The 57,671-nt window shown below is 55.0% G+C and carries 51 protein-coding genes and 2 pseudogenes (1 of these 53 running past the window's edge); 5 read left to right on the forward strand and 48 right to left on the reverse strand.

Annotation, left to right across the window (positions count from 1 at the left end):
- Window positions 1-119: 119 nt before the first annotated feature.
- Together WMO24_RS10525 and WMO24_RS10530 are read left to right on the forward strand one after the other, a co-directional pair.
- Entirely contained in the window at window positions 120-446 is a 327-nt protein-coding gene (locus WMO24_RS10525) for a PadR family transcriptional regulator (protein ID WP_349216401.1), read from the forward strand.
- A complete protein-coding gene (locus WMO24_RS10530) occupies window positions 443-1,132 on the forward strand; it encodes a DUF1129 domain-containing protein (protein WP_349216402.1) in 690 nt (229 codons plus the stop codon). Before WMO24_RS10525 ends, WMO24_RS10530 begins: the two co-directional genes overlap by 4 nt.
- Before the next feature lie 71 nt (window positions 1,133-1,203).
- Here the strand turns inward: WMO24_RS10530 and WMO24_RS10535 are convergent, their stop codons facing one another.
- From WMO24_RS10535 to WMO24_RS10595, 13 genes and pseudogenes are all read right to left on the reverse strand, one after another.
- Complete coding sequence (locus tag WMO24_RS10535) at window positions 1,204-1,521, reverse strand: YbjQ family protein (protein ID WP_349216450.1); 318 nt, start codon at window positions 1,519-1,521, stop codon at window positions 1,204-1,206.
- A 132-nt stretch (window positions 1,522-1,653) separates the two neighbouring features.
- On the reverse strand, window positions 1,654-2,466 hold the full coding sequence (gene rhaD / locus WMO24_RS10540; protein ID WP_349216403.1) for a rhamnulose-1-phosphate aldolase: 813 nt from the start codon (window positions 2,464-2,466) through the stop codon (window positions 1,654-1,656).
- Window positions 2,467-2,471: 5 nt separating this feature from the next.
- On the reverse strand, window positions 2,472-3,722 hold the full coding sequence (locus WMO24_RS10545; protein ID WP_349216404.1) for an L-rhamnose isomerase: 1,251 nt from the start codon (window positions 3,720-3,722) through the stop codon (window positions 2,472-2,474).
- On the reverse strand, window positions 3,719-4,993 hold the full coding sequence (locus WMO24_RS10550; protein WP_349216405.1) for a rhamnulokinase: 1,275 nt from the start codon (window positions 4,991-4,993) through the stop codon (window positions 3,719-3,721). Before WMO24_RS10550 ends, WMO24_RS10545 begins: the two co-directional genes overlap by 4 nt.
- A 2-nt stretch (window positions 4,994-4,995) precedes the next feature.
- Window positions 4,996-7,329, reverse strand: coding sequence for a glycoside hydrolase family 3 C-terminal domain-containing protein (locus tag WMO24_RS10555; protein WP_349216406.1), 2,334 nt, complete (start codon window positions 7,327-7,329; stop codon window positions 4,996-4,998).
- On the reverse strand, window positions 7,316-8,272 hold the full coding sequence (locus tag WMO24_RS10560; protein ID WP_349216407.1) for an alpha/beta hydrolase: 957 nt from the start codon (window positions 8,270-8,272) through the stop codon (window positions 7,316-7,318). Before WMO24_RS10560 ends, WMO24_RS10555 begins: the two co-directional genes overlap by 14 nt.
- A 12-nt stretch (window positions 8,273-8,284) precedes the next feature.
- A pseudogene (locus WMO24_RS10565) lies at window positions 8,285-8,407 on the reverse strand (hypothetical protein); the annotation flags it as partial.
- Between the two features lie 10 nt (window positions 8,408-8,417).
- A complete protein-coding gene (locus tag WMO24_RS10570; protein ID WP_349216408.1) occupies window positions 8,418-9,605 on the reverse strand; it encodes an alpha-L-rhamnosidase-related protein in 1,188 nt (395 codons plus the stop codon).
- A 95-nt stretch (window positions 9,606-9,700) separates the two neighbouring features.
- Window positions 9,701-10,825 (reverse strand): annotated as a pseudogene (locus WMO24_RS10575) (family 78 glycoside hydrolase catalytic domain); the annotation flags it as partial.
- On the reverse strand, window positions 10,822-12,252 hold the full coding sequence (locus tag WMO24_RS10580; RefSeq protein WP_349216409.1) for a type I restriction endonuclease: 1,431 nt from the start codon (window positions 12,250-12,252) through the stop codon (window positions 10,822-10,824). The pseudogene WMO24_RS10575 and the gene WMO24_RS10580, both read right to left, overlap by 4 nt.
- Window positions 12,252-12,632: a hypothetical protein gene (locus WMO24_RS10585; RefSeq protein WP_349216410.1), complete on the reverse strand. Its 381-nt coding sequence runs from the start codon at window positions 12,630-12,632 to the stop codon at window positions 12,252-12,254. The genes WMO24_RS10580 and WMO24_RS10585 overlap by 1 nt, the downstream gene beginning before the upstream one ends.
- Window positions 12,629-13,882, reverse strand: coding sequence for a restriction endonuclease subunit S (locus WMO24_RS10590; protein ID WP_116722342.1), 1,254 nt, complete (start codon window positions 13,880-13,882; stop codon window positions 12,629-12,631). Before WMO24_RS10590 ends, WMO24_RS10585 begins: the two co-directional genes overlap by 4 nt.
- Complete coding sequence (locus WMO24_RS10595) at window positions 13,879-14,106, reverse strand: hypothetical protein (RefSeq protein WP_349216411.1); 228 nt, start codon at window positions 14,104-14,106, stop codon at window positions 13,879-13,881. The genes WMO24_RS10590 and WMO24_RS10595 overlap by 4 nt, the downstream gene beginning before the upstream one ends.
- A 290-nt stretch (window positions 14,107-14,396) precedes the next feature.
- Between WMO24_RS10595 and WMO24_RS10600 the strand changes: the two genes are divergently transcribed.
- Complete coding sequence (locus WMO24_RS10600) at window positions 14,397-14,708, forward strand: helix-turn-helix domain-containing protein (RefSeq protein ID WP_349216451.1); 312 nt, start codon at window positions 14,397-14,399, stop codon at window positions 14,706-14,708.
- A gap of 57 nt (window positions 14,709-14,765) precedes the next feature.
- On the opposite strand, the gene WMO24_RS10605 is transcribed toward WMO24_RS10600, so the two are convergent.
- The 6 genes from WMO24_RS10605 to WMO24_RS10630 all read right to left on the reverse strand — a co-directional run bounded on the left by WMO24_RS10605 (window position 14,766) and on the right by WMO24_RS10630 (window position 18,557).
- A complete protein-coding gene (locus WMO24_RS10605; RefSeq protein WP_349216412.1) occupies window positions 14,766-15,011 on the reverse strand; it encodes a DUF6061 family protein in 246 nt (81 codons plus the stop codon).
- 410 nt (window positions 15,012-15,421) lie between these two features.
- Window positions 15,422-15,655, reverse strand: a complete 234-nt coding sequence (locus tag WMO24_RS10610) for a complexin-2 (protein ID WP_349216413.1) — start codon at window positions 15,653-15,655, stop codon at window positions 15,422-15,424.
- A 92-nt stretch (window positions 15,656-15,747) separates the two neighbouring features.
- Complete coding sequence (locus tag WMO24_RS10615) at window positions 15,748-16,938, reverse strand: AAA family ATPase (RefSeq protein WP_349216414.1); 1,191 nt, start codon at window positions 16,936-16,938, stop codon at window positions 15,748-15,750.
- Entirely contained in the window at window positions 16,928-17,263 is a 336-nt protein-coding gene (locus tag WMO24_RS10620; protein WP_349216415.1) for a plasmid mobilization protein, read from the reverse strand. Before WMO24_RS10620 ends, WMO24_RS10615 begins: the two co-directional genes overlap by 11 nt.
- Before the next feature lie 4 nt (window positions 17,264-17,267).
- Window positions 17,268-18,350, reverse strand: coding sequence for a site-specific integrase (locus WMO24_RS10625; RefSeq protein ID WP_349216416.1), 1,083 nt, complete (start codon window positions 18,348-18,350; stop codon window positions 17,268-17,270).
- A 3-nt stretch (window positions 18,351-18,353) separates the two neighbouring features.
- Window positions 18,354-18,557 carry a DNA-binding protein gene (locus WMO24_RS10630; RefSeq protein ID WP_349216417.1) on the reverse strand — a complete coding sequence of 68 codons (204 nt, stop codon included), beginning with the start codon at window positions 18,555-18,557 and terminating at the stop codon, window positions 18,354-18,356.
- A 303-nt stretch (window positions 18,558-18,860) separates the two neighbouring features.
- Here WMO24_RS10630 and WMO24_RS10635 point away from each other — a divergent pair, with 303 nt between their 5' ends.
- A complete protein-coding gene (locus tag WMO24_RS10635) occupies window positions 18,861-19,349 on the forward strand; it encodes a helix-turn-helix domain-containing protein (protein ID WP_349216418.1) in 489 nt (162 codons plus the stop codon).
- 293 nt (window positions 19,350-19,642) lie between these two features.
- On the opposite strand, the gene guaA is transcribed toward WMO24_RS10635, so the two are convergent.
- The 18 genes from guaA to WMO24_RS10725 all read right to left on the reverse strand — a co-directional run bounded on the left by guaA (window position 19,643) and on the right by WMO24_RS10725 (window position 44,538).
- A complete protein-coding gene (gene guaA / locus WMO24_RS10640; RefSeq protein ID WP_349216419.1) occupies window positions 19,643-21,184 on the reverse strand; it encodes a glutamine-hydrolyzing GMP synthase in 1,542 nt (513 codons plus the stop codon).
- A gap of 88 nt (window positions 21,185-21,272) precedes the next feature.
- Window positions 21,273-22,388, reverse strand: coding sequence for an SLC13 family permease (locus WMO24_RS10645; RefSeq protein WP_349216420.1), 1,116 nt, complete (start codon window positions 22,386-22,388; stop codon window positions 21,273-21,275).
- A gap of 114 nt (window positions 22,389-22,502) precedes the next feature.
- Window positions 22,503-23,705: an elongation factor Tu gene (gene tuf, locus WMO24_RS10650; protein WP_349216421.1), complete on the reverse strand. Its 1,203-nt coding sequence runs from the start codon at window positions 23,703-23,705 to the stop codon at window positions 22,503-22,505.
- 131 nt (window positions 23,706-23,836) lie between these two features.
- Window positions 23,837-25,963 (reverse strand): elongation factor G, encoded by a 2,127-nt coding sequence (gene fusA, locus WMO24_RS10655; RefSeq protein ID WP_349216422.1) that lies wholly within the window; start codon window positions 25,961-25,963, stop codon window positions 23,837-23,839.
- A gap of 27 nt (window positions 25,964-25,990) precedes the next feature.
- Window positions 25,991-26,461: a 30S ribosomal protein S7 gene (gene rpsG / locus WMO24_RS10660; RefSeq protein ID WP_349216423.1), complete on the reverse strand. Its 471-nt coding sequence runs from the start codon at window positions 26,459-26,461 to the stop codon at window positions 25,991-25,993.
- A 130-nt stretch (window positions 26,462-26,591) separates the two neighbouring features.
- On the reverse strand, window positions 26,592-27,017 hold the full coding sequence (rpsL, locus tag WMO24_RS10665) for a 30S ribosomal protein S12 (RefSeq protein WP_349216424.1): 426 nt from the start codon (window positions 27,015-27,017) through the stop codon (window positions 26,592-26,594).
- 202 nt (window positions 27,018-27,219) lie between these two features.
- Window positions 27,220-27,996 carry an HAD-IIB family hydrolase gene (locus WMO24_RS10670; RefSeq protein WP_349216425.1) on the reverse strand — a complete coding sequence of 259 codons (777 nt, stop codon included), beginning with the start codon at window positions 27,994-27,996 and terminating at the stop codon, window positions 27,220-27,222.
- A 55-nt stretch (window positions 27,997-28,051) separates the two neighbouring features.
- Window positions 28,052-31,615, reverse strand: coding sequence for a DNA-directed RNA polymerase subunit beta' (rpoC, locus tag WMO24_RS10675; protein ID WP_349216426.1), 3,564 nt, complete (start codon window positions 31,613-31,615; stop codon window positions 28,052-28,054).
- Window positions 31,616-31,698: 83 nt separating this feature from the next.
- The gene (gene rpoB / locus WMO24_RS10680) at window positions 31,699-35,415 is read right to left on the reverse strand and encodes a DNA-directed RNA polymerase subunit beta (RefSeq protein WP_349216427.1); all 3,717 of its coding nucleotides are present in this window, start codon (window positions 35,413-35,415) and stop codon (window positions 31,699-31,701) included.
- Between the two features lie 253 nt (window positions 35,416-35,668).
- Complete coding sequence (locus tag WMO24_RS10685) at window positions 35,669-36,079, reverse strand: RrF2 family transcriptional regulator (RefSeq protein WP_349216428.1); 411 nt, start codon at window positions 36,077-36,079, stop codon at window positions 35,669-35,671.
- Window positions 36,080-36,179: 100 nt separating this feature from the next.
- Window positions 36,180-37,505: an MATE family efflux transporter gene (locus WMO24_RS10690; protein WP_349216429.1), complete on the reverse strand. Its 1,326-nt coding sequence runs from the start codon at window positions 37,503-37,505 to the stop codon at window positions 36,180-36,182.
- A 55-nt stretch (window positions 37,506-37,560) separates the two neighbouring features.
- Complete coding sequence (gene rpoD / locus WMO24_RS10695) at window positions 37,561-38,649, reverse strand: RNA polymerase sigma factor RpoD (RefSeq protein ID WP_349216452.1); 1,089 nt, start codon at window positions 38,647-38,649, stop codon at window positions 37,561-37,563.
- Window positions 38,650-38,699: 50 nt separating this feature from the next.
- Entirely contained in the window at window positions 38,700-40,457 is a 1,758-nt protein-coding gene (dnaG, locus tag WMO24_RS10700) for a DNA primase (protein WP_349216430.1), read from the reverse strand.
- A gap of 33 nt (window positions 40,458-40,490) precedes the next feature.
- Entirely contained in the window at window positions 40,491-40,667 is a 177-nt protein-coding gene (locus WMO24_RS10705) for a DUF6440 family protein (RefSeq protein WP_349216431.1), read from the reverse strand.
- Between the two features lie 9 nt (window positions 40,668-40,676).
- Entirely contained in the window at window positions 40,677-41,675 is a 999-nt protein-coding gene (locus tag WMO24_RS10710; RefSeq protein WP_349216432.1) for a deoxyguanosinetriphosphate triphosphohydrolase, read from the reverse strand.
- Window positions 41,676-41,782: 107 nt separating this feature from the next.
- Window positions 41,783-42,403, reverse strand: a complete 621-nt coding sequence (locus tag WMO24_RS10715) for an IMPACT family protein (RefSeq protein WP_349216433.1) — start codon at window positions 42,401-42,403, stop codon at window positions 41,783-41,785.
- Between the two features lie 80 nt (window positions 42,404-42,483).
- Complete coding sequence (gene rpmE, locus WMO24_RS10720; protein WP_349216434.1) at window positions 42,484-42,684, reverse strand: 50S ribosomal protein L31; 201 nt, start codon at window positions 42,682-42,684, stop codon at window positions 42,484-42,486.
- 168 nt (window positions 42,685-42,852) lie between these two features.
- The gene (locus WMO24_RS10725; protein ID WP_349216435.1) at window positions 42,853-44,538 is read right to left on the reverse strand and encodes a phospho-sugar mutase; all 1,686 of its coding nucleotides are present in this window, start codon (window positions 44,536-44,538) and stop codon (window positions 42,853-42,855) included.
- 158 nt (window positions 44,539-44,696) lie between these two features.
- Here WMO24_RS10725 and WMO24_RS10730 point away from each other — a divergent pair, with 158 nt between their 5' ends.
- A complete protein-coding gene (locus WMO24_RS10730) occupies window positions 44,697-46,226 on the forward strand; it encodes a YifB family Mg chelatase-like AAA ATPase (protein WP_349216436.1) in 1,530 nt (509 codons plus the stop codon).
- A gap of 50 nt (window positions 46,227-46,276) precedes the next feature.
- Here WMO24_RS10730 and WMO24_RS10735 read toward each other — a convergent pair whose 3' ends face one another.
- The 11 genes from WMO24_RS10735 to WMO24_RS10785 all read right to left on the reverse strand — a co-directional run.
- Window positions 46,277-47,611 (reverse strand): MATE family efflux transporter, encoded by a 1,335-nt coding sequence (locus tag WMO24_RS10735; protein WP_349216437.1) that lies wholly within the window; start codon window positions 47,609-47,611, stop codon window positions 46,277-46,279.
- A gap of 18 nt (window positions 47,612-47,629) precedes the next feature.
- Entirely contained in the window at window positions 47,630-49,003 is a 1,374-nt protein-coding gene (locus tag WMO24_RS10740) for an MATE family efflux transporter (protein WP_349216438.1), read from the reverse strand.
- Window positions 49,003-49,449: a MarR family winged helix-turn-helix transcriptional regulator gene (locus WMO24_RS10745; protein WP_349216439.1), complete on the reverse strand. Its 447-nt coding sequence runs from the start codon at window positions 49,447-49,449 to the stop codon at window positions 49,003-49,005. The genes WMO24_RS10740 and WMO24_RS10745 overlap by 1 nt, the downstream gene beginning before the upstream one ends.
- A gap of 159 nt (window positions 49,450-49,608) precedes the next feature.
- A complete protein-coding gene (locus WMO24_RS10750; RefSeq protein ID WP_349216440.1) occupies window positions 49,609-49,842 on the reverse strand; it encodes a hypothetical protein in 234 nt (77 codons plus the stop codon).
- A gap of 61 nt (window positions 49,843-49,903) precedes the next feature.
- Window positions 49,904-50,359: a GNAT family N-acetyltransferase gene (locus tag WMO24_RS10755; RefSeq protein WP_349216441.1), complete on the reverse strand. Its 456-nt coding sequence runs from the start codon at window positions 50,357-50,359 to the stop codon at window positions 49,904-49,906.
- Window positions 50,360-50,374: 15 nt separating this feature from the next.
- Window positions 50,375-50,641: a pro-sigmaK processing inhibitor BofA family protein gene (locus WMO24_RS10760; protein ID WP_349216442.1), complete on the reverse strand. Its 267-nt coding sequence runs from the start codon at window positions 50,639-50,641 to the stop codon at window positions 50,375-50,377.
- A 41-nt stretch (window positions 50,642-50,682) separates the two neighbouring features.
- Window positions 50,683-52,779, reverse strand: coding sequence for a ribonuclease R (gene rnr / locus WMO24_RS10765; protein WP_349216443.1), 2,097 nt, complete (start codon window positions 52,777-52,779; stop codon window positions 50,683-50,685).
- 62 nt (window positions 52,780-52,841) lie between these two features.
- Complete coding sequence (gene secG, locus WMO24_RS10770) at window positions 52,842-53,090, reverse strand: preprotein translocase subunit SecG (protein ID WP_349216444.1); 249 nt, start codon at window positions 53,088-53,090, stop codon at window positions 52,842-52,844.
- 75 nt (window positions 53,091-53,165) lie between these two features.
- Window positions 53,166-55,412 carry a DNA gyrase subunit A gene (locus WMO24_RS10775; RefSeq protein WP_349216445.1) on the reverse strand — a complete coding sequence of 749 codons (2,247 nt, stop codon included), beginning with the start codon at window positions 55,410-55,412 and terminating at the stop codon, window positions 53,166-53,168.
- Between the two features lie 21 nt (window positions 55,413-55,433).
- Window positions 55,434-57,413: a DNA gyrase/topoisomerase IV subunit B gene (locus WMO24_RS10780; protein ID WP_349216446.1), complete on the reverse strand. Its 1,980-nt coding sequence runs from the start codon at window positions 57,411-57,413 to the stop codon at window positions 55,434-55,436.
- Between the two features lie 80 nt (window positions 57,414-57,493).
- On the reverse strand, window positions 57,494-57,671 hold the 3' end of the coding sequence (locus WMO24_RS10785) for a hypothetical protein (protein WP_349216447.1). It continues 524 nt past the right edge of the window; only the last 178 of its 702 coding nucleotides appear in the window; its start codon lies off the right edge, out of view; it ends in the stop codon at window positions 57,494-57,496.

The following is a 57,671-nucleotide window of genomic DNA, read 5'->3' on the forward strand; positions in this document are numbered from 1 at the left end:
CCCGGGCAGCTTCTAGAAGCTGCCCGGGTTTTCTCTTGACAAAAGCAGTATTATGCAATACAATATAGCCACAGTATTTTGTATTGCAAGGTAGGTGATCTCGCTTGATCCCTTCTCAAATGCTCAAAGGAACACTGGAAGGCTGCATTCTGGCGATCATATCCGATCAGGAAACTTACGGTTACGAAATTTCTCAGCAGTTACAGGCCTATGGGTTCGGAAAGATCACCGAGGGCACCATTTATCCCCTGCTGCTGCGTTTGGAAAAAAACGGATGGGTGCAATCGGTTTATCGTCCTTCCGAACTGGGACCAAAACGGAAGTATTACTCCCTTTCACCACAAGGTCAACAGGAGTACCGTCAGTTTGTAGAGCATTACCGCGAGCTGACACAGGCGGTCGACCGTCTGCTGTCCGATCGAAAAAAGGAGGCTGCATCTTTATGAATCGAATTGTGCGTAAAATGATGAAAGAGAACAATCAGCTTTCCGAACTTCTCTCACCGGAAAATCAGGCACTGGAAACCGATATTGTGGTGTACCTGCGAGGTTCCCGCGTCAGTGAATACCAGCAGGAGCGTGTCCGGCGCGATATTCTTCAAATCATGCTGGAAGGGCAGACCCGCGGTGATTCCATGGCAGATGTTCTGGGCGATGGAAAAGATTTTTGCGACGCCTTGCTAGCAGAACTACCTTCCCGCACATGGTTGGAATTCGCCGTCAACGGTCTGGGAAGCGGCGGCCTTTATCTGGGAATTTTAGCCATTATCTGGGCAATTTCCGCTTTGGTGCAGGCACTTGTACAAAACAGCTGGCCATACCTGCCCGTCAGTCTCGGTTCGCTGATCAACTTTCTTTTTATTCCCGGTGCAGCAGGAGCCTTGGTCCTATATATCTGTCGAACTTCTTTTTCAAAAAGTGTTCAGAAAAAAGGACTTTCTTCAGATAAAAAGGCTTTCTTGTTTTTCCTTGCTGCCCTGTTGGTATGCTTGCTCTGCAGCACCTTGCTGCGGGGTGTTGTCTTATTTTCTGTTCCTGCCGTGTGCGCGCCTGTGTTGATTTCCTTGCTCCTCGGGACCTACAAACTCTGCGATATCTGGTTGGATCGGTTCTATACCCAACAGCAGCAATAACCTTTCCGTCCCTCACAGAAACACAAGTGCCGTCGGCTTTCGAAAAGCCGACGGCACTCTGCTGTTATTGTTTATTGCGAAACAAATTTGACTGCTGACCCGTAAGCAATAATCTCGGCAGCCCCCTGCATAATGGACGAGGAAGAGTATCTCACACAAACAACTGCATCTGCATTCAATGCGCGAGCATTCTCCAACATTCTTTCCGTGGCCAATTTGCGCGCATTGTTCATCATTTCATTGTAGGATGTAAGTTCCCCGCCAACCAGTGTTTTCAAAGAATTCATGATATCTTTGCCAATGTGAACCGACTGAACGGTACTCCCCTCAACAATTCCAAGGACCTCATACTTCTTTCCAGGAATTTCATCTGTTGTAGCAATCAGCATCATCATCCTCCTGTTCATTCGGACTTCTCTGCAACGGCTTATTTGACCCCAATTATAAGCGATTCCTTTTCAAAAAGCAAGGCAGAAGCAACGGTTTCTTCTATTACTGCAATCGCTCAATATTGATGATCCTTATGAGAGGAAATCTTTGCGATAGTTGACTCCAAAAAACTCTGCCAACTCCCGAAGCTGATCGTCCTGAATTGTATTACGCCGTGGAAGATGGGCGGTAAGCATGTAGATCTGAGCGGCCTTTTCCACGGTCTCGATCAAGTCAAAGGTCTCATCCATCGTTTTGCCTGCCCCGTAAATACCGTGCATGGCCCAGACCACCAGGCGGAAATCCTTCATCTTAGCCGCAGTGGCCTCGCCGATGGAGGTTGTGCCGCAGAGCATCCAGGGCAACACGCCCACTCCCTCCGGGAAAACTACAATGCACTCCGTACACATCTCCCAAAGGGTGTGGGTGAACTTCTTTTCGTCCAGCTCATGGATATAGTTCATCGCCAGCGTATGGGTGGGATGGGTGTGCATCACCACGCGGTTTTCGGGGTCCACCGCAAGACGCGCAATGTGGCTCATGAGATGGGCCGGGAATTCCGAAGTGAACCGGCCTCCGTCCCGGTAACCCCACAGCAGATCGGCGGCTTGACCGTCCGATGTGATGCGCACCACGCCCAGATTGTTCTCCGAGTCGGCATCCATATTTTTGAAATACTTTCCCGTGCCGGTGACCAGAAACAACCGTCCCGCCAGGGGGGCCGCGTTAAACCCCAGGGGAATGGTGCGCAGAACGACGTTCAGGTCGAGGTATTCCCGCACCTCCCCTTCGTCCAGCAGACAACTGATATTTCCTCCGTTTCGCTCGTCCCATCCAAGGCGGTACATATTCGCCGTAGTCTTTCTCATTTCTTCCATAAATGGAGCATTTAAAATATTATTCATGCCCGTCAGCCTCTTCTTTTCAAAATTTCGTTCTCATATGCCTTCACCCCGGCGAACCACTCGCCGTCGACAGGGACGCCGCATACGCGGCAATACTGCGCCCAGATTTCTCCGAAGGGCAGAGTCTTCTGTTCTTCCTGCAGAATCATCAGCTCCGTCCAGCGATTTTTGTTCTGCAATGCAGTCAGATCCGGGGTGCACAGAGCCATCAGCAGCGCCTTCTGCACATTGCGAAAACCTACGGTCCAGGCGGCGATCCGATTGATGGATGCGTCAAAGTAATCCAGCGCAATCTTCACCCGGCCCTCCAGGCCGCCGCAGCGGACGATTTCCCTGCAGAGTTCCTGGGTTTCGTCATCCAGCCGTACCACATGGTCGCTGTCCCAACGAATGGGGCGGGTGATGTGAAGCGCGATTTCCCGAAAAAAAGTCAGCAGAGCCGGTATCTTGTCGGACACCACTTCGGTAGGATGGTAGTGACCGTTGTCCATCAGCGGGATGCACTTTTCCCGGTTCATGGCGGCGTAGCTGAGGGCGAACTCGGCGCTGCCCACAGTACAGGCCTCCACGCCGATGCCGAACACCTTGCTCTCCACGCAAGGTTTGACCCTGGCGAAATCGTAAGGCTCGGAAAGGATCTCGTCAAGGGCCTCCCGATACCGCATCCGCGGACCCATCCGGTCTGCGGGAATGTCCTTGAAGCCGTCGCCCGTCCAAATGTTCATGATGCAAGGCTGGCCCAGCTCTTCGGCCAGATAGCTGGAGATGCGAATGCATGCCTTTCCGTGGTCGATCCAGAACCGGCGCACCTCTGCTTCCGGAGAAGAAAGGGTCAGGCTCTCGGCCTTGGGATGGGAGAAAAAGGTGGGGTTGAAATCGCATCCGAGCCCCCGCGCCTTGCAAAAATCCACCCACTTTTTAAAGTGCCTTGGTTCCAGCTTCTCCCGGTCCGCCCACTCTCCCTTTTCAAAAATAGCATAACTGGCGTGAAGATTCAGTTTTTTGGTGCCGGGGCAGAGCTTCAGCACCTGATCGATGTCCGCCATCAGTTCCTCCGGGGTCCGTGCACGCCCCGGGTAGTTGCCCGTAGTTTGAATGCCCCCGGTCAGGGGTTTTGCAGGGTCTGTGTCGAAGCCTCTGACATCGTCCCCCTGCCAGCAGTGCAGAGAAACCGGGACACTTTTCAGCCGGGCGATGGCCGCGTCGGTATCGATCCCCAGCGCTGCGTATCTGGCTTTTGCCTGTTCGTAACTCATTGTACCGCCTCCATTTGAATTTTGAGATTGCCCAGGGCCGTGGCCTCGATGGGCAGAGCGATGACGGTTTTGCCGGTAGCCTCTTGTGTCAGACGGTTGAGCCAGACATTTTTAGCTCCTCCGCCCACCACATACAACTTTTCAAAACTGCGCCCGGTGTTGATCTCCAACTCCTGCAGAGCCTGACCATAGCACTGCGCCAGCGAACGGAAAGCACAGCGGAAATAGCCGCCCACGTCCTTCAGCGCACCGCCGGTAGCTGCGTCAAAGGCATCCTTCATGCTTTCCGGCGCCAAAAATCCGGGGGCGTTGGCGTCAACCGACACGTCGCAGTCGCTCTGTTGCGCAGCCTGGACGATTTCTGCAAAACCCAGCCCGTTGCACAATTCTTTTCGCAGCTGGTTGACCAGCCACATGCCCATAATGTTTTTCTGATAACGGTTGTAGCCCACCCCGCCCTCGTTGGACCAGTTGCCTTTTTGGCTGCTTTCGCCGGTCAGCGGACGTGATGTCTTGACTCCCAGCAGAGACCACGTGCCCGACGAAAGATAAGGTTGATTCCCCTCCATGGGGATTCCCTCTACCGCCGAGGCAGTATCGTGGGTGGCACAGAGAACGCATTTTATTCCCTCATATTCCCCCAGAACCTTTCCGGGCCGGGAGAGTTTTGGAAACAGCTGTCGGGGAAAGTCCATTGCTTCCAGAATGCCGTTGTCGTATTCCCCGGTGCAGGTGCTGACCAGTCCGGTGGTGGTGGCATTGGTATACTCCCTCACCTGCGCACCGCACAGTTTCCAGAGCAGATACTCCGGCAGCATCAAAAGGCCGGTGATTCCATCCAGCCGTCCGGATATCTTGTCAGCATAAAGCTGATAGAGGGAATTGAAGCTCTGAAACTGACACCCGGTGCGGCGGTACAACTCCGAAAAAGGCATCCGCCGATGCACCAGCGACACGACTGCTTCGGTGCGTCCATCCCGATAGGCATAGACGGGCAGTACTTCTCTGTCACCTTTCAGAAGAACGTAATCCACGCCCCAGGTATCGATGGAAAGGCTGGCGATGGTCGCAAAGCGAGCCTTAGCCGCCGCGATGCCCTCTTTCACCTCCCGAAACAGGGTCTCCACATCCCACACCAAATGACCCTTCTCTCTGCGCACGCCGTTGGCGAAACGATAGACTTCTTCCGTCTGCATTCTGCCGTTTTCCATCCAGCCCACAATGTGGCGTCCGGAGGAGGCACCGATGTCAATGGCAAGGCAGTATCTCATCTTTATTCCCCCTTGATCATGCGCAAGATGCCACGCAGATAATGGCCGTTGGCCATTTCCAGCAAGCCCTGCATCAGGCCATCTTTCATGCCGCCGGAGATCTGCATGCTGCGAAGAGGAGAGCCTACCGAGGAGGCCATCAGCATGCGAAACTCCGGATTTTCACGGTCTTTCTTGCCGCCAAAGGAGCGAGCGATGGTATGTTCCACCGCCCCATGGAACAGCCGCATCACCAGCGAGGTGTCCTTCATCTCCTCCACGGTGTTGTCCATGGTAAAGCTGCCCTTCCGGGGCGTTTGTGGCACATATCGCCTGCCCAGCATGGTCTCCCATTCTTTTTGGCAGGGCTTGCCCGCGCAGGTCTCGTACCAGCTTCCTGCCTGCCATGCCGGTGGCACCAGTTCTGCGCCCGCCTTTTCGATGACAGCACTCAGGCCGCCAATGTGCACCGTGTAATGCCCGCCGGGCACCCGCCAGCCGTCCTGCCAGAGGGCAAAGTCGCGCTCGTCCAGTGCAAAGGTCACCGTCTCACTTTCGCCGGGCTGCAAAAATACCTTTCGGAAGTTTTTCAGTTCCCGCACCGGGCGGTGCAGCCCGCCGGAAGGCGGCGCAATGTACATCTGCACCACCTCGGACCCGGCCCGCGCGCCGGTGTTTTTCACCGTCACACAAACGGTATCTCCCCCAATGGTCAGGTCGGAATAGGCAAAGCTTGTGTAACTCAGGCCGAAGCCGAAGGGCCACCGCACCGGGACACCCGCCTTGTCATAGAAGCGGTAGCCCACATAGATGCCCTCCTCATAAAGGGCGTCCTTCGTTTTGTCGTAAATCTCCGAAGAGGGCACGTCGCCGTAGACAAAAGGCCAGCTTTCCGCCAGCCTGCCGCCGGGGTCGGCCCTGCCATAGAGCAGGTCGGCCACCGCTTCGCCTCCTGCCTGGCCGGGAAGGCCCATGTAGAGGATGGCCTTAACCCTGTCAGCCCAGGGGCACTCCACCGCGCAGCCGCACAGCAGAACCACAACGGTATTGGGGTTTGCCTGTGCCACAGCCTCGATCATGCGAATGTGCCCTTGCGGCATCCTCATATCTGCCCGATCAAAGCCCTCCGACTCCAAATGGCCGGGCAGTCCCGCGAACACCACTGCCGTGTCTGCACCGCGGGCGGCGTTCGCCGCTTCAAGGAGCAGCGTCTCGGTCGTTTCGCCCCGGTCATCGCAGCCTGGCGCATAAATTGCGCCAGGAAGTGCCTCCAGCGGCTGGCTCAGCCGCAGAGGGTTGATGTGGCTGGAACCTGCTCCCTGGTAACGCATTTGCCGGGCCATCGCACCTACGACGGCAACTTTTGCAGTTGCGTCCAAAGGGAGCACGCCGTCCTCATTTTTCAGCAGAACGGCTCCGGCCTCTGCCGCCTCCCGGGCAAGAGTATGATGAGCACCGTAGTCACAGGCACAGAGTTTCTTCTGCCTTTCTGCCGCCTGCAGTACCAGTTTCAGAACCCGCCGGGCAGAAGTGTCCACCGCACTTTCCGGCAGCACACCGGATTTCACCGCTTTCAGCACATCTTTTTCCATATAGCCGCTTCCTCCGGGCATGTTCAGGTCGCACCCCGCCCGAAAGCCCTCGATACGGTCGTTCATAGCGCCCCAGTCGGTGATCACCATACCATCAAACCCCCACTCCTTGCGCAGGATGCCGGTGAGCAGTTGTCCGTGATCGCTGCAATGGGTGCCGTTGAGCTTGGGATAGGCGCACATCACCGTGGAAGGTTTTCCCTCCCGAACGGCAATCTCGAAGGCAGTGAGGTAAAGTTCCCGCAGGGTGCGCTCGTCCAGAATGCTGTCAGAGTTGAAGCGGCAGAACTCCTGGGAGTTTACCGCGAAGTGCTTAAGGCTGGTAGCGACGCCCCTGCCTTCGGCTCCTCGAATGAAGCCCGCCGCCAACTTGCCCGCCAGAAACGGATCCTCGCTGAAATATTCAAAATTCCGTCCACACAGGGGATTGCGTTTTAAATTTGCCCCGGGGCCAAGCACCAAGCCCACCTGCTGTTCCTTTGCCTCTTCGGCCACGGCGACGCCGATTCGTTCCAGCAGGTCAGGGTCCCAACTGGCGGCGGTGGTCACCTCAGCCGGGAAGCAGGTGGCCGGCCGGGAGGCGTTCACTCCCATCATGTCCGCAGCATTTTCCTGTTTTCGCAGGCCGTGGGGGCCGTCGCACATGAACAGCGAGGGAATGCCATACTTTTCGTATGTCTTCGTTTCCCAAAAACTTCTACCGGAACAAAGCGCAATCTTTTCCTCCAGGGACATCTGCGTCAAAATCATTTCAATCCTGTCCATTCCAGTCCTCCAATCGGATCGGGGCGGCGCAGCCTCGCAGTGTCCCCTCCATCGCCCGGTCCAGGCAGTCCTTTACCGTTTTCAAGTCTTTCCTCGCCTCGGGGATGGTGGGAATGATGAGCCATGTGTGAATCATCCCTTTGCGCAGATACAGTCTGCAGGGATGTCCTTCCGTCTTGAGTTTTTCAAACAGCATCAGGCTGTCATCCCGCAGGACCTCCGACTCCGACGCCCACAGACAAATGGGCGGACAGCCTGCAAAGCTGCCGTAGTAAGGTGCGGCAAAGGAGTTGCGGACAACGGCGCTGTCTTTTATTCCAAGGTAAGCTTCCTGCGTTTCTGTCCAAAGGTCATCCACCATCGCTTCTGTGGCCCGATTTCGGGTATAACTTGGAAATGTCTGATCGAACTGAACACAAGGAGAAAAGCAAAGAGCCGCTGCGGGCATAGGCAGTCCTGCTTCTTTAATCTGAAGAAGGAGCGACAGCACCAGATTCCCGCCGGCGCTTTCTCCCAGAAGGACAATGCGCTCCGGGGCGTATTCTTCCAACAGCGCCCGATAAGCTGCAAAGCAGTCCCGCGGAGCCGCGGGGAAAGGATGCTCCGGGGCCAGGCGGTATTCCGGGGCCGCCACATTAAACCCCAGCTTGGTCACCAGATACCCTGTGAACATACGCCGGGTCTTCACGCTGCCCACCACGAATCCGCCGCCGTGGATGTACAGAACGATCCTGTCCGTAGGATTTCTCGGATGGCTCAGCAACTCTACCGTCACGTCACCCGCCTGCACCTGACAGATGTGAACGGACCGGGGCGCGTTGGCAAAGCGATTCTGTTTTTCCTCCTCAGCCCGCCGAGCGGGATAGTTCTGGTCCTGGCCGGAAACATACCGCCGTTTACCCTTTTTGCAAAAAGAAAAGACCATGCTGTGTGTGATGCTCATGCTGTCCTCCTCTCACATCGGATAGGTAGCGGTACCGGGCCCCTGCTCCCGGACGGAGCCGTCCGGCAGAAGGACCTCTGCCGTACAGTTGACGGGCACAGTCACCGCGAACATCCAGCCCCCGTCTGTCTTTTCCCAGCCGCTCTCACCCGGCTATAGACGCTGTTGTAGGCAGCCTTTGCCCGGGTAAAATGCCCGCCGGGCCGGGGTGTAATGGCAAAGTGATTCTCACCGTCCACCCGGATGCCGCACATAGTGTCAAACAACCACTGGACCACCGCCCCTTGGAATAGTGGTTCAGAGAGGCCACGCCGCCCTGAGCGGTCTTTCCCTCCCAGCTCTCCCAGATGGTGGTTGCCCCGTTTTTCGGCATGGACAGCCAACCGGGTATCTCCTCATTCTCTAAAAGGCGGTAGGCATATTCAATGTCCATGTCTGCCAGAACATAGAGGATGAGCGGGGTGGAAAGAAAGCCGGTGCCCAGCCGCCAGCGATAGTTGTCCAGCGCCCGGAGCAGGCGCTTCTTTGCATAAACGGTCTGTTCTTCGTCCAGCAGCTTCATGTACAAAGGGCGCACCAGCTTTGCCTGACGGTCGGTGTCCAAGTTGTGTTTTTTGCCCCGCACCAGCGCCTGGTAACCCTCTCGCACCTTTTGAGCTGTCACAAGGTATTCTGCAGCGTCTGTCTCACGGCCCAGCACGCCGGCAATCTCGGCCATCCGCTCCATGAGCAGCACGATATAGGCAGTGGTCTCCTCCGGGTGCGGAGAGACAAAATCGGAGATGGCAAAGGGCTTCACGTCCACCGGTTCCGCCCATTCGCCATAGGACTGCCCGTAGTTGGAGATGTATTTGCGATATTTCCGCTGGATGCCGGTGGGGGCACTGGTAAGGTAATGACGGCCCAGCGTGCCGATTTTGTAAAGGGCAAAGCGGCGCATGGCGCCGTAATTTTCCTCCAGAATTTTTCGGTCATCGTAGCGTTTGAATATCTCCCATGGGATGAACACCCCCGCATCGGACCAGCCCGGCGAACCGTCAATGGTGTTCATGTAATGGTCCACGCCGCCCACCGGAGCGATCTGGGTAAAGCACCCGTTTTTGTGCTGTGCGTCCACAAGATCCCACTGAAATTTGCGGGCCATGGAAGCATAGTCGAACAGGTAGCTGGCGGTGGAGCAAAAGATCTGAGCGTCGCCGCTCCAGCCGTGGCGCTCCCGAGTAGGGCAGTCAGTGGGAAGGTCAGCATGGTTGTTCTTGGCGCTCCAGACGGTGTTCTCCACAAATTTGTCCAGCAATGGGTTGGAACTCTCAAAAAATCCCGTGCGCTCCATGTCGGAATACACCGCAATGGCTGTGAAGTCCTCCGCACGGAAGGGCACGTCGGTCTCCACCAGGATGTACTGAAAACCGAAGATGGAAAAGGTGGTCTTATAGTCGTTTTCCCCTTCCCGGCAAGTGTAGTCCACCTGCTGCAGGGGGTGGTGATTTTCTTGTTGGAACACTGGATGTTCTTCTGGGTGAATTCGCCGGTTTCGTCCAACAGCTCGCCGAAACGAAGAAAAATTCTCTGCCCCGCCCGGGCTTTCACCGTGAATCGGGCGTAACCCGCGATGTTCTGACCGAAGTCCAGCACAGTTTTGCCGGCGGGTGTAGTGATGAGGGTAGGCTTGAGCTGCTCGTGCTCGGTCACTGCCACATTGTTAGCAGCAGTGGGAACCACGTTGTGGGTGGTGACTTTCGCCTTTCCCCCGTAGCCGGGGACGCGTGAAGCATCCACCACCTCACCATCCTTGTTGTCAGCAAAGCGGATGGGGCCGTCGCTGCTCCAATCCCAGCTGTCGTCGGTCACGATGGTCCGAGTGCTGCCGTCGGCATGCACAAGTTCCAGCTGAGCCAGCAGCTTTGTCTGCGTTCCATACTGGTTTTTTAGTCCCCACGCACCGCAGGAGCCGCGGTACCAGCCATCGGCAAGCTGCACGGTCAACTCGTTTTCGCCCTGCCGCAGCAGCCCGGTTACATCCCAGGTCTGATACTGCACCCGCTTGCGGTAATCCGTAATGCCAGGCGCAAGTATCATATTGCCCACGCGGATTCCGTTCAGCTTCGCTTCATAGAGACCGCAGGCAGTGATGTACAATCGGGCCTTTTTCACCCCGGAAACAGAGAAGATTTTGCGCAAACAGTCTACGGGATAACGCCGTTTTTTGTTCACCTTGTAGTCACCCGTGATCCAGTCCGCCTGCCAGTGACCAATGCCGGTCTCAAAAGTGGCCGCCGCCCAGGGACCGGGAACACCGCTTTCATCCCAAAGACGCACCTTCCACAGCACCTTCGTTTTTGCGGGGACAGGGCTGCCCCCCCACTCTGCCCGCATGGAATTGCTTTCCACCTTGCCGCTGTCCCACAGGGGTGTGCCGCTGTCATCGACAGCCACAATTTGAAAAGCAGTCTGTCTCTCTCCCTGATCACAGTTCCAGAACAGCCGGGGCCGGGAGATGTCGATACCCACCGGATTTGTCAGATATTCCGTTTTCAGCCGGATCGCATTCACGCTTTTTGACCCCCTTCGCCTTTTTCACGGCGGGACTTGATCTCCGCCTGCTTTTTGCCGATATTCTTTTCCACGCTGAGGAAAATCAGCAGCACAGTCAGGATGATGCCGGTGAACACCTCCAGGCCTACGAAGCCAAAGATGATGATGTTCTGCACGGAAGCAGACTGGCTGACTGCCTGGGTCACGCCATCCACCATCTCGGGGGCCACATAGCCTGCCCCCGCCAGCCATCCGTTGAACACACCGGTGCACACGCCCACCATGGCCACGGCAATGATGTTGTACACCGACATGGCAATGCCGTCAATGCGGAAGCCGGTCTTCCATTCCAGATGATCCAGCACGTCTGCGAACAGTGCCATGAACACATAGGAGCAGGGCAGGCCTCCCACATTTTTGATATCCAATACGAGGCGATCTGTAATCACAATGATGCTGTTGAATACAACCTTGTCATTTTTATCGTGCAGGTTAGACAGGTGATGTGCCAGCCAAGAAATAGAGTTGGATTTTCCGCTTCCTGCACTGTGCTGAATCAGATAATTGTGACCAGTTCCGTTTGCGTAAACATCGGCAACGAGCTTACGGACCACATCCAGCTGGTGGTAACGTGGGAAGATCATAACAGACTTTTTGGGATTCTTTTTATCTTCCTGCAAATGAATAAATCGCTGTACAATGTCCAGCAGGCTGTCTTTTTGCAGGACTTCTTCCCACAGATACGAAGTCCGGTAGGTACTGTTCCCAACAGGGTTTCCCTTGCCGCCGTTGTTTCCCTTATTGAACGGCAAAAAATAGGTATTGAGGCCATTGAGCTTTGTGGTCATCCACACTTCTTCGGTATCCACGGCAAAGTGAACCAGGCATCGGGCTTTGAACGAAAGCAGAAGTTCTCTGGGATCACGGTCTTTCATGTATTGACGCTTTGCATTTTCGACAGTCTGACCGGTGATCGGATTTTTCAGTTCCACCGTCGCAACAGGCAGACCATTGATGAACAGCACAACATCTATGGAGTTCTCATTTTTTAGGCTATAATGTACCTGCCGGGTGATGGAGAGAATGTTCTTCTCGTAAAGTGCCTGACTGGTTTGGTTCATGCCGCTGGCAGGCTTAAAATAGCACAGGGATAGTTTAGCGGGAGCATCTACAACGCCATGCCGCAGCACATATAATGTTCCGTATGTATCAAGATCACGATACAGCTTCTTCAGAAAACCCGTTTCCACATTCTCGCCGTGTTTTCTGCACAGCTTTTCCCATTCTACGGGCTGGCTGTCTTGAAGAAACCGAAAGAGCTGCTTGGTGTCTATGGCAAATTCACGATTATAGTCATGGGGATTCCCTTTGATATATCCGCCGTGGTCAAGCAGGCTGTATTCAATCTCTTGTTCAAATGTAATTTCTTTGGTTTCGATTGCCATTATTGACCACCTCCTATCAAAGTACAAATCCAGGGGATCAGCCCAACCATACCGCCAATCATGGCCGATATGACAGCAATCCGCCATTCCCGCCGTGAGAGTTTTCTTTCGGCTTTTTTTGCAGCCTTTTTGTTAGTGAAATAATTCTGACCATCCACTGTGAGGGACAGATAGTATGGAATGTTGTCAGCCCACTGTATGTGGACATAACCACATTCTCTCAGCTCTCGAAATGTATCCCGGAGCAGGGTATCCTGCTGCATGGATAATCCATCAAACCGCTTGCTCCAATAAGCTGCATTGTCCTGACCACTGGCCTGGAGGTCGATAATTTCTTTCAGCAAAGTTTCGCCTTGCGGTGACAATTCTTGATAGTTCATTCTACTGCCACCTTTCCGGTTACCACCTCAGAAATGACGCTTTGGCGGTATTCCTTTAGTTTTTCGATTTGTTGCTGAGTGAGAGAAATCAATTCATCAATATCTTTCACACGCTTGTCCAGATAAGCTACAATTTCATTCTGTTCTTCCAGAGGAGGCACCACTGCTGGAATTTTGAAGAAGTTCACAGGATATAAGCGCATCCGGTGTTCTGCAATGCCTGTGGAATAATTTTTGAAAATTTCCATGTACATCGGTGTCTTGAACAGGTAGTACAGGTACTGAGGATTTACCTCTTGCCTCGGATAATAAATGCAGTATGCAGGAGAGATCACGCCGTCATATCCAGAGATGCCATAGCTGCCATCTTTTGCTCGCATGATATTCATGACCAGGTCGCCTTTTCGGACAACCTTATACCCTTCGGTAGTTTCTGCCGGGGCAACGGTGGCAAGGTTTAGCTCCTCTGCCTGCGATTGCAAAATCACACCAAGATATTTGGTAACACTGAGTAAAACGGCGTCCTGTTCTGCGCACTTAATGTTCCGTTCAGCAAAAAGTTGATGATTAGTAAGAACTTGCCAGTGGGCAGGAACTTGCCCAAGCCAGCTTATACCGGTATCCTTTGTTGCAGAATTGCTATCCAATCCTTTTGTAACAGTCTCAGCAACAATGGATGTGCTTGCTTCTTGTAAGCGTTCAATAAGAGATTGTTTTTCGTTGATTAAATTAGATATGGTATTCACACAACCATCAAGATATTCTGAAACTTTCCTTTGAACACTTAAAGGTGGTAGAGGTATCTTTATTCGGTTCATTGCCGATTGCGTCAATTTGTTGAGGATCGCTCCATTTATATATTCTTTATAATCGACAGCATTAAGTGCATAAACAATATATTGGGGGTCAGCATTCTGATTTATTCGCAGTACATGGATGTGATTATTTGCCCATATAGGTTCAGTAATGTGAAAAGCAACAGGGCGTGTATGGTCAAAAAAGGGGGCGCCATCCTCACCTAATAGAACGAGTTCTTCGTCGAACAATGCCCTATCAACATAATCAACAATATTGCCTGCTCCCCAATACGGAATACTTCCTTGCATTTCGGAACGCAAGCCAGTTTCAACCGGAACCCTTTTCCCGTCAAGACATTCAATTACATAGCGTAGCTGTGAAAGGTTCCATGTGGCTGGAATATCACCAATCCAAGAAACTCCGCTATTTTTGTAAGCCGAATAACTCTTCATTCGGAAAACACCTCCACCAATCTGGTTCGGATGCGTTCCTCCAAAGCCTTAATTTCTTCCATAATCACAGAACTGTGACGCAGCGGAGTGAATTTGTAGAAATAGCGGGTAAACGGAATCTCATAGCCGATTTTGGTCTTGCTCTCGTCAATCCAGGCATCCGCCACAAACGGCAGAACCTCACGACGGAAATATTCGTGGATGTCTTCCTTCAACGGCACCATTTCGTAGTCACGAAGGGAGGCATCTGCTTTTTTATTGCCTTTGCGGTCGATTAGTGGCCAACGATAAATTCTGTAACGCCATATTCCAAAATGTGCTGCGCAACAGCTGCATACAATGCCGGGTAAATTGCCTCCGATGTTTCCCTGTGCCCGATGAAAAAACAGCTTTTTCCGTTCAAAGTTCTCCCCTCCTTTGTAGTTGTGTTTATCGTTAAAATTATACGATGTGAATGATTAAATCACAACGATTTATCAAAGTATAATTTACGAAGAACACAAGCAAAGGAGTGATGCAGGTGAAGGATATTCTCTCGGTTATAACCGCGTATCGGGAGGAACGGGGCTGGACAGAGTATCAGCTTGCAGAACGCTCCGGTTTGCCGCAATCTACGATCTCCTCATGGTATCGTAAGAACATGGTTCCTACCATTCCATCCCTGGAGAAAATCTGTACAGCCTTTGGCATTACGCTGTCTCAACTGTTTGCCGAAGAAGACTCACCTGTTTCCTTGACTGAGGCGCAGAAAAAGCTTCTGGAACGCTGGTCAAGACTAAGCGAAGAACAGCAGATCGTTGTATTTGCTTTGATTGATAAGATGTAAAAAATCCGTCAGAGGCGCATCCTTTAGAGTGCTGCTTCTGGCGGATTTTCTTTGCCATCAATCTAACGGAGTTTTCTTTGTTACTACTTTTAGATATAATTCAGGGTCTCCATTCAAAATCAGTTCGGCATAGGCCAGTGGATCATTGTAGATCAGCCAGTCCAGCTCTGATCGCTGGTACATACTGTTCGCCACCTCGTTCTCCACGGCGGTGCAGTCAATGGAGAGCAGCGTCCCATCATCCAGGCGCAGTTCCACGCAGGCGGTATCCAGGGTGAACTCGCAGGACAAAATCTTTCTCACAGTCGTTACCTCCCAATACTTGAATTTCAGTTGATTTCCAACAGCGGCACAAAGGCCGTTTCGGTTGTTTTAGTTATCGGCAAGCAATGCGTGTGGATAGCCACACACAAATCCGGCAAGCAATGCGTGTGTTAATACACACTCTCATTTCCTGCCGTCTGCTTGTTGAGGGCAGCGCCCCCAAGCCCCTTTTGAACACAGAATTTCATTCTGTGGCTGCGCGTTCTCCGAACGCTTTGTTAGTCTGTACACGGTGCTCCGTTTTGAGGCATGGGGGTGCGTGAATCGCGCACCCCTTTTGTTGATATAGAACACCCTGAAACAGCGTTCTTCTCTTTTCCTCTGCCAGCAAAAACAGGAGCGTGGCACGCTCCTGTCCCTGCCGACAAGAGAATATGATTAGTGGTGTCTCACCATCGGAAATCCGGGAATACCCCGCGCTTGTCCAGGTATTGCTGACGGGCCTGTTCCCGTTCTTCTTCGGTGGGCGCGGTTTTATATTTTGCATACAACTCATGCCGCACCAGTGCGTCCAATTTCTCTTCCAGACCCTGGCGGATTTCTTCGGCACAGTCATCATCATAGGCCAAATGGTACTCCACCAAAGCCACAAAAAGCTCATAGGGGATTTGTACATTTTTCATATTCTTTTCCTTCCGCGACGGTTGCGACGATAGCGACGGTGTTTTTGACGGTATCATTTTCACCGTCGCGACCGTCGCTATCGTCGCGCTCCTTATTCTTCGGTCACTTCATAGGCCGTCGATTCTACCAGCATATAGGTCAATTTTACCCGCCGCCCGGAGTGTCTGGCCTTGTTTTCATAGCCCACATGGTACTCATCCAGCAGCCTGCCGGACTTGACATTCAGGTACTTGGTGAGAGCGTTGGGGGCCATTCCCGTTTGGATGGCTTCTGCCAGTTCGGACGGAGAACCGACCCATTCCCGGCACTCGGCGGAAACCAGCTTTGCCACTGCTTCCAGCACCGGGTCCGGCGGCTCTTTATACAGCTCGTTTTCCATGCGTTCCAGATTCCAGATCTGGGTCTGGGGGTCCTTCTTCAAGTAGAGGATCTGATCCGGCTGATCCCGTCCCACCACCTTGATGGTGGCGTCCAGCTCCGTGCGTTTTTTCTTCTGCATCAGCAGCGAACCGTCCGCACAGCCCAGCAGCCCGGTAGTGCCGGAAATCGTCTCAAAGGAATCGTCCGCCCGCTGTTTTCTGGTGTGGTGGACGGTCAGCACACAGATACAATGCTGGTCCGCAAACTGCTTGATCCTGCCGATGATGTCATAGTCGCTGGCGTAGCTGTATGCCTCGCCGCCCAGCTCCCGGATTTTCTGCATGGTGTCGATGATGATGAGTTTGGTGTCCGGGTGCTCCCGCATGAAGTTTTCCAGCTGTTCGTCCAGTCCGTTCCCGATTTTCCCGGCAGCGGTGGCGAAGTGGAGATTGGGGGTATCGTTCACGCCATACATCATAAACATCCGGCTCTGGATGCGCTGAAAATCATCTTCCAGCGCAAGGTAGAGCACGGTTCCCTGGTGGACCTTGTAGCCCCACAAGTCCTGCCCGGTGCTGACATGGTAGGCGATCTGGGCCACCAGGAAAGACTTGCCGATTTTGGGCGCTCCGGCAAGGATATATGCCCCTGCATAGAGCAACCCTTCCGCCACCGGCGGCCTGCTCTTATAGGTGGTCTGGAACAGCTCCGTCATGGTGAGCGTATGCAGGTATCGGGGGTCTGCCATGCGCTGCATCCTGCGGTACATTTCTTCCAGGTGCTTCGGGGAATTTACAATTTCATCGTTGATTTCTTCCCCGGAAACGGGTATACTAACTTTGAAATTTGTAGAGATTGACTGCCCATCATCTGCGCCAACAGATGAGCCCTGGGCGGTCATTTTCTTTTTATCATCGGTCATAGGCAAAATCCTCCTGCATCCCGTTCATAATGGTGGCGATCATACGGATGGTGTCCAGCAGCTCGTCGTTCACGCTCTCCCCGGCCTCGATCCGGCGCAGCTCGTCCAGTACAGCGGCCAGCTGGTCCCGCAGGGCCTTGTAGACCCTGGGGTTGCCCTGGACCACCACATCCCGTTCCAACAGCCGCCGGATGATGTAGTCCTGCTTGGTGAGGCCGGTGAGCTTCACCAGGGCTTCCAAATGGAGATCTTCCTCCGCCGACACCCGAAAAGCCACCGTCTTGTTCCTCCAGCGGTTGTGGTTGTCATAGTTCTTCTTGGACATTTTCTTACACTCCCTTCTCATTTTTCAGCGAATCCAGCTTGTCGGCCATTTCCACCTGGCGGGTGGGAAACAGATGGGCGTAGCGGTAGGTGATGTCGATGCTCTCATGCCCCACGCGCTCCGCGATGGCCAGGGCGGTAAAACCCATGTCGATCAGTAAACTGATGTGACTGTGTCTCAAATCGTGTATGCGAATCCTTTTCACCCCCGTTTGCTTGCAGCCACGGTCCATTTCCCGGTGGAGATAGCTTTTGCTGATGGGAAACATCCGGCTGTCCGGCTCCACGCCGTAGAGCTGCTTGAGGTAGTCCTGTAACTCGTCACAGAGGAACTGGGGCATCTGAATCACCCGGTTGCTTTTGGGCGTCTTGGGGGTAGTGATGACATCCTGCTTGTTGAGCCGCTGGTACGACTTGTTGATGGTGAGGGTGCGTTTCTCAAAGTCGAAGTCCGCCGGGGTCAGGGCCAGCAGCTCGCCCTCCCGGACACCGCACCAGTAAAGCACCTCAAAGGCGTAGAAGGACAGCGGCTTGTCCATCATGGCTTCGGAGAATCTGGTGTACTCATCCCGGGTCCAGAACAGCATCTCCTTCCGTTCCTCCGCCCCCATGTTGCCTGCCTGCCGGGCCGGGTTGAGGTTCAGGCCGTAAAACCGGGCAGCGTGGTTGAAGATGGCGCTGAGCTGATTGTGAACCGTTTTCAGGTAAGTTTTGGACAAAGGCTTGCCGTGACAGTCCCGCATTTCCCGGATCTCATTTTGCCAGCGCATGATGTCCTTGGATGTGATCTCCGACAGCTTCCGCTTGGCAAAATAGGGCAGGATCTTCTTCTGGATGATGCTCTCCTTGGTGCGCCAGGTGTTGAGCTTCAGCTTGGGCTTGATGTCCTTCTCATAGAGGGCAACGAAGCTCTCAAAAGTCATGTTTACATCGGCCTGCTTCTCCATCAGGAACTCCCGTTCCCATTCCAGCGCCTCCCGCTTGGTGGCAAAGCCGCACTTGAGCTTCTGCTGGCGCTCACCCTTCCAGTCGGTGTAGCGGAACTGCACATACCAAGTGCCGTTGTCCTTGTTCTTGAAAGCTGCCATAGATTACTCCCCCTTGCCCGCCGTCTCGGTTCTCGTGCCGTAGAACTTCTCGTGGAAGAACTTGCGGTCGATCCGGCCGGAAATGGTGATGCAGCCGGTTTTCGCCAGTTCCTCATTCATCTGCCGGATAAGCTTGTAGGCGTAGGGCACGGATACGCCCAGCTCCTCGGCCACTTCATTGACGCGCATAAAAATCTGATTTGCCATGGTAAATCCCTTCCTTTCTTTGTTGTTGGTGACTGCGGCCTGCAAGTGTTGTGTTTCATAAATGCCTCCTTACTTATGTCCGCCACTTTTTTTCGATTTCGCAACCAAAAATCTGACGGTCCATTCGATTTGTTATATTGTCTAAGCTTATCCGCTTAGTATCCTTATAATACTATACATATAAGCTTAGTTCAAGCCTTTCAGAAGAAATATTGTTAAATAAATTTGCTTAGATTATCTTGACAAAACTAAGCAAATATGCTATGTTACATATAAGAACAACCATAGATGGGAGCTGGATGTATGGCGATTGGCGAACGGATTCACTTTTTCCGTCTCCTGCGGGGGATGACACAAAAATATCTCGGTATGGCGCTGGGCTTCCCGGAGAAGTCTGCGGATGTGCGCCTTGCTCAGTACGAAACAGGGTCAAGAACCCCAAAGGCAGACCTTACCGCTGCTCTGGCCCAGGTACTGGATGTCTCGCCCCATGCCCTCTCCGTCCCGGATATAGACTCCTATGTGGGGCTGATGCACACCCTGTTTACCCTGGAGGATAACTACGGGCTGAAAGTCACAGAGCAGGATGGTGAGCTTGCCTTGCAGGTAGATTTCCGCAAAAATAAGGATGCTGCCCGGCTGCACGAGATGCTCTGGACCTGGCGGGAACAGGCGGCCAAATTGGAGGCCGGAGAGATCTCCCAGGACGACTATGACCGCTGGCGTTACCACTACCCGGAGTACGACGGCAGCCAGATCCGCGCCAAGATGCCGCCGGAGGGTCTGATCTGAACCTCTCACTTGTAGGCCACGGGAAAGCCCGTTTGTTGCACAAAATCAGAAAATTCAGATAAATGAGAGCAAAATAAAAAAGGTCTAACTGATCAGCAAAAATCAGTTAGACCTTTTACTTATGAATAAAAAGATGAGGATTTTCAGGCTACTCGCAAGCCACCCGATTTTTTGTTTCAAACGCAATAAATCGGGATTTGACGAGTGCTATCAATCTGCTATCAAATGGGGAATCTGAAAATCAAAAAGTCAGTGTTTTCAAGGGTTTGCGGGCCCTCATATCCACTTTTTGCTTATTCCCACTCAATGGTCGCAGGAGGCTTTCCGGTGCAATCATACAGCACACGATTGATATGCGGCACCTCGTTGACAATTCGGCTGGTCACTTTACCCAATACTTCCCAGGGGATCTGAGCGCTCTCTGCCGTCATGAAATCCGTAGTGGTCACCGCGCGCAAGGCAATGGCATAATCATAGGTACGCTCGTCACCCATCACACCCACACTGCGCATATTGGTCAGCGCCGCAAAATACTGGCCCAGTTCGTCGGCAATCCCTGCATTGGCAATCTCCTCGCGATAGATTGCGTCCGCATCCTGCACCATTTTAATTTTTTCCGGCGTCACTTCACCGATGATGCGAATTGCCAAACCAGGTCCCGGGAACGGCTGGCGATTGACCAGATACTCCGGAATTCCCAGCTCACGGCCGGCTTTGCGCACCTCATCCTTGAACAGATCACGCAGCGGCTCCACAATTTCTTTGAAATCCACATAATCGGGCAGTCCGCCCACATTGTGATGGCTTTTGATGACTGTGCTCTCGCCGCCAAAACCGCTCTCTACCACGTCCGGATAAATGGTTCCCTGCACCAGGAAATCCACTCGACCGATCTTCTTGGCTTCTTCCTCAAAGACACGGATAAATTCTTGACCGATGATTTTGCGTTTGTTTTCGGGTTCTTCTACACCCGCCAGTTTGTCGTAAAAGCGCTGCCGTGCATCCACACGTACAAAGTTCAGATCATAAGGACCATCCGGGCCGAAAACAGCGCTGACTTCTTCGCTTTCATTCTTGCGCAGAAGACCGTGGTCCACGAAAACACACGTGAGCTGACGGCCGACTGCTTTGGCAAGCATAACCGCAGCCACCGAAGAATCCACGCCGCCGGACAAGGCACACAAAACTTTGCCATCACCGATTTTTTCACGAAGAGCGCGAACAGTATTCTCCACAAAAGAATCCATCTTCCAGGTTCCTGCGCAGCCGCAAACCCGGTAGACAAAGTTCGAAAGCATTTTGGTGCCTTCCTGCGTATGCAGCACTTCCGGATGGAACTGCACCGCATAAAGGTTTCTCTCCGGGCACTCTACCGCAGCTGCCGGACAATTGTCCGTATGCGCAGAAATCGTAAAGCCCGGTGCAACCCGCTCAATGTAATCATTATGGCTCATCCAGCAGACCGTTTTCTCATGAACATCTTGGAACAACTTACTGGAAAGATCCACCGTTACTTCGGTTTTTCCATACTCGCGCTCGGGCGCAGGACACACATGCCCACCCAGAAGGTGCATCATCAGCTGAGAGCCATAGCAAATTCCTAAAACAGGAATTCCCTGCTCAAACACTTCGGGGCTGATTGTGGGGGAATCCTCCAGATAAACGCTGTTGGGTCCGCCGGTAAAAATAATTCCCTTGGGCTGTTTTTCGCGAATGGCTTCCAGTGCCTTGGTGTAAGGCACAATCTCACTGTACACGTTGCATTCACGCACACGCCGTGCGATCAACTGATTGTACTGGCCGCCGAAGTCGACCACAAGGATTGTTTCTGTCATAACATCCTCCTTCAACACGCTTTGCGCGGATGATTCTATTTCCTTTTGCCATACCTGCTAGTATACCAACAAACGTTTTTCCAGTCAATTACCATGCTCCCAAAAGCCGGGCAAAGGCAAGCAAAATCACCAGCCCAATCACATTGGCCACCAAAAACAGCAACACATAGGAAGCAGCCTTCTGAGGTTGTGCTTTCAAAAACGCTTTCAATGAGATCAAACTGGCCAGGGATGCGATCGGCGTACCCAGACCGCCCAAATCTGTTCCCAAAAGCAATCCTGTTCCATCCTGCGTAAAACCGCTGAGCAGTACAGCTGCCGGAACATTGCTGATGAACTGACTTGCTGCCGCGCTGGCCAAAAGCGCACTTTGGGAAAGTACACTCTCCAAAAGGGATTGCACCGCTGGGATTGCACCGATGTTATCTGCAAAGATAAAAAAGCATACAAAAGTGGCCAGCAGTGCATAATCAATGGATTTAAAGAGGGAGCGGTCGCAAATCAGCAGGCCCAGACAAACCAAAGCCAACACAACGCCATACGGCAAGACCCGAAACACACACAAAAGGCATAACAGAAACAAAACAGTTATCACCGCCAGTGTTCCCGGTTTGCGAATTGACTGGTCCTGACCGAAGCGCACCTCGCAAGCGCGGCCACGGCAGCACAGAGCTGCAACAGCAAGACACACAAAACTGACAGCTGTGTACGGCAGAACCGCTTGAAAAAACTGTCCTGGTGTAAACCCGTAAGTAGAATACAAAAACAAATTCTGCGGATTGCCAACAGGTGTGGCCATGCTTCCCAAATTGGCCGCAATGGTCTGCAATACCACCACCGGGCCCGTCAATTTTTGCTGTCCGGAATGCTCCAGAACCAAAATTGCAAACGGGACAAACGTTATCAACGCCACATCGTTGGTGACAAGCATGGACACAAAAAAGGGCAACATCACCAAACTTAAAACCAAAACCTTTACCGGCCGCTTACCGGACAGCAATTTCTGTGCCAGAAGTTCAAACAGCCCGCAGCGCTGAAATCCTGCCACAACTGCCATCAAACAAAACAAAAGGGCCAACACCCGAAAATCGATTGCTTCCAGATACTCCATTCCCGGCGGTTGCGCAGGGATGGACAAAAGCATGCAGACCGCTGCACAGACCAGCACCGGCTCTTTTTTGCAAAAACGCTTCAATGTTACCAAGATGACGCCGCCCTCTCTTTTTTCCTCTTCATTATAAAAAATTTTCCGGCTGGGAACAAGCGTTCCAATAAAAAAGCACCCGTATGCAACGGGTGCTTTTGAGCGTTCCTTAAATTACTCGTTGATCTTGGAAACAACGCCGGAACCAACCGTACGGCCGCCCTCACGGATAGCGAAGCGCAGACCTTCCTCGATAGCGATCGGGGTGATCAGCTCAACGTCCATGGTGACGTTATCGCCGGGCATGCACATCTCAGTGCCTTCGGGCAGAGTGATGACACCGGTCACGTCGGTGGTACGGAAATAGAACTGCGGACGATAGTTGTTGAAGAACGGAGTGTGACGGCCGCCCTCATCCTTTTTCAGGATGTAAACCTGGCCCTGGAATTTGGTGTGCGGGTGAATGGTGCCCGGTTTCGCCAAAACCTGACCACGCTCGATCTCGGTGCGCTGAATACCACGCAGCAGAGCGCCAACGTTGTCGCCAGCCTCAGCGAAGTCCAGCAGCTTGCGGAACATCTCCAGACCAGTGATAGTGGTCTTCTTCTTCTCGTCAGCCAGACCAACGATCTCAACCTCTTCGCCGACCTTGACCATGCCGCGCTCAACACGACCGGTAGCAACGGTGCCACGGCCAGTGATGGTGAACACGTCCTCAACAGGCATCAGGAAGGGTTTCGCGTCGTCGCGCTCCGGAGTGGGGATATAGCTGTCAACAGCGTCCATCAGCTCCAGGATGCATTTGTACTCAGGAGCATTGATGTCGGTGCTGCTGGACTCCAGAACCTGCAGAGCAGAACCTTTGATGATGGGGGTGTCGTCGCCGGGGAAATCGTACTCGGTCAGCAGATCGCGGATCTCCATCTCGACCAGATCCAGCAGCTCGGGATCGTCAACCTGGTCCACTTTGTTCATGAACACAACGATATAGGGCACGCCGACCTGACGGGACAGCAGGATGTGCTCACGAGTCTGGGGCATGGGGCCGTCAGCAGAAGAAACAACCAGGATAGCGCCGTCCATCTGAGCAGCACCGGTGATCATGTTTTTAACATAGTCAGCATGGCCCGGGCAGTCAACGTGGGCATAGTGACGGGTATCGGTCTCATACTCAACGTGAGCAGTGTTGATCGTAATGCCGCGCTCGCGCTCCTCAGGAGCTTTATCGATGTTGGCATAATCGGTGAACTCAGCGTCGCCTTTCATAGCCAGCACTTTCGTGATAGCAGCAGTCAGAGTGGTTTTACCATGGTCAACGTGGCCGATGGTACCAATGTTAACATGGGGTTTGGAACGCTCAAATTTAGCTTTAGCCATTGGAATTATCCTCCTTTTTAATAAGACCCGTTTCTTAAGGCAATTGTACTAAATCAGCCCTAAAAAATCAAGTATTTTATTCGTGTACAGCCAAACCGACCAACAGTGATCGGTTTGCTGTACAAAAGGCATTAGTCGTTGGACTTAGCCCGGCCCGCCATAATGCTCTCGGCAATGCTCTTGGGCACTTCCGCGTAGTGGCTGGGCTCCATGGAATACTGTCCACGGCCCTGCGTTTTGCTGCGCAGGTCGGTGGCGTAACCGAACATGTTGGACAGCGGGACCAGAGCGTCGATCTGCTGAGAACCGCTGCGCGCCTCGGTGCCCTGAATCTGGCCGCGGCGAGCGTTGACGTCGCCGATAACATCGCCCATATACTCATCGGGAACAATGACAGCCACTTTCATGATGGGCTCGAGAATGACAGGATCGGCTTTGCGCATGGCCTCTTTGAAAGCCATGGAACCGGCGATCTTAAAGGCCATCTCCGAAGAGTCGACCTCGTGATAAGAACCGTCGTACAAAGTGACCTTAACATCCACAACGGGATAGCCAGCAAGCACACCAGCCTGCATAGCGCCCTGAATACCCTGATCGATCGGTCCGATGAACTCTTTGGGGATCGCGCCACCAACGATGGCATTGATGAACTCGTATCCCTTGCCCTGCTCATTCGGCTCGATTTTGATCTTAACATGACCATACTGGCCTTTACCGCCGGACTGACGAGCATACTTGGTATCCTGATCAGCCGCACGGCGAATGGTCTCACGGTAGGCAACCTGCGGAGCGCCCACGTTGGCCTCTACCTTGAATTCACGCAGCAGACGGTCAACGATGATCTCCAGGTGCAGCTCGCCCATGCCGGCAATGATGGTCTGGCCAGTCTCCTCATCCGTATAGGTACGGAAGGTGGGGTCCTCTTCCGCCAGTTTCGCCAGCGCAATGCCCATCTTCTCCTGACCAGCTTTGGTCTTGGGCTCGATGGCAACGCGGATAACAGGCTCGGGAAACTCCATGCTCTCCAGAATGATAGGGTGCTTCTCGTCGCACAGAGTATCGCCCGTGGTGGTGTTTTTCAGACCAACCGCAGCGGCGATATCGCCCGCGTAGCACTCTTCAATATCTTTGCGGTGGTTCGCATGCATCTGCAGGATGCGGCCCAGACGCTCGTTCTGGTCCTTCACGGAGTTGTAAACCGTGGTACCCGCTTTCGCGATACCGGAGTATACACGGAAGAATGCCAGTTTGCCCACAAACGGGTCGGTGGCAATCTTGAACGCCAGCGCAGCCAGAGGAGCATTGTCGTCAGAAGGACGGCTCTCTTCTTCGCCGGTCTCCGGGTTCACGCCCTTGATGTCCTCGATGTCGGTCGGAGCCGGCATGTAGTCCACAATGGCGTCGAGCAGTTTCTGCACGCCTTTATTCTTATAGGAAGTACCGCAAACCACCGGAACGATGGTGTTGGCGATGGTCTCCTTACGGATCGCTTTCTTCATCTCGGGGATGGTCAGCTCTTCGCCGTCCAGGTACTTCATCATCAGCTCTTCGTCGCTTTCAGCAACGGCTTCGATGAGTTTGTCGTGATACTCGGTGGCCAGGTCCATCATATCCTCGGGGATCGGCTCCACGCGGATGTCCTTGCCCAGGTCATCGTAGTACACATAGGCCTGCATCTCCAGCAAATCGATGATGCCTTTGAAGGTCTCCTCTTTGCCGATGGGCAGCTGGAGAGGCACCGCGTTCGCTTTCAAGCGGTCTTTAATCATGTCCAGCACGTGATAGAAATCCGCGCCCATGATGTCCATCTTGTTGACGTAGATCATGCGGGGGACATGGTATTTGTTGGCCTGATGCCAAACAGTCTCAGACTGCGGCTCAACGCCACCCTTTGCGCACATAACGGTCACAGAGCCGTCCAGAACGCGCAGGCTGCGCTCTACCTCAACGGTAAAGTCCACGTGGCCCGGGGTGTCGATGATGTTGATTCTGTGTCTGTTCTTTTTGGCTTTGGCCGGGTCGTTCTGAAACTCGGTGTGGCTCCAGTAGCAGGTGGTCGCAGCAGAGGTGATGGTGATACCACGCTCCTGCTCCTGCGCCATCCAGTCCATCGTAGCGGCACCGTCGTGCGTCTCACCAATCTTGTGATTGATGCCTGTGTAGAACAGGATACGCTCGGTGGTGGTGGTTTTGCCCGCGTCGATGTGAGCCATGATGCCGATGTTTCTGGTCATTTCCAAAGAAACGTCTCTAGGCATAGTTTCCTCCTAAAGTGTTGACACAGATTAATATCTGTAGTGTGCGAAAGCCTTGTTGGCCTCGGCCATCTTGTGCGTATCCTCGCGCTTTTTGCAGGCGCCGCCGTTGCCGTTGCAGGCATCCATGATCTCACCGGCCAGGCGCTCGCACATGGTGCGCTCGCTGCGGGTACGGGAGTAAGTGGTCAGCCAGCGCAGACCCAAAGTCTCGCGGCGGGCAGGACGCACCTCCATGGGAACCTGATAGTTGGCACCGCCGACACGGCGGGATTTGCACTCCAGCACAGGCATGATGTTCTCCAGTGCTTTCTCAAACGCTTCCAGGGGATCGTTGCCGGTTTTCTCCTTCACGATCTCGAAAGCGTCGTAAACGATTTTCTGGGCCACGCCTTTCTTGCCATCATACATGATGTTGTTGATCAGGCGGGTCACCATTTTGGAATTGTACAAAGGATCAGCCAAAACGTCACGCTTTGCAACATTACCTCTTCTGGGCATCTTATCTTCCCTCCTTCATAAAATGATATCATCGGTACTCAAAAGTAATGAACTCCTGTACGGCCACGGAAAAGGCAGATCTATCTGAAAAGCCTTTTATGCGGCGATTGTACTTTTTAAAAGGTGTTTTTTACTTCTTGGCGCCGGCCTTGGGGCGCTTTGCACCGTATTTGGAACGGGCCTGTTTGCGGTTGGCAACACCCTGGGTGTCCAGCGTACCACGGATGATGTGATAACGAACACCAGGCAGGTCCTTCACACGGCCGCCGCGGATCAGAACAACGCTGTGTTCCTGAAGGTTGTGGCCTTCGCCCGGGATATAAGAGGTGACTTCGATGCCGTTGGACAGACGCACACGGGCAACTTTACGCAGAGCAGAGTTCGGCTTTTTCGGGGTCATGGTACGAACTGCAGTGCAGACGCCACGTTTTTGCGGGCTGTTCGCGTCCAAATACGCTTTCTTCTGAGAGTTGTAGGACTTCAGCAGAGCAGGAGCAGTGGACTTCTGGACAAGCACCTCACGGCCTTTGCGCACGAGCTGGTTAAAAGTAGGCATAATTTTCCTCCTTTCTCAAAATATCAAATTTATTATTGCAGCGGGAACCCGCTTGCAACCAAAAAATGGACATGCTGCCGCCTTGGCGCAGCAATTCTATTTTAAAGGGTAAAGCCCGTTCTGTCAACAGAAAAACAGAGAAAATTTCAGCATTTTGCCAAACTTTTTTGCTGTTTTCTACAGCACATACTTTCGTTGACGCTCAGCGCCGTGCAAGAAGTGTTTTTACACACTGCGCAAAGCCCGCGCCGGACTGCTGTCCTGCAAGAAACGTCGGTTTGTGGGAAAGCTTTTCCAAAAACGGTGCGATGTTCGCCACTGCGCAGCTCATTGGAAAATAACCGAACATGGGCTCGTCGTTGGGGGAATCGCCAAAAAACAGGACGGATTCCCGCGGGTCTGTCTCCCCCGTCTCCTGCAGAAACAGTTTTGCCATGCTGACTTTATCGTAATCGCCGTACCAGGTATTGACATGAATGGAACTGATTTTCGCCTGCGCTCCCATCTTCACGCAAATGTCCCGGATCTGCTCTGCTGCAGCCAGGCCCAGGTAAGGCGGCTCCTCATTGAAGTCAATGGCCACATCGTAAATGCGTGCGAACTGATCTCCGGAGACGCGGCAGCCGGGCACCCCTTTCAGGCACGCCTGCTTCACCTGTTCCAGCCGTCCCTGTACATCTCCGGTCGCGACCGATGGGTGCAAAAACACCCGCTTATGCCCTTCTTTCAGGTAGTAGACAAACGCACCATTCTCGCCGATCACCGCATAAACCGGCCACTGCCGGACGATCAGGTCGCACCATCCGGCCGGGCGGCCCGTTACGGGAATAACACGGATGCCCGCTTCATGGAGATCCCACAGCGCACTGTAAGCGCGGGCGGTCAGTTTGCCATCTGTGGTAATGGTGTCATCAATATCACACAGCACATACCGTACCGAACGCGCTTCCCCGGAAGTGATGGATTCAAAATCACGCATGAAAAGCACCTCTCATAAAGGAAAGAGGGGGTCAAGCCCCCTCTTTCTCGGTTTCTTACTCGTTGGCCAGTTCTTCCACCGTAGGCTCTACATTGCGCGGATCGCGTGCTGCCAGAGCAGATTCGACCTCGGGGATGCCCGTGCCTGCGGGAATCAGCTTGCCGATGATAACGTTCTCTTTCAGGCCCATCAGCGGGTCGACCTTGCCCTTGATCGCGGCATCGGTCAGCACGCGCGTGGTCTCCTGGAACGATGCGGCAGACAGGAAGGAATCGGTTGCCAGAGAAGCTTTGGTGATACCCAGCAGGACGCTGGAACCAGTGGCGAACCGCAAGTCCTCTTCGCCTTCCGCCATGCGTGCGGCGACTTTCTCGTTGGCGTCGCGGAATTCGGATTTGTCCACAACCGTGGCGCTGATCAAGCCGGTGCTTCCGGCGTCTTCCACGCGGATCTTGCGCATCATCTGAAGCACGATGACCTCGATGTGCTTGTCGCAGATATCAACGCCCTGCAGGCGGTAGACCTTCTGAACTTCGCTGATCAGATAGTTCTGCACAGCGATGGGGCCTTTGATGGCCAGGATATCCTGCGGATAGGCAAAGCCCTCGGTCAGGATGTCGCCTTTCTCCAGCTGATCGCCGTCCGCCACGCGAATGCGCTGGCCGAAGGGAATCAGATAGCTCTTCTCGCTGGGAGCGCCGTTCTCATCCACACCTTCCACCACAACATGGCGGTTTTTCTTGGTGTCGTCGATGTGCGCCACACCCGCGATCTCGGTCATGATTGCCAGATTCTTCGGGCGGCGTGCCTCGAACAGCTCTTCAACACGGGGCAGACCTTGCGTGATATCTTCCGCCGATGCGATACCGCCGGTATGGAACGTACGCATGGTCAGCTGGGTGCCCGGCTCACCGATGGACTGCGCCGCGATGATGCCGACAGCCTCGCCCAGGCCGACCAGTTCGCCGTTGGCCAGGTTCGCGCCGTAGCACTTGCAGCACACGCCGTGACGGGCGTCGCAGCACAGAACGCTGCGGATCTCCACTTCCTTGATGCCTGCGGCCACGATTTTCTTGGCGTCGTCCTCGGTCATCATCTTGTCCTTGGAAACCAGAACCTCACCTGTGGCGGGATCCAGCACGTCATTGACCGTGAAGCGGCCCTGCAGACGCTCCTCCAGCTTTTCGATCATCTCGTTGCCTTCGCGAATATCGGAGATCATAATGCCATGGGTGGCACCGCAGTCCTCTTCGCGAATGATAACATCCTGAGAAACGTCTACCAGACGGCGGGTCAGGTAACCGGAGTCCGCCGTACGAAGAGCGGTGTCGGCCAAGCCTTTTCGGGCGCCCTTACCGGCGATGAAATATTCCAGAATGTTCAGGCCCTCACGGTAGTTCGCACGGATAGGAATCTCGATGGTCTTACCGGAGGTATTGGCAATCAGGCCGCGCATACCGGCCAGCTGACGGATCTGCGCCATGGAACCACGGGCACCGGAATCCGCCATCATGAAGATGGGGTTGTGCGCATCCAGGTTTTTCTGAAGGGCAGTGGCCACATCCTCAGTGGTCTTGCTCCAGACTTTGATGACGCTGTTGTAGCGTTCATCGTTGGAAATCAAGCCCTTATTGTACTGCTTGGTGATCTTGGTGATCTGCTCCTCAGCAGTGGCCAGAAGTTCTTTCTTCTGCGGCGGGATCACGGCGTCGCAGACAGCGACGGTGACCGCAGCTTTGGTGGAGTATTTATAGCCCTGCGCTTTGATGCGGTCCAGCATCTCGGCAGTGATGGCCGTACCGTGCACATGGATGCAGCGGTCGATGATTTTGCCCAGCGTCTTTTTGGTGACCAGGAACTCGACCTCATAGCGGAACTTATCCTCATCGGAGGTGCGATCCACGAATCCCAGATCCTGGGGAACCGGCTGGTTGAAGATGATGCGGCCCACAGTGGTATCCACAATGCGGCTGCATTCCTGCCCGTCGATCTCCATGGTGCGGCGCACCTTGATTTTCGCCTGCAGGGTGACAATGCCTTCCTGATATGCCATGATGGCCTCGTTCTCATCGCGGAAGATCTTGCCCTCGCCCTTGTCGCCGTCGTTGACCATCGTCAGGTAATAGCTGCCCAGAACCATGTCCTGCGTCGGGACCGTAACAGGTTTGCCGTCGGCCGGTTTCAACAGGTTGCCGGAAGCCAGCATCAGCATACGGGCCTCGCGCTGTGCTTCCACAGACAGAGGTACGTGAACAGCCATCTGGTCGCCGTCGAAGTCCGCGTTGAACGCGGTGCAGACCAGAGGATGCAGCTTGATGGCGCGGCCTTCGACCAGCACCGGCTCAAAAGCCTGGATGCCCAGACGGTGCAGCGTAGGCGCACGGTTCAGCATAACGGGATGGCCTTTGATGACCGTCTCCAGAGAATCCCACACCTCGGTGCGGGTGCGCTCGACCATTTTGCGGGCAGACTTGATGTTGTTGGCAATGCCTTTCTCCACCAGGTCCTTCATGACAAAGGGTTTGAACAGCTCCAGAGCCATCTCCTTGGGCAGACCGCACTGATACATTTTCAGTTCCGGTCCGACCACGATTACGGAACGGCCGGAATAGTCTACGCGCTTGCCCAGCAGGTTCTGACGGAAACGTCCCTGCTTGCCTTTCAGCATGTCGGACAGGCTCTTCAGCGGGCGGTTATTGGGGCCGGTGACCGGACGGCCGCGACGGCCGTTGTCGATCAGCGCGTCCACCGCCTCCTGCAGCATGCGCTTCTCGTTGCGCACGATGATATCAGGCGCACCCAGCTCCAGCAGGCGTTTCAAACGGTTGTTCCGGTTGATGACGCGGCGATACAAATCGTTCAGGTCGGAGGTGGCAAAACGGCCGCCGTCCAGCTGAACCATGGGGCGAATGTCGGGCGGGATCACGGGGATGACATTCATGATCATCCACTCGGGGCGATTGCCGGACACGCGGAAAGCTTCCACAACTTCCAGGCGCTTGAGCAGGCGAATGCGCTTCTGGCCGCTGGCGTTCTCCAGCTCTTCTTTCAGCTCGGCAGAGAGCTTTTCCAGATCGATCTTCGCCAGCAGTTCCTGAATGGCCTCGGCGCCCATGCTCGCCTTGAACTCGTCCTCGTAGCGCTCCAGCATCTCACGATACTCTTTTTCGGTGAGCAGCTGTTTTTCTTCCAGCGGAGTGAAGCCCGGATCGGTGACGATGTACGCTGCAAAGTAAAGCACTTTTTCCAGCAGACGGGGGCTGATGTCCAGCATCAGGCCGATGCGGGAAGGAATGCCCTTGAAGTACCAGATGTGGGAAACCGGCGCGGCCAGTTCAATGTGACCCATGCGCTCACGACGCACTTTTGCGCGCGTAACTTCTACGCCGCAGCGGTCGCAGATCTTGCCTTTGTAACGAATGCGCTTATATTTGCCGCAGTGGCACTCCCAGTCCTTGGTCGGTCCAAAAATGCGTTCGCAAAACAGGCCGTCCCGTTCCGGTTTCAGAGTGCGGTAGTTGATGGTCTCGGGTTTCTTGACTTCACCGTAGCTCCAGTTGCGGATCTGATCCGGAGAAGCAAGGCCAATTTTGATCGAATCAAAAGCGTTGAATTCCATGAAACGAACCCTTTCTTTCTCTTGAATTTGGTGAGTCTCCCCCGCCCGCGCGGTGCGCGGCGGCGGGGGGATGCGTCTTGGACTTACTCTCCGTCGCTCAGCCCATCGTCAGAAAGGCCGAACAGACCGTCGTCTGCAAAAAGAGAGTCGTCGGGTTCAATGTCGAGGCCCGCGTCTTCCGGTGCGTCCTCAATGCTGTAATCGTCGTTCAGTTCGCCTTCCACGACCACGTCGTCGCCGATGGCGAGATCTGCACCATCAAAGCCCATTTCGTCTTCGTCATAGGTCTGCTTGATGTCGATTTCGTTGCCGTCCACATCCTGCACGCGAACATCCAGGCCAAGGCTCTGCAGCTCTTTCATCAGCACGCGGAACGCCTCGGGGATACCCGGCTGCGGCACAGGCTGACCTTTGACAATGGCCTCATAGGTCTTGACACGGCCCACCACGTCGTCCGATTTGACGGTCAGGATCTCCTGCAGCGTGTAAGCAGCGCCGTACGCTTCCAGAGCCCAAACCTCCATCTCGCCGAAACGCTGACCGCCGAACTGAGCCTTGCCGCCCAGAGGCTGCTGGGTGACCAGACTGTACGGACCGGTAGAACGGGCGTGGATCTTATCGTCGACCAGATGATGCAGTTTCAAATAATACATGTAACCCACGGTAACAGGGTTATCGAACTTCTCGCCGGTGCGGCCGTCGTACACAACGCTCTTGCCGTCTTCGCTCTTGCCCGCCATGCGGAACATTTCGCGAATATCAGACTCGTGCGCGCCGTCGAAGACCGGCGTCATCACTTTCCAGCCGAGGGCGGCAGCAGCATAGCCCAAATGGACCTCCAGCACCTGACCGATGTTCATACGGGACGGAACGCCCAGCGGGTTCAGCACGATATCCAGCGGCGTGCCGTCCTCCAGGAAGGGCATATCCTCCTGCGGCAGAATGCGGGACACAACACCTTTGTTGCCGTGACGGCCAGCCATCTTATCGCCTACGCTGATCTTGCGCTTCTGGGCGATGTAGCAGCGGACCACCTGGCGCACGCCGGGCTGCAGTTCGTCGCAGTTTTCAGGGGTGAACTCTTTGACATCCACAATGATGCCGTACTCACCATGAGGCACACGCAGAGAGGTATCACGCACCTCGCGTGCCTTCTCGCCGAAGATGGCGCGCAGCAGGCGCTCTTCCGCGGTCAGCTCGGTCTCGCCTTTGGGTGTTACCTTACCGACCAGAATGTCGCCGGCAGACACTTCCGCACCAATGCGGATAATGCCGCGCTCGTCCAGATCTTTCAGCGCTTCCTCACCCACGTTGGGGATGTCGCGGGTGATCTCCTCGGGTCCGAGTTTCGTCTCGCGGCTCTCGATCTCATACTCCTCAATGTGGATGGAGGTATAAACGTCTTCACGAACGATCTTCTCGTTGATCAGAACGGCGTCCTCGTAGTTGTAACCTTCCCAGGTCATGAAACCGATCAGAGCGTTTTTGCCCAGAGATATCTCACCGTTCTTGGTCGCGGGACCGTCTGCCAGAACGTCACCTTTTTTGACCTCGTCGCCTTTGTTGACGATGGGGCGCTGGTTGATGCAGGTGCCCTGGTTGGAACGCATGAACTTGATGAGCTCATACTCGTCAGTGGTGGTCTTGGAGGTGCGCACGATGATCTTATCGGCAGTCACTTTCTCAACCACACCGTCGTTTTTGGCCAGAACACACACACCGGAGTCGCAGGCCGCTTTGTATTCCATACCGGTTGCCACAATGGGCTGCTCCGTGACCAGCAGAGGCACTGCCTGACGCTGCATGTTGGAACCCATCAGCGCACGGTTGGCGTCGTCGTTCTCCAGGAAGGGGATCATTGCGGTAGCCACAGAGACCACCATCTTCGGCGAGACGTCCATGAAGTCCGGACGGCTCTTGTCAACCTCGATGATCTCATCGCGGTAACGGCAGGATACACGATCGCGCATAAAGTGGCCTTCGTCGTCCATCGGCTCGTTGGCCTGCGCAACAATGTACTCGTCCTCTTCGTCGGCGGTCATATAGACCACTTCATCCGTGACAACGCCGCGCTCTTTGTCGATGCGGCGATACGGCGCCTCAATAAAGCCGTACTCGTTGATCTTCGCAAAAGTGGCCAGATAGGAGATCAGACCGATGTTCGGTCCCTCAGGCGTCTCGATGGGGCACATGCGGCCGTAATGCGAGTAGTGAACGTCGCGGACCTCGAATCCGGCGCGGTCACGGGACAAGCCGCCCGGGCCCAGTGCGGACAGACGGCGCTTGTGCGTCAGCTCTGCCAGCGGGTTGTTCTGATCCATGAACTGGCTCAGCGGAGAAGAACCAAAGAATTCCTTGATCGCCGCCACCACGGGACGAATGTTGATGAGAGACTGCGGCGTGACAACTTCCATGTCCTGCGCCTGCAGCGTCATGCGCTCGCGGATCACACGCTCCATACGGGAGAAGCCGATCCGGAACTGATTCTGCAGCAATTCGCCTACGCTGCGAATGCGGCGGTTGCCCAAATGGTCGATGTCATCGGTAGTGCCGATGCCGTGCGCCAGACCGTTCAGATAGTTGATGGAAGAGAAGATATCATCCACCGTGACCGTTTTTGCGATCAGCTTGTCGTGGTTTTTCACGATCAGCGCTTTCTGCTCTTCCACGTCGCTGGTCTCATCCAGGATGGCACATACCTCGGCAAAGTTGACGCGCTCGTCAATGCCGCACTCCGCTGTGTCGAAGGAGAAGAAGTCATTGGCGTTGACCGTGCCGTTGGAAATGACCTTCACTTCTTTTTCATCCACAGTCACATAGACCACGCTCACGCCGGCGCGCTCAGCCGCCATGGCGGTCTCCATGGTGATCTTCTCGCCAGCGGCAGCCAGCAGCTCGCCCGTCAGGGGAGCGATGATATCACGGGCGGCAATCTGGCCCGCAATACGCCGGCCGATGGCCAGCTTCTTGTTCATTTTATAGCGTCCGAACCGGGACAGATCATACCGGCGCGGATCAAAGAACAGCCCGTTCAAATGGCTGGACGCGCTCTCCACTGTGGGGGGCTCACCCGGACGCAGTTTGCGATAGGTTTCCAGCAGGCCCTCTTCCTCGCTCTTGGTGGGGTCTTTGGCCAGTGTGGCCTCAATGCGCTCGTCGTCACCGAAGAAATCGCGGATCTTCTGATCCTCGCCCAGGCCCAGTGCACGAATCAGCACGGTCACAGGGATCTTGCGGTTTTTATCAATGCGGACGTAGAACACGTCATTGGCATCGGTCTCATACTCCAGCCATGCGCCCCGGTTGGGGTTCATGGTTGCCGTAAACAGCTCCTTGCCGGTCTTGTCATAACTTTTGCCGAAATACACGCCCGGGCTGCGAACCAGCTGAGACACGATCACGCGCTCGGCGCCGTTGTACAAAAACGTGCCGGAGTCGGTCATCAGCGGGAAATCTCCCATGAAGATCTCCTGCTCTTTCACCTCGCCCGTCTCCTTGTTCAGCAGGCGCGCTGTCACGCGCAGAGGAGCGGCATAGGTGGCGTCGCGTTCCTTGCACTCTTTGATGCTGTATTTGGGCTGGGAATCCAGGCGGTAATCGATGAAGTCCAGCACAAGGTTTCCAGTGTAGTCCTCGATCGTGGAAATATCACGGAAGACCTCCTTCAGGCCTTTGTCCAGGAACCACTGATATGAGTTTTTCTGAACCTCGATCAGGTTCGGCATATCGATGACTTCATCGATCTTGGAAAAGCTCATGCGCTCGGTTCTGCCAAGTTGTACGGGCTTGACTTTCACCATAATGTACGACCACTCCTCTTTCTCCAACGTTACAGGGCTTACAAAATGCGCATAAACAGCCTGTCCGACCCATGTTTTTTGGCGTTTTGCACAAATATTTTCGCCATTTTTGTTCACATGGTGCACACTAAGCCATTATGATACATTTAAGCATTATACCCCACAAAACACAAGCCGTCAAGGTGCTTTTTGAAAAAAAAGTGACGAAAAAACCACACTTGGCACACAAGGCGCCGTGTGTGGTTTTACGCATTCAGAAGTCAACATCGCCGTCCAAAAGCATCTGGAAATTGACCTTCTGTAATTTTTCATTGATCTCGTCGCTCAGCTTTCGAAATACCTGCTGAAACGTACAGACGCCCGATGCGCCGCGGTTGCACACTCCGTCCTGGGTGCATCTGGACAGATGATATGGTCCTTCCACCGCGTTGATCACGTCTTTCAGGCTCACCTGGGCAGGCGGATTTGCCAATTCGTAGCCGCCCCGGTTTCCTTTGTAGCTGTTTACGATTCCGTTGGCAGCCAGTTTTCCGAGAATTTTTAAGGAGAAACGAAGCGTGACGCACATCTCCTCACTGATGCTGCGGGCGTCCCGCCGGGTGCCACTTTTGGCCAGACAATACACAATGCGAATCGCGTAATCCGATTCCTGCGTAATATGCAATGATGCCACTCCTTTAACTATACTGTATCAATTAACTTTAATCATAAAAAAAAGCGCAGCATTTGTCAAGCGACCGCGCTTTTTTTCACAAAGTCCACACTTATACCCCACGGGACCGTCTGGCATGCACCAGCACAGGCACTTCATACGCCAGCATGACCAGCCAGCCGCCCAGCTGCGCAAAAGCAATGCCCTCAATGCCAAAACCCGGCGCCAGCAGGAAGGTGAAAATCACCCTGCCCAGCATTTGAATCGACGTGGAGAACAGCGTGACCTTCAAATCGCCCATGCCGCGAAAATACCCCTGAATCCAGTTGGTGCAGGCCGGCAGAAGATAGAACAACGCCATCCAATGCAGATATTTTGTTCCCATCTCCACCACGGCTGCATCATCCGGCACGAAAAGCCCCATGATCCCCCGGGCCGACGCCAAAACAATCAGCGCCAGAACCGCCCAGTACGCAGCTTCCAGCACCGCACCCGCACGGAACCCCCGTTCAATGCGCTCTGTTTTGCCGGCTCCGCGGTTCTGTGCAATAAACGTGGTCATGGCATGCGCAATGTTTTGCTGCGGCGTATATGCAAAATCATCCACACGATTCACCGCATTGAACGCAGCGATGGTATCCACACCCAGGGTGTTGACGCAGCTTTGCACCAGCAGTTTTCCAATGTACAGCGCCGCTTGCTGCAACGCCGTCACCCAGCTGTATCCGACGGTCCTGCGCAAAAGATCCCGCCGCGGGAAAAGCTGCGCGCGGCCCGGACGGAGCAGCGGAATGCGCAGCCACACATACGAAACGCACAGTACGCCGCTGAACGTCATGGCCAGTGCCGTGGCCAGCGCCGCGCCTTCCACCCCCATGCCCAAAACCGCTACGAACACATAGTCCACCACGATGTTGGCACAAGCGGATGCAGCCACAAAAAACAGCGGTGTTCGGGAATCCCCCACCGCGCGCAGCGCGCTGGCAAAAAGATTGTACAAAAACGTGAACGGAAGCGCAGCGCACACAATTTGCAAATACAGTGCCGCCGATGGCAGCAGGCTCTCCGGCACTCTGGTCAACCGAAGCAGCGGGCCCGCCAGACCGCCGCAGAGCAGCGCCAGCACCAGCGTAAACCCAAGGCCTGCCGTCAGCGAGGTGCCGATTTCGCAGCGCAGTGTCTCCCGGTCCTGCGCCCCGAAAAATTCGCTCATCAAAACGCCCGCCCCCAGGCAGGCGCCCACCACCAGAAAAGTGATGATGTTGACCACCGGGCCGGCGGCTCCCACAGCCGCCAGCGCTTCTTTGCCGACGAACCGCCCCACGATCACCGCATCGGCCGCATTGTACGTCAGCTGGAACACATTGGCCAGAACCAAAGGCAGCGTAAAGCGGATCAGCGGACGCATCACGCGCCCCTGTGTCATATCCGTCGCCACAACGTCTCCTCCTCAAAAAAGTGGGCCCCGAAGGCCCACTTTTATTTTTTCAGTTTTAATCCAGGAAGTCACGCAGCTTTTTGGAGCGGGAGGGATGCCGCAGCTTGCGCAGAGCCTTGGCCTCGATCTGACGAATGCGTTCACGGGTGACATTGAACTCCTTGCCCACCTCTTCCAAGGTGCGGGGACGGCCGTCCTCCAGACCAAAACGAAGGCGCAGGACTTTTTCCTCACGGGGCGTCAGGCTTTTCAGCACATCGCCCAACTGTTCCCGCAGAAGCGTGTGACTGGCTGCCTCAGCCGGAACCGGAGCATCCTCATCGGGAATGAAATCTCCCAAATGGCTGTCCTCTTCCTCACCGATGGGCGTCTCCAGACTGACCGGCTCCTGAGCAACACGCATGATCTCGCGCACTTTGTCCACCGGCATATCCAGCTCCAGCGCAATTTCGTCCGCAGTGGGCTCATGGCCGTTGCGGTGCAGCAACTGGCTGGAAACCTTTTTCACCTTGTTGATGGTTTCCACCATATGCACCGGAATACGGATGGTGCGGGCCTGATCCGCAATCGCGCGGGTGATGGCCTGCCGGATCCACCAAGTGGCATAGGTAGAGAATTTAAAGCCCTTGGTGTGGTCGAATTTTTCAACGGCCTTGATCAGGCCCAGGTTGCCCTCCTGAATCAGATCCAGGAACTGCATTCCGCGCCCCACATAACGTTTGGCGATGGACACCACCAGACGGAGGTTGGCCTCCGAAAGGCGCTGTTTGGCCTTTTCGCCATCCGGGCCGCCGCTTTGAATCTTAATGGCCAGATCGATCTCTTCTTCCGGGCTGAGCAGCGGAACACGGCCGATCTCTTTCAGGTATACCTTGACCGGGTCGTCGATGGAAACGCCCTCAGCCGTCAGCGCAGATTCCAGCACATCCACCGTGTCTTCGGTGAGCGTAAATTCCTCAGCGTCCGCGTCCGGTTCTTCCACAATCTCGATGTTATTGGCTTCCAGCGTCTCGTAGAGCTTGTCCACCAGCTCCACCTCGAAGCCCATCTCTTCCAGCGTATCGTTGATTTCTTTGGTCGTGACCTTGCCGGCGCGTTTGCCCTGTTCCACCAGGTTCAAAATGATGTTTTTCTTCTCTCCCATAATGACTCCCTTATTCTTATTCAATCTAATATATGTTCTTGGCGTGCGTTCTATCCTTTTTTATCCTTCAGTGCCTGCAGGTAATCCGCCAGTTCGTCCGCCGTTTTCTGTGCGGCCCGGCTGGACTCCGGCACGCTGTGTTCAATGCGGTCCAGATACATCTCCACGTCCTGGCGGGAGAAGCCCACGTCATAGTTCTGTGCCAGCACACGGCTGATCAGCGCCAGTGTCGCTTCTGGTATCTCTCCGGACAACGATGCCACATCCACATTCTCCCCGTTCTGCACCCGCTGAACCACCAGTGCGTAGGCCTGTCCCAGGCCCTCATCCAAAAACGCCTCCGGCTTCACCCGCGCCGCCGCCAGCGGCACGTACGACGGTTCTTTCAGCAGCGCCGCCACCAGCTGCTGCTGCGCAAATGCCACGCCCAGCGCTTTTTGACCGCCCTGCGAAAAAGAAACCTTTACCCGGCCAGCCGCACCTTCTTCCAGCAGACGCTTTTCCCGCTCCTGCTGCTGGCGGCGGTTCCGGGCGCGAATCGCAGACTCCAGCTGATTCAAAATCGCCGGTTTCGCCACATCGGTCTCCTGCGAAAGACGCCCTGCATAAACATCCCGCTCCGTGGCGGACACGTTCCCGGCCAGAACGGCAATTGCGTCTTTCAGATACCCCACTCTTCCATCCGGCGTGGCAATGTCATAATTTGCCCGCGCCTTCTGCAAAGCGTATTCGATGGCATTGGCCGACCCGTTCAAAAGCATTTCAAACCGGTCAGCACCAAACTTTTTAATGTACTCATCCGGGTCTTTTGCATCTGGGATATTCAAAACGGAAACCTTCACGTTGGACGCGGAAAACAGCCGAATGGCTCTGGCTGTGGCCTTCTGGCCCGCCTCATCCGAATCAAAGCAGAGCACCACTTCATCCGCGTAATCGCCGATCAGCTTTACCTGCTCCGACGTAAGAGCGGTGCCGCAGCCTGCCACTGCCGTATCGAATCCCGCCTGATGCATGGAGATCGCATCCAGATTTCCCTCACATAAAATATATCTTCGGGAAGCGGACTTCTTGGCCAGATTCATGGCAAACAGGGTCCGGCTTTTTTTGTACACGATGGTTTCCGGACTGTTGACGTATTTGCGCTGCGGTTTTTCCGAAGTGAAATCCCGCCCGCTGAAGGCAATCACATTGCCCCGCAGATCAATGATGGGGATCATGACCCGGTTGCGGAACATATCGTACAGGCTGCCGCGCTCACTTTTGCGCACCACACCGCTGGCAAGCATCTCCTCCTCGCTGTATCCCAGCTTTCGCAGATGATCGCGCATGCGGTTGAAGCCGTCCGGCGCATAACCCAATCCAAATCGGGTAATGGTCTTGGGGGAAAGGCCCCGCTTTTCCACCCAGTATCGACGCGCGTCACGACCTTCCTCACTTTGAAGACACTCCACAAAAAAGCGCGCCGCGTCTTTGTTGATGGACAGCACACGGCTGCGCAGCCGCCCGGTTTTGTCATCCTCGTCCGGCAGGGGCATTCCCGCCCGGGACGCCAGCGTCTTCACCGCCTCCACATAGTCCACATTGTTGATTTTTTTGATGAACGTGATCACATCGCCGCCCGTGCCGCATCCGAAGCAGTAGAACGACTGCGTCTCCGGATACACCACAAAAGACGGTGTTTTTTCGTTGTGAAACGGGCACAGCCCGGTGTGTGTGCGCCCGCGGTGACGAAGCTGCACATAGCTTTGCACCACATCCACAATGTCGCTGCGCTGCACCAGTTCCTCTATGTATTCATGGGGGATCACAGCCCGTCACCTCCCATCCGGTCCCAATCTCGCTCAGTCAAAGGAGACCACCGGTTTTCCGTCAGCTCCAAGCAGCGGTGTGATTCCGCCGCCCTGGCCGGTCCAGTTGATCAGGTACTGAACGCCGGTCTCCCGATCCCGCAGAATGCGCACTTCTGTGCTGAAAGAGACCGCCTGCTTGTAAATCACTTCAAATCGCTTTTCGTCCATCTTTCCTCCTCAAAGCACATGCCACTTCTGGGGCACGAACAATTCTTCGAACGTGCGCGTCGCATATTCGTCGCTCATGCCGGAAATATAATCGGTCACGGCGCGGTCCGCCCCTTCGTTCCAAACAATGTACAAATAGTCCTGCGGCATATGGGTGGGATGCTCCCGGAAATAGTTGTACAGTTCCTCAATGAGCTTGTCCACCTTTTTTTCCTCGCGCTTTGCCACCCGGTCCACATATACTGTGCTGTACATAAAATCGTGCAGCGCTTCATAGGCGCCGGCCACTTCACTGTCCATACCGATGGTTTCCGCACCGTGATCGATCATGGAACAGATCATGGTGGTGATGCGCCGGGACTTTGTGTCTCCCAGCACCCGGGTGATCTCTTTGGGAAGATCCTCATTCCGGAGAACACCGGCTTCCACCGCATCCTCTATATCATGGTTCATGTAGGCGATGTGGTCCGCATAGCGCACGATCTGCCCTTCCCGCGTAGCCGCCCAGGCCCCTTTGGTATGGCACACAATGCCATTGCGCACTTCCCATGTCAGATTCAGGCCCTTGCCGCCTTTTTCCAGACGGGTCACCACACGCACGCTTTGCTCGTAATGCTTGAACCCGCCCGGGCACAAACGGTTCAGCGCCCGTTCGCCTGCATGGCCGAACGGCGTATGTCCCAAATCGTGCGCCAGCGCGATGGCCTCGGTCAAATCCTCATTCAGGCGCAGCGCACGGGCAATGGTCCGGGCAATCTGGCTGACCTCCAGCGTATGTGTCAGCCGCGTTCTGTAGTGATCTCCCTCCGGCGAGAGGAACACCTGCGTTTTCTGCTTCAGCCGACGAAACGCCTTGCAGTGGATGACGCGGTCCCGATCCCGCTGATAGCAGGTGCGCACCGGGCATTCTTCCTCGGGCTTTTCTCGCCCGCGGCTGTTCTCGCTCAGCGACGCATAAGGAGACAGCGTCATCCGCTCGATTTCTTCCGTCCGTTCACGCACCGTCATATTTCAGCCTCCTTGCCGCGAAAAAGGTGTTTCATATACTCTATACGACAGAAAGGCGCGATTTCCCTTGTGATTTTTGTAAATTTTTTGTTTCGGCGCACAAAAATCTAAAAAGGCGCATGATACGGTTTTGAAATCTGAATCTCCGCACTGCCCCGGCACAGTTGCTGCACCTTGGGCAGCAACCCCTCTTCCGTGCCCGCAAGCATCACAAAGGGAAGCGCCACTTTGTCCGTAAATTGTGCCTCTTCCAGGCGGGCACCCTGTTCTGTCAGCAATTTCACCGCCGTCTCATACAGCGGATAATCCACGGTCCACACGCCCCGCACGCACACGCGTACGCACAGGACCTTTGCCCGGGAAATCGCTGCGGCCGCAGCCGCCGTATAAGCTCTCACCAGGCCGCCGGTTCCTAAAAGCGTGCCGCCAAAATAACGGGTGGTCACCACAATGCAGTCCACCAGCCCCGCATGACGAATGGCTTCCAAGGTGGGAAGTCCGCTTGTTTTCGCGGGCTCACCGTCATCGGAATATCGGGTGCGCATACCGTCCCGCAGGACGTACGCATACACGTTATGATTCGCAGTCCGGTGCTGGGCACGCACCTCATTCAACACCGCCAGCGCCTTCTCTTCCGTGTCTGCAAAGGAGATTCTGGAGAGAAATTTCGATCGCTTCTCTTCGATTTCCGCGGTGGCCGTTCCCTCAATGGTCCGGTATTCTTCCATCTTGCCGCACCTCTTTTTCCAAAGGAGTTCAGACAACAAAACAAAGGGCGGTCGTAAAACCGCCCTTTGCAAGTTCGCTATTAGTCCAGGTTGAAACGCTTTTTGAAGCGGTCCACGCGTCCGCCGGTATCGACCAGTTTCTGCTTGCCGGTGTAGAAGGGATGGCATTTGTTGCACACCTCAACGTGAATCTCCGGCTTCGTGGAACGAGTGTGAATCGTATTGCCGCAAGCGCAGGTGATCACACATTCCTGGTACTTCGGATGGATTCCTTCTTTCATTCAGGTTCACCTCTTTCTGGTTTTGATCTTTCAGGGGCCATGCTCGATACATGCGCCCAATCACAACCTTCAATGGAGGCTACCAGCATACGCCATCCTGTGCGTATGGAGCAGCCGTCGGAACGATTGCTCAAATACTATACCACACTTTTTCAAAAAGTGCAAGCCTTATTTCAGCATCGGCTCCACTGCCGCCGCCAGTGCTTTCTGCTGAGCCTCTGCTTCCGCCAGGTCTTTGCCCAGCGTGGTGAAATAGGTTTTGATCTTCGGCTCTGTACCGGAAGGACGCACCACCACGGTAGCGCCACCCTCCAGGGAATAAATCAGCACATTGGCAGCGGGCAGGCCCGTCTCCTCCGGCTTTTTATAGTCCGCCACCTTGATCACCGGATAGCCCGCGAATTCTTTCGGCGGGTTCTCGCGCAGGCGGGACATGATGCCGGCCATCGTCTCCATGCCGGACAGCCCCGGGAACTCGTAGCTGTTGACCTTGTTCAGATAACGGCCATACTCTGCGTAAATGCGCTCCAGTTCCTCTTTGATGGAAGAACCGATGCTGCGATAATAAGCGGCCATCTCACAAATGAGCATGGAGCCGATCACCGCGTCTTTGTCGCGCACATAGCTGCCTGCAAGATATCCGTAGCTCTCTTCAAACCCGAAGATAAAGCGCTCCACCTCGCCGGCCGCTTCCAGGCTTGCAATCTGATCGCCGATCCATTTGAAGCCCGTCAGAACATTGCGGCACTCCACGCCGTAATGCGCTGCCACCACGTCCGCCAGCGGCGTGGATACAATGGATTTCACGCACACGGGATTCTCGGGCATGGTTCCGTTCTCAATGCGGCCTTTGCAGATATAATCCAGCAGCAGCACGCCGACCTCATTGCCGCTCAGCAGCTGATAGCTTCCATCCTTGCAGCGCACCGCAATGCCCACGCGGTCCGCGTCGGGATCGGTGGCCAGCATCAGGTCCGCGCCCTCTTTCTCGGCCAGTTCCAGGCCCAATGCCAGAGCCTCACGAATCTCGGGGTTGGGATAGGGGCAGGTGGGGAAGTTGCCATCCGGATCTTTCTGTTCAGGCACAATGGTGATGTCGGTAATGCCGATGTCGTTCAGCACACGGGTCACCGGCACCAGACCGGAACCGTTCAGCGGGCTGTAAACCAGCTTCAAGCCTGCCGTTTTGCACAAACCGGGCCGCACGCTGCGGCTCTTGATGGCCTCGTACAGAGCTTCGTAGCAGGCATCTTCCACATACTGAACCAGACCGCTCTCCAGGCCCTCTTCAAAGCTCATGGTCGCCGCGCCGTTGAGCACGTCGATCTTCTGAATTTCGTTGTACACGATGTCGGCCGCCTCATCGGTCAGCTGGCATCCATCCGGGCCGTACGCTTTGTAGCCGTTGTACTTGGAGGGGTTGTGGCTGGCAGTGACCATGACGCCCGCGTTGCAATGATAATACCGTGTGGCAAAGCTCAGCGCAGGAACCGGCATCAGCGCCTTGTAAATGCGCACGTGAACACCGTTTGCAGCCAGCACACAGGCCGCCTCTCTGGCGAACACATCGCTTTTGATCCGGCTGTCATAACTGATGGCCACAGTCTGTGTGCCGCCCTGTGTTTTGACCCAGTTGGCCAGACCCTGTGTGGCCTGACGAACAACATAAATATTCATGCGGTTGGTGCCCGCGCCCAAAACGCCGCGCAGGCCGGCGGTGCCAAAGGCAAGCTTCACCGCAAAACGGTCCTTGATCTCTTCATCCATGCCCTGAATGCTCAGCAGCTCCGGGCGAAGATCTTTATCTTCCAGGTCCGCGGCAAGCCAGCGCTCATACTCGGCTTTGTATTCCATGTTTCTATACCCCGCTTTCTCAACATTTGCACAGGTCTCATTGACCTGTTTAAATGATAAACTTTTCCCCGTGTAATGTCAATTCACTCTTGTGTAAAAAGGCTGAAAAAGATATACTGTAACCACAATATTTTGTCGAAAAGGCGGTTGATATCGGAATGTTCGCCACAGTCAACAGTCTTGGGGTATATGCACTTTCCGGTTTTGCTGTGCGTGTAGAGGCGGATGTGAGCGGCGGCCTGCCCCAATTTGCGATCGTCGGTCTGCCGGACAGCGCCGTAAAAGAATCGGCCGACCGGGTGCGCAGTGCCCTGAAAAATCTGTCTTTCACCTGGCCCGCCAGCCGCATTACCGTCAATCTGGCTCCCGCGGACATCAAAAAGACCGGTGCGGTATACGACCTTCCCGTCCTTCTGGCAATTTTGTGCGCCAGCAGACAGTTGGAGAGCGTTCCCGCTGATGCGGCTTTTCTGGGAGAACTGTCGCTGGACGGCCAGGTTCGCAGCGTCACCGGCGTGCTGCCCATGGCATTGGCCGCGCGGGAAGCCGGGCTGCGCACGCTGTTTGTTCCCGCCGAAAACGCGGCGGAAGCGGCCGCAGCGGGAGAACTGACCGTCTACCCTGTGCACAGCGCATTGGATGTGGTGCGCCATCTGCGCGGAGAGCAGCTTCTTGCGCCCGCAGATCCGGTCTCCTTTTCCGCCGTGCTCGGCGCCGATGTGCCGGATTTTGCCGATGTGCACGGACAGCCGGAAGCACGTCGCGCCATGGAGATCGCCGCTGCCGGCGGACACAATATTCTGCTCATCGGCGCGCCGGGCACCGGAAAAAGCATGCTGGCCAAACGGCTCCCCGGCATTCTGCCGCCTCTGACACGTTCCGAGGCTGTGGACTGCACCAAAATTTATTCGGTGGCCGGGCTTCTGGAAAAAGGCAGTTCGCTGATGACGCGCCGCCCCTTTCGCGCGCCGCATCACTCGGTGAGCGCCGCCGGCCTGGCAGGTGGCGGAAGCACGCCCCGCCCCGGGGAAGTAAGCCTTTCGCACAACGGCGTTTTGTTTTTGGATGAGCTGCCGGAATTCCGGCGCGATGTACTGGAAATTCTGCGTCAGCCCATGGAAGACGGTCATGTGACCGTCAGCCGTGTGGCGGGAAGTGCGGTTTTCCCGTCCCGCTTCATGCTGGTGGCAGCCATGAACCCCTGCCCCTGCGGATATTTCGGCCATCCCACCCGGGCATGTACCTGCTCGCCCGGAGCCATCAACCGCTATCTGCAAAAAATTTCCGGTCCCCTTCTGGACCGCATTGATCTTCACGTGGAGGTCGCCCCGGTCAACTACGAAGAACTGCGCCGGGAAAGCGGCGGCGAACGCAGCGCAGATATTCTCAGGCGGGTGTGCGCTGCCCGGGACCGCCAGACAAAGCGCTACGAAGGGACCGGCATTTCATGCAACGCCCAGCTTCCCAGCGCCATGCTGCGCCAAGCCTGCCCCATGACCCGGGACGCGGAAAAAATTCTGGAATCCGCTTTTCAGAGTTTGGGACTTTCAGCCCGCGCATATGACCGGGTATTGAAAGTCAGCCGCACCATTGCAGATCTGGACGGCAGCGAAACCCTGGAGGTCTGGCATGTCAGTGAGGCCGTGCAGTACCGCAATCTGGACCGCAAATACTGGTATTCGCTGTAATCAAAAACCTCCTGCCCGGGACTTTCCGGACAGGAGGTTTTTTGATGGATTCAAGACTTGAGCATCTGTTTCCAGACGCCTTTTTTGTAAAACGCCAGCGACATGAGCGTCGCCACTACCCAACCAAGCGGCCAGGAGAGCCAGATTCCCCGTTCCTGCCAAATGCCGGAGAACAGAAATGCCAAAATCACACGCAGAATCAAGTCGGAAAAGGTTGCAACCATAAACGCCTTCATGGCGCCGCCGCCGCGCAGAACACCGTCTGCCATCAGCTTGATGCAAATGGCAAAATAGAAGGGCGAAATGATATGCAAAAATTCCACACCGGTCTCCAGCGCTTTTCCGCTCTCACTGGTCATGAACAAAAAGATCATCTGCCGGCCGAACACAAAGTAGGCAACGAAAAAGGGAACCGCCACCAGCAGCGTCATAATCACGCCCGCCCGGAACCCCTGACGCACCCGATCCGGTTTGCCCGCACCCAGATTCTGAGCCGTAAAGTTGGAAATTCCGTTGCCCAGAGTCGTAAAGCTGGTCAGCGCAAAGGTATTCAGTTTCACCGCGGCGGAATAGCCGGCAATGACAGAGGAACCGTAGCTGTTGACCAACCCCTGAATGAAAATATTACCCACGGAAATAAAGCTCTGCTGCAAAATGCTGGGCACGGCAATCAGCGCGATGCGGCACAGCATCGGCATGGAAAACAGCGGAGCCTGTCCCTCGGTGGGCACATCCCGCAAGCGCAGAACCACCGTCCACACCGCCAGAATACAGGCGATGCCCTGCGCAATGAAGGTCGCCCAGGCCACACCGGCCACACCCCATTCAAAATAACGCACAAAGATGTAATCCAGCGCAATATTCCCCAATGAAGAGCCGATCAGGAAATACAGCGGCGTGCGGGAATCGCCCAAAGCAGTAAAAATGCCCGTGGCAACATTGTACAGAAACAGGAAGGTAAATCCGCCCACGTAAACGGCCAGATACAAAGCGCCGTCCTCAAAAATATTGTCCGGCGTATTGACCATACGCATCAGCGCCCTGGTCCCCACCAGTCCGGCACCTGTCAGCACCACCGAAAGCGCCAGAGACGCCAGCAGCGTTGTGCTGACCGCGGTCTTCATGCGCGTATATTCTCTTGCACCGAACAAATTGGAGATGACTACGGAACAGCCGATGTTGCTGCCTACGGCAATGGCCATAAAAATCATGGTGATGGGATAGGACGCGCCCACAGCCGCCAGCGCGTCCTCCCCCGCGAACTTGCCGGCAATCACGCTGTCGGCAATGTTGTACATCTGCTGAAAAATCACACTGATAAACATAGGGATGGAAAAACGCCACAGCACAGAGGCCGGGCTCCCCTTGGTCAGGTCTTTGATCAAAAGAACGCCTCGCTTTCCTTATGCTTTCTGCGCTTCTTCCAGTGCGCGAATATGCTTCATTTCATGCCGAATCAGAAGCACGGTCGTAACAAACGCTGCAAAATCCGCCACCGGACCGGAGAACAGAATGCCGTCCATTCCCCACCGCAATGGCAGGATCAGCAAAAGCGGGATCAGGAACAGCACCTGCCGCGTAAGGGACAGCACCATGCCCTTTACCGGCTTTCCGATGGCAGCAAAAAAGTTGGAAGAAATCATCTGCACGCCATTGATGAAAATCATCATCAGAAAGATGCGCATGAACTTCACGGCAAATTCAAAATACAGCGCATCACCGGTTCCGAAAATGGAAATGATCTGTGTGGGAAAAAATTCAAACAGAACAAACCCCACGCTGCCCACCGCTACGCAGCAACTGACCGCCAGCTTGTAAATTCCCCGCACCCGATCGTACTGCCGCGCCCCGTAGTTGAAGCCGACAATGGGCTGCGATCCCTGGGAAATACCGATGATCACCGCCAGCAGAATGGCGTTTGTCTTCATGACGATGCCGCTGGCCGCCAGAGGAATATCGGTGCCGTATTCCGAAGCAGCCCCGTAGTAGGTGAGAGAATTGTTCAGCACGATCTGCACCAGTGTGATCGCCAGCTGGTTCAGGCTGCTGCTCATGCCCAGAGACGCAATGCGGATGCTTTCCTGCGGGCTCAGGCGGAACATTTCCCGCCGCAGCTGCACATGCTGGAAGCGCCCCAGGTACTGCACCGCCGCCAGAAAAGAAAAGAACTGACCAATGACGGTGGCCCAGGCCGCACCCGCTACACCCCAGCCGAAGACAAAGATGAAAACGGGGTCCAGAATGGTGTTGATCACCGCGCCCAAAAGCATGCAGACCATGGAATATTTGGGACTGCCGTCCGCACGTGCCAGATTGCTCATGCCGTTTGTGACGATCAGAAGCGGCATTCCCAGTGCAGTGATACGGGTGTAGCTCTCTGCGTAAGGCATGACATCCGGCGTCGCGCCAAAAGCCGTCAGCAGGATGCGCAAAAACAGCTCTACCAAAACGGTGTATGCAATTCCGCCAACGAGCATCATCAAAAAGGCATTGCCCACGACCCTGGCTGCCTTCTCTTTTTCGCCGGCTCCCAGATAAAGCGAAAAGCGCGATGCACTTCCGATGCCGATCAGAAGCGCAATGGCCATACAAATCGTCGTCAGCGGATATGCCACATTGGTAGCGGCGTTTCCGAGATAGCCCACGCCCTGCCCGATGAAAATCTGGTCCACAATATTGTACAGAGAGCTGACCAGCATTGCAATGATGCTGGGTACCGCAAATTTTTTCAGCAGCTGGGGCAGCGGTTCATACCCCAATGGATTGTCTTTGGTCATTATTTCTCTTCCTCCCCTGCATTTTGGCTTTCAATGCGCGCTACGGCGCTGCCTGCCACCCGCAGCAGAAGCCGGTTCAGAAGTGCTGTCTCTTCCTCGGTAAAATCCGCCGTCACGGCATGCTGCCAGTTTTCGCAGATCTCCTCGATCCTTCCGCAGGCCTGCTGTGCCCTGTCGGTCGGATACAACCGGCTGGTACGCTTATCCCGCGGATTCTGCTCCCGGCGCAAAAAGCCCTCTTTTTCCAAATAAGCTATGCTTCGTGTAACGTTGCTCGGATGGATGTGAAAGATTTCTGCCAGCTGATCCTGCTGCACTCCCGGACTGCGGCACACGCGCACAATGTACATGTGCTGACTGCTGTTCAGCCCTAACGGCGCCAAATGCCGGTCCAGATCCATTTTGGCATAGCGGTCCGCTACGGACAGCCATCTGATCCATTCCATCTTCATCGTTTTCCACCGCCTAAAAAGGATACGCCCGGGCTTGTCCGGGCGAACGGTCTTTATTATATCAAAACAAAATTGCTTGCGCAAGCAATTTGTTTTGTGCGTGTATATCCTTGTAAAAAATGCGCAGAAGCCACGGCTTCTGCGCATCTCAGTTCAGTGATTTTTCTTTCGCACAAAGACGGACAGTCCAATCAGGGCCGCGCCCACTGCCAGTCTGACGCACCCCTGCACAAAATGGGCCCGGCTGGCATCCAGTACCATTCGGGCGGTTTCTGCCGCACAGGAGGGCTCGCTCAGCACACCGGCCCAGTTGACACCCGCCACTACTGTGCCCACAAACCCCCAAAGCAAAATCAAAATTCCCGCAATTCTCAAAATCCTGCTCATTCAAGCGCCCCCTGCACCCCTTTTGGGGAAGGCAGTTTTTTGCAATCGGCTTGTCCCTCAATCAACCGTTCCGGCCTCTTAAAGGTTCTCTCAGGTCGCGCCCCATGGCAATATGCCAGGCGCCCGCATCCAGAAAGCGATTGCCAAAGGGACGGAAGCCCAGCGTTTCATAAAAGCCTTCCCTGCCGCACTGAGACCCCAACTCTGCCCGCCGTGCGCCCAATTCTCCGGCTTTGCGCAAAATCTCTTCCATCAGGCCGCGGCCTACCCCTTGTCCCCGGCAGCTGCGCCGAACACACACACGTCCCACATGAAGCACCCCCGGCTCCTGCCAGAAGATTCGGGCACAGCACACAGTCCCCTGTTCTGTGATACCCAGCACATGCAGGCTGGTTTGATCCTGCGCATCCATTTCATCTTCCAGGGCAAACCCCTGTTCTTCCACAAAGACTTCCTTTCGCAGATCGAACGCCTGCTTCATGCGTTCGTCCGAAAAAGCAAACCACTGGTATTCCATAAACAATCTCCCAAATCAAAACAGCACCCACACGCGTGCCAGCAGTAAAAGCACCACACCCGGTGCTCCCAACACCACTGCCACAAACGATGTGGCATAATTCAGCGCAATGGTCACCCCGGTAAATCCGGCCAGCAAATTAACTGCCCCCAAAGCGGCCGCGCCGCACCCCGCGCTTTTCAACGCGTTGAGCAAAGGGTGCTTTGTTCCACACAAAACTGCCGCCACCCCGGCGGTACATACCAGCGCCCAAAAAAGCGCAACTGTCTGAACGAATGTCATCGTGTTCACCTCACCGCATTCTATGCGGACAAGGGGAACAGTTATTCGCCTCGGGCAGGCTCGAAATCCACGTTTCCTGCAGCCACATCTACACCGGCAAGCGTCACGCGCATCCTATCGCCCACTGCCCAGCGGCGTCCGCCCAGCGGTTCCACCAGCGCTACGCCGTCAATCAGCTGAAGTTCCCGCGTGGAAAGCGCATCCGCCCGCACAAGGCCCTCCACCGTATTGGGAAGTTCCACATACAGACCGAAACTGGTGACCGATGCCACCACCGCGTCGAACTCCTCACCGATGAACTGCTGCATATACTCCGCCTTATAACAGTCATCAATATCCCGTTCCGCTTTCATGGCACGCACTTCACACTCAGAAGACTGAACCGATGCCTCGGCTGCAAAGCCCGTGAATTGCTGGCGGATCTCATCCGCAGATGCGCCCGCGCACAGCCGGCCCAAAATGCGATGAATCGCCAGGTCCGGATAACGGCGGATCGGCGAGGTAAAGTGAGCATAGTCTGCAAGCGCCAAACCAAAATGCCCCTTGGGCTGCGGCTCGTACTTGGCTTTCGCCATACTGCGCAGCACATTGGTGTGCACCGCCCGTTCCAGCGGCGTATCTCTTGTGGCATCCAGCAAAGCTGCCAGCTCTTTCACGGTGGGGGTCTCTCCTGCAAATCCGGCATCCACTTTCATGGCCAGCAAAGCTTTTTTCAACGCTTCCACCCGCTCGGCCTCGGGCTGGTCATGGACACGATACACAAACGGAATGTCTTTTTCCTTTGCCAGCCGCGCCGCGCACATATTGGCCAGCAGCATAAATTCCTCGATCATGCATTCGGAAACGCCCCGCACACGCTTTTCCACTCCTGTGCAGCGCCCGCTTTCGTCCACCAGAATCTTGGCTTCATCGCTCTCGATGTTCATCGCCCCCCGCTGCAGGCGGCGAGCTGCCAGTTTTTCGTACACTTCCTGCATCAGGGGCAATTGTTCCGCCACCTGTGCATACCGCACTTTTACCGCGTTGTCGGCAGAGCCGTCCAGAATGGCGTTTACCTCGCTGTACACGCCTTTTACCCGGGACCGAATAACCGTCTTGCAGAATTCGTAATCGATCACACCACCTTGTCTGTCCAGCTGCATCAGGCAGGAAAACGCCAGCCGATCCTCCCCTTCATTCAAGCTGCAGATTCCATTGGACAGCTGACGGGGAAGCATGGGCACTACACTGTCCGCATAATACACGGAAGTTCCGCGGCTGAAAGCCTCTTTGTCCAGCGCGGACCCGGGCCGCACATAATGGCTCACATCCGCAATGTGGACCCCCAGGGCATAGCCGTTTTCCGTACGGGTCAGAGAAATGGCGTCGTCGATGTCTTTGGTCGAAGCCGAATCGATGGTGAAGACAGCCCAGTCACGCAGGTCTCGGCGGCCTTTGCAGTCCTTCTCACGCAGCCGGGCATTTTCATAAACTTTTGCTTCTTCCTTCACCGATGCGGGGAAATGGCGGGAAATGCCCACACTGTACAAAAGCGCTTTGGCACAGTGAGAAGCCACATCTGCCGCGCCAAAGCGCATGGACACTCCGGCCCGGTGATCCGCATGGTTTTCACCGCGTTCCAAAATCTCCACCGCAGCCTTTTCCCCAATGCGAGCGCCGCCGTCCGCCCCCTTCTTGATGAGCAGCGGAACATGGGGGCAGGCGTCCGGCAGAAGTGCCAGGCGGCCGTCCAGCTTGGTCACCTCTCCGCCAAAACGCTTATTCTCCTCAGCGATGGCGATTACTTTTCCCTCCAGCGTACCGGCACGCCGGGGATGTTCATCCAGCGTCACCAGCACCAGATCGCCGGGCATGGCGCCCAACAGATATTTTCCGGGAATAAACACGTCGGCCCCGCCTTCCACCGGCTGGGCAAATCCAAACGTCCGCGCCAGTTTGACCAGACGGCATTTGAGCGCCTTTTCCATATCCCGGGCTGCAACGCAATACATTCCGTCACGAACGAACACCTGCTTCTTTTTCACCAGTTCGTCCATCAGGCGGGTCACTTTTTTATCATTGCCCAGGCGCGCCTTCAGCTCTTTCAGGCGGCGAGGCTTTTTCTCCAGCTCTTTCAGGATTTTCCCTTTCAGACTCATAGCGGTCTCCTCCCGTCAATGTGCAAAAAGGCCCGCCATGCCGGCGGGCCTTGAATTTTGTCTTATTTTGTATAAATGCTGAATACACTTACCAGAATGGTCAGCACAAAGAAGATGATCGCAGCCACCTTCGTATATTTGGCCAGCAGGGTTTTCGGCATGCTGCTGCGACCTTCGGCCGCCATCATTTCACCGCCGCCGATCACGCCGGACAATCCTCTGCCCTTGGAATCCTGCAAAAGAACCATCACCAAAATGGCCAGGCTGCAAAAAATCAGCAGAACACCGCTGACGATCTCTAAAACACCCATCGTTAAACCTCCAGTCACATTAACGGATTCATCATAGCATGAAACAAAGAAAAAAGCAAGCCAGAAAACGGAATTTTACACAAGGCTGGTTTGTTCCGCCGTGTCCTCTGCCTTCAGCACCGCGCCCATGGCGGGCAATGTGCGCACCCGGTAGCGATGGGGATCCGCCAATTCCATCCCCTCAGCCGGGCGCACCGATGTGATGCGGTGATTGCGCTTGAGCGTGATCACATTCACACCCGCCGTATTCTTAGTCTGCTTTTCCGGCACCTGAGCGGAGTGGACCAGCAGCATACGGCCCGCGCTGGTCTGGATGGCCAGCTCGCACTCATCGTGCAAATACGCGGCCCAGAACAGTGCAGCCTTGTCGCTGAACGCATTGACCAGCTTACGGCGGTTCTGCTTGGTGGCATAGCTGGACATGGGGACCTTGGCGGCCTTGCCGTTCTCAAACAGGAAGAACATGTGGCCTTTGTAATCCTCCGTCACAGCCATGCAGACCGGCGTTTCGCCTTCTTCCATTCCCAGACGCGCCGGGATGTAGTCGCCCATCAGGCTGGCCTTTCCATCGGCAAAATCGCCTGCACGGCATTTGTACACCTGACAGCGGTTGGTAAAGAACAGCAGTTCTGCGTTGTTTTTCGTTTCCTGCTGCAAAATGACCGAATCTCCGTCCTTGAGTTTCTGGTCGCCGGACATGCGCAGGCTCTGCGGCGTAATTTTCTTAAAGTATCCTTCGCTGGTAAAGAACACCGTCACCGGGTAATCCGGCATGGAATCCTCTTCTTCATCCTCTTCCTCGCTCTCCGCTTCGTAGAGGATCTCGCTGCGGCGCGCCTCGCCGTATTTTTTGGCAACGCCCGACAGCTCGTCGATGATGATGCGGCGGATCTTGGCCGGGCTGTCCAGAATTTCTTTCAGCCGGGCGATTTCCGCCTCCAGCTCTTCGATTTCCTGCGTGCGCTTGAGGATGTATTCCCGGTTGAGATGGCGCAACTTGATTTCGGCCACATATTCCGCCTGCGTCTTATCGATACCGAACCCGATCATCAGGTTGGGTACCACTTCGGCCTCTTCCGCTGTCTCGCGCACAATGCGGACCGCTTTGTCAATATCCAGAAGAATGGCTGCCAAACCCTTGAGCAGGTGCAGCCGCTTTTCCTTGCCGGTCAAATCGAAATAGGTGCGCCGGCGCACACATTCCGTACGGAAAGCAGTCCACTCGTTCAAAATCTCCCGCACGCCCATCACCCGGGGCATGCCCGCAATCAGAATGTTGAAGTTGCAGGAGAAGCTGTCCTCCAGCGGCGTCAGACGGAACAGTTTTTGCATGACCTTGTCCGGGTCCTGCCCGCGCTTGAGATCGATGGTCAGTTTCAAGCCATTCAAATCCGTCTCATCGCGCATATCGCTGACTTCTTTCACACGGCCCGCCTTGACCAGTTCGGCGATTTTGTCCATGATGGCCTCCACCGTCGTGGTGGGCGGAATCTGCGTGATTTCCAGCATATTGCCGTCTTTTTCGTACCGGTAGCGGGCGCGCACCCGCACGCTGCCGCGCCCGGTCTCGTAAATATTTTTCAGTTCCTTCTCATTGTACAGGATGTAACCGCCGCCCACAAAGTCCGGCGCAGGCAGCGTGGAGAACAGATCATGGTCCGGATCTTTGATCAGGGCAATGGTCGTCTCGCACAACTCGCGCAGGTTAAAGGAACAGATGCTGGAGGCCATGCCCACAGCGATGCCCAGCGTGTTGTTGGCCAGAATGGTGGGAAACGTAACCGGCAGCAGCGTGGGTTCCGTGGTGGACGCGTCATAGTTGGGCACAAAGTCGACCGTATCCTTATCAATGTCGCCAAACAGTTCAGCACACACGTCCTCCAGTTTGGCCTCAGTGTAACGCGAAGCCGCGTAAGCCATGTCCCGGCTGTAAGCCTTGCCGAAGTTTCCCTTGCCGGACACATACGGCACCAGAAGGCTCTCGTTGCCCCGCGCCAGACGCACCATGGTGTCATAAATCGCCTGATCGCCGTGCGGGTTCAAATGCATGGTGTTGCCCACCACGTTGGCGCTTTTTGTGCGCGCGCCTTTCAGCAGGCCCATGTCGTACATGGTGTACAGCACCTTGCGGTGCGCAGGCTTGAAGCCGTCGATCTCAGGCAGCGCACGGGAGACGATCACGCTCATGGCATAGGGCATGTAGTTGGTCTCCAGCGTTTCAGTGATCGGCTGCTCCAAAACGCTGCCCGCGGAGAGGATCTCCACATTGTCGCCCAGCTGCGGGCGAACGGGGCCTGTCTTTTTGCTTGATTTTTTCGCCATATTGCTCCCTCTTGCGTTTTATTAAGAAACGTCCAGCTCGTCCAGATATTCGCAGCCGTGCTGGGCAATGTGCTCCTTGCGGCCGGCCAGGTTGTCTCCCAAAAGCAGATCAAACACCTCTGCGGTCCGCTTGGCGTCTGTGGGCGTCACCTTGATCAGGCGGCGGCTGGCCGGATTCATCGTGGTCAGCCACATCATCTCCGGGTCGTTCTCGCCCAGACCTTTGGAGCGCTGAATCGTATATTTGGCATCGCCGATCCGCTCCAGAAACTCCGTTTTTTCCGATTCGGTGTAAGCAAAATACGTGTGGCCCTTGCTCTCGATTTCGTACAAGGGTGACTCCGCAATATAAACGTAGCCGTCTTCGATCAAAGTCGGCACCAAACGGTACAGCATGGTCAGGATCAGCGTCCGAATCTGGTAGCCGTCCACGTCCGCGTCCGTGCAGATGACGATTTTGTTCCAGCGCAGGTTGTTCACGTCAAAGCTGGACAGATCCTTTTTGGATTTGCCCCGCAGCTCCACGCCGCACCCCAAAACCTTAATGAGGTCGGTAATAATGTCGCTTTTGAAAATCCGGTCGTAGTCCGCCTTCAGGCAGTTCAGGATTTTCCCTCGCACAGGCATGATTGCCTGATACTCAGAATCGCGGCTGGTCTTGACGGCGCCCATGGCCGAGTCACCCTCCACGATATACAGTTCCCGGCGGGAGAGGTCCTTGGAACGGCAGTCCACAAATTTCTGAACCCGGTTGGCGATATCGATTTTTTCGGTCAGCGCCTTTTTCGCGCCCTGACGCACTTTGTCCGCATGCTCGCGGCTCTGTTTGTTCACCAGAACCTGTTGGGCAATTTTCTGCGCCTCATCGGGCTTTTCCAGGAAGTACACTTCCAGGTTGTGTTTCAAAAAGTCCGTCATGGCCTGCTGGATGAACCGGTTGTTGATGGCCTTTTTGGTCTGGTTCTCGTAGCTGGTCTGGGTGGAAAAAGAGCTGGACACAAAAATCAGGCAGTCCTGCACATCTTCGAACTTGATTTTGCTCTCGTTCTTTTTGTACAGGCCCTTGCTGCGGAGATAGGCGTCAATTTGTGCCACAAAAGCCGTTTTGACCGCCTTGTCAGGGCTGCCGCCATGCTCCAGCCAGGAAGAGTTGTGATAATATTCCAGCAGCTGCGTCTTGTTGGAAAAACAGAACGCCGCACTCATTTTCACTTTGTAGTCCGGCCGGTCCTCCCGGTCGCGCCCCTCTGCCGTAGACTGGCAGAACTGCACAGGCGTCAGGCTCTCCAGATTGGCCACTTCTTCCACGTAATCCTCAATGCCCTTCTGGTAGCAGAACTCCGTGACCGTTCTCTCGGGGCCGCTTTCGTCGGTGAATACAAATGTCACGCCCGCGTTGACGATCGCCTGCCGCTTGATCACATCCAGGTAAGCCGACGAGGGAACATCGATGTCCGTAAACACCTCGCGGTCCGGTTTCCAGCGAATCCGGGAGCCGGTTTTGCGGCGGGTGCTGGGTTCCTTTTGCAGGCCGCCTACGTTTTCACCTTTCTGAAAATCCAGATGGTAATGGAATCCATCGCGGTACACATCCGCCGTCATCCACTCGGAAGAATACTGCGTGGCGCACAGGCCCAGGCCGTTGAGACCCAGCGAATACTCATAGTTTTCCGCCCCCGCGGTATACTTGCCGCCGGCATACATCTCACAGAAAAGCAGCTCCCAGTTATACCGGTTTTCGGCCTTGTTGTAATCCACGGGCATTCCCCGGCCGAAATCCTCCACTTCCACGGAGTGATCCTTAAATTTGGTGATGAGGATGCGGTCGCCGTAGCCTTCGCGGGCCTCGTCGATGGAGTTTGACAGGATTTCGAAAATGGAGTGCGCACATCCGTCCACTCCGTCAGACCCAAAAATGACGCCGGGCCGTTTTCGCACACGGTCGGCGCCTTTCAGGCTGACAATGCTCTCATTGGTATAAGCGGCGTTTTTCTTCGCCATCAATGTACCTCCTAAAAACACACAAAGGCGCCGCGCAAGCCCCTTGCAGAGCCACGCGCGGCGTAACGTTCATGAATCAATCAATAGCGCGGACCCGGCCGGCCGGACGCCGACATCACGTCGTCATCCTGCACGGGCAGAAACTGCATCCCCGCATCATACATGGGCCGCTGAGGAGCCGAAGCACGCTGCGCATCGTGGATGGCCGCGATCAGAATTCCCTTGTCCGCCCCGCACTCCGAGCAGATGCGTTTTCCC

Source organism: Ruthenibacterium intestinale (assembly GCF_040096265.1).
GTDB classification, from domain to species: Bacteria; Bacillota; Clostridia; order Oscillospirales; family Ruminococcaceae; genus Ruthenibacterium; species Ruthenibacterium komagatae.

What these genes read in the sequence shown, in the direction of transcription:
- rpsG (WP_349216423.1), bottom strand. Translation starts at nt 26,461, where the DNA reads ATGCCCAGAAGAGGTAATGTTGCAAAGCGTGACGTTTTGGCTGATCCT.
- WMO24_RS10615 (WP_349216414.1), bottom strand. Translation starts at nt 16,938, where the DNA reads ATGACCGATGATAAAAAGAAAATGACCGCCCAGGGCTCATCTGTTGGC.
- rnr (WP_349216443.1), bottom strand. Translation starts at nt 52,779, where the DNA reads ATGAGTCTGAAAGGGAAAATCCTGAAAGAGCTGGAGAAAAAGCCTCGC.
- WMO24_RS10560 (WP_349216407.1), bottom strand. Translation starts at nt 8,272, where the DNA reads ATGAGCATCACACACAGCATGGTCTTTTCTTTTTGCAAAAAGGGTAAA.
- WMO24_RS10635 (WP_349216418.1), top strand. Translation starts at nt 18,861, where the DNA reads ATGGCGATTGGCGAACGGATTCACTTTTTCCGTCTCCTGCGGGGGATG.
- WMO24_RS10625 (WP_349216416.1), bottom strand. Translation starts at nt 18,350, where the DNA reads ATGGCAGCTTTCAAGAACAAGGACAACGGCACTTGGTATGTGCAGTTC.
- WMO24_RS10670 (WP_349216425.1), bottom strand. Translation starts at nt 27,996, where the DNA reads ATGCGTGATTTTGAATCCATCACTTCCGGGGAAGCGCGTTCGGTACGG.
- WMO24_RS10610 (WP_349216413.1), bottom strand. Translation starts at nt 15,655, where the DNA reads ATGAAAAATGTACAAATCCCCTATGAGCTTTTTGTGGCTTTGGTGGAG.
- secG (WP_349216444.1), bottom strand. Translation starts at nt 53,090, where the DNA reads ATGGGTGTTTTAGAGATCGTCAGCGGTGTTCTGCTGATTTTTTGCAGC.
- WMO24_RS10750 (WP_349216440.1), bottom strand. Translation starts at nt 49,842, where the DNA reads ATGAGCAGGATTTTGAGAATTGCGGGAATTTTGATTTTGCTTTGGGGG.
- WMO24_RS10725 (WP_349216435.1), bottom strand. Translation starts at nt 44,538, where the DNA reads ATGGAATACAAAGCCGAGTATGAGCGCTGGCTTGCCGCGGACCTGGAA.
- guaA (WP_349216419.1), bottom strand. Translation starts at nt 21,184, where the DNA reads ATGACAGAAACAATCCTTGTGGTCGACTTCGGCGGCCAGTACAATCAG.
- WMO24_RS10710 (WP_349216432.1), bottom strand. Translation starts at nt 41,675, where the DNA reads ATGACGGTGCGTGAACGGACGGAAGAAATCGAGCGGATGACGCTGTCT.
- rpmE (WP_349216434.1), bottom strand. Translation starts at nt 42,684, where the DNA reads ATGAAAGAAGGAATCCATCCGAAGTACCAGGAATGTGTGATCACCTGC.
- WMO24_RS10535 (WP_349216450.1), bottom strand. Translation starts at nt 1,521, where the DNA reads ATGCTGATTGCTACAACAGATGAAATTCCTGGAAAGAAGTATGAGGTC.
- WMO24_RS10780 (WP_349216446.1), bottom strand. Translation starts at nt 57,413, where the DNA reads ATGGCGAAGAAAAACGCCGCTTATACCAATGAGAGCATTGTCAGCCTG.
- WMO24_RS10555 (WP_349216406.1), bottom strand. Translation starts at nt 7,329, where the DNA reads ATGGACAGGATTGAAATGATTTTGACGCAGATGTCCCTGGAGGAAAAG.
- WMO24_RS10715 (WP_349216433.1), bottom strand. Translation starts at nt 42,403, where the DNA reads ATGGAAGAATACCGGACCATTGAGGGAACGGCCACCGCGGAAATCGAA.
- WMO24_RS10730 (WP_349216436.1), top strand. Translation starts at nt 44,697, where the DNA reads ATGTTCGCCACAGTCAACAGTCTTGGGGTATATGCACTTTCCGGTTTT.
- WMO24_RS10745 (WP_349216439.1), bottom strand. Translation starts at nt 49,449, where the DNA reads ATGGAATGGATCAGATGGCTGTCCGTAGCGGACCGCTATGCCAAAATG.
- rpoD (WP_349216452.1), bottom strand. Translation starts at nt 38,649, where the DNA reads ATGGGAGAGAAGAAAAACATCATTTTGAACCTGGTGGAACAGGGCAAA.
- WMO24_RS10570 (WP_349216408.1), bottom strand. Translation starts at nt 9,605, where the DNA reads ATGGAGCGCACGGGATTTTTTGAGAGTTCCAACCCATTGCTGGACAAA.
- WMO24_RS10775 (WP_349216445.1), bottom strand. Translation starts at nt 55,412, where the DNA reads ATGGCGAAAAAATCAAGCAAAAAGACAGGCCCCGTTCGCCCGCAGCTG.
- fusA (WP_349216422.1), bottom strand. Translation starts at nt 25,963, where the DNA reads ATGCCTAGAGACGTTTCTTTGGAAATGACCAGAAACATCGGCATCATG.
- rpoC (WP_349216426.1), bottom strand. Translation starts at nt 31,615, where the DNA reads ATGGAATTCAACGCTTTTGATTCGATCAAAATTGGCCTTGCTTCTCCG.
- rhaD (WP_349216403.1), bottom strand. Translation starts at nt 2,466, where the DNA reads ATGAATAATATTTTAAATGCTCCATTTATGGAAGAAATGAGAAAGACT.
- WMO24_RS10590 (WP_116722342.1), bottom strand. Translation starts at nt 13,882, where the DNA reads ATGAAGAGTTATTCGGCTTACAAAAATAGCGGAGTTTCTTGGATTGGT.
- WMO24_RS10630 (WP_349216417.1), bottom strand. Translation starts at nt 18,557, where the DNA reads ATGGCAAATCAGATTTTTATGCGCGTCAATGAAGTGGCCGAGGAGCTG.
- WMO24_RS10585 (WP_349216410.1), bottom strand. Translation starts at nt 12,632, where the DNA reads ATGAACTATCAAGAATTGTCACCGCAAGGCGAAACTTTGCTGAAAGAA.
- WMO24_RS10740 (WP_349216438.1), bottom strand. Translation starts at nt 49,003, where the DNA reads ATGACCAAAGACAATCCATTGGGGTATGAACCGCTGCCCCAGCTGCTG.
- WMO24_RS10600 (WP_349216451.1), top strand. Translation starts at nt 14,397, where the DNA reads ATGCAGGTGAAGGATATTCTCTCGGTTATAACCGCGTATCGGGAGGAA.
- WMO24_RS10755 (WP_349216441.1), bottom strand. Translation starts at nt 50,359, where the DNA reads ATGGAATACCAGTGGTTTGCTTTTTCGGACGAACGCATGAAGCAGGCG.
- WMO24_RS10705 (WP_349216431.1), bottom strand. Translation starts at nt 40,667, where the DNA reads ATGGACGAAAAGCGATTTGAAGTGATTTACAAGCAGGCGGTCTCTTTC.
- tuf (WP_349216421.1), bottom strand. Translation starts at nt 23,705, where the DNA reads ATGGCTAAAGCTAAATTTGAGCGTTCCAAACCCCATGTTAACATTGGT.
- WMO24_RS10760 (WP_349216442.1), bottom strand. Translation starts at nt 50,641, where the DNA reads ATGACATTCGTTCAGACAGTTGCGCTTTTTTGGGCGCTGGTATGTACC.
- rpoB (WP_349216427.1), bottom strand. Translation starts at nt 35,415, where the DNA reads ATGGTGAAAGTCAAGCCCGTACAACTTGGCAGAACCGAGCGCATGAGC.
- WMO24_RS10620 (WP_349216415.1), bottom strand. Translation starts at nt 17,263, where the DNA reads ATGTCCAAGAAGAACTATGACAACCACAACCGCTGGAGGAACAAGACG.
- rpsL (WP_349216424.1), bottom strand. Translation starts at nt 27,017, where the DNA reads ATGCCTACTTTTAACCAGCTCGTGCGCAAAGGCCGTGAGGTGCTTGTC.
- WMO24_RS10545 (WP_349216404.1), bottom strand. Translation starts at nt 3,722, where the DNA reads ATGAGTTACGAACAGGCAAAAGCCAGATACGCAGCGCTGGGGATCGAT.
- WMO24_RS10550 (WP_349216405.1), bottom strand. Translation starts at nt 4,993, where the DNA reads ATGAGATACTGCCTTGCCATTGACATCGGTGCCTCCTCCGGACGCCAC.
- WMO24_RS10595 (WP_349216411.1), bottom strand. Translation starts at nt 14,106, where the DNA reads ATGGTGCCGTTGAAGGAAGACATCCACGAATATTTCCGTCGTGAGGTT.
- WMO24_RS10580 (WP_349216409.1), bottom strand. Translation starts at nt 12,252, where the DNA reads ATGGCAATCGAAACCAAAGAAATTACATTTGAACAAGAGATTGAATAC.
- WMO24_RS10525 (WP_349216401.1), top strand. Translation starts at nt 120, where the DNA reads ATGCTCAAAGGAACACTGGAAGGCTGCATTCTGGCGATCATATCCGAT.
- WMO24_RS10530 (WP_349216402.1), top strand. Translation starts at nt 443, where the DNA reads ATGAATCGAATTGTGCGTAAAATGATGAAAGAGAACAATCAGCTTTCC.